The organism is Streptomyces sp. NPDC050560, assembly GCF_044457285.1.
Taxonomy (GTDB): Bacteria; Actinomycetota; Actinomycetes; order Streptomycetales; family Streptomycetaceae; genus Streptomyces.
This window is the reverse complement of record NZ_JBITGT010000004.1, coordinates 512,869-570,539: the sequence shown is the minus strand read 5'-3', so window position 1 is coordinate 570,539 and position 57,671 is coordinate 512,869. Positions and strand designations below refer to the sequence as shown.

The window sequence follows — 57,671 nt, the reverse complement described above, 5'->3', positions numbered from 1 at the left end:
ACCTGACCACCCAGGTGCGCAACATCGCGATGGTGACGACGGCCATCGCCAAGGGCGACCTCACCAAGAAGATCGACATCGCCGCGGGCGGCGAGATCCTGGAACTCAAGACGACCGTCAACACGATGGTCACGCAGCTCTCCAGCTTCGCCGAGCAGGTGACCAGGGTGGCGCGTGAGGTGGGCACGGAGGGCCAGCTCGGCGGCCAGGCGCGGGTGCGCGACGTGGACGGCGTCTGGCGCGACCTGACCGAGTCCGTCAACGAGATGGCCGGGAACCTGACCCGCCAGGTGCGCGCGATCGCGCGGGTCGCCACCGCGGTGACCCGCGGCGATCTCAACCTGAAGATCGACGTGGACGCGGCGGGCGAGATCCAGGTCCTTCAGGACCACATCAACACGATGATCGCGAATCTGCGCGACACCACCCTGGCCAACAAGGAGCAGGACTGGCTGAAGGGCAACCTCGCGCGCATCTCGGGCCTGATGCAGGGCCGTCGCGACCTTGACGACATCGCGTCGCTGATCATGAGCGAGCTGACGCCCGTGGTGTCGGCGCAGCACGGCGCGTTCTTCGTGGCGATGCCGGTGGAGGAGGGCAACAGGGCGGCCCAGGGCGACGACTACGAGCTGCGGATGCTGGGCTCGTACGGCTACTCGATGGGCTCCATGCCGACGTCGTTCAGGCCGGGCGAGACGCTGATCGGAACCGCCGCGGAGGAGCGGCGGACCATCGTGGTGGACCGGGTGCCCTCCGGCTACCTGAAGATCGCCTCAGGGCTCGGCGAGGCGCCGCCCGCGTACGTGATCGTGCTGCCGGTGCTGTTCGAGGGCACGGTGCTCGGGGTGATCGAGCTGGCGTCGTTCCAGCCGTTCACCCAGATCCAGAAGGACTTCCTGAGCCAGATCGCCGAGATGATCGCGACGAGCGTCAACACCATCAAGGTCAACACCAAGACCGAGGTGCTGTTGAAGCAGTCCCAGGAGCTGACGGAGCAGCTCAGGGAGCGCTCCGCCGAGCTGGAGAACCGGCAGAAGGCGCTCCAGGAGTCCAACGCGGAGCTGGAGGAGAAGGCGGAGCTGCTGGCCCGCCAGAACCGCGACATCGAGGTCAAGAACACCGAGATCGAGGAGGCGCGGCAGGTCCTGGAGGAGCGCGCCGAGCAACTGGCGGTCTCCATGCGGTACAAGAGCGAGTTCCTCGCCAACATGTCGCACGAGCTGCGCACTCCGCTGAACTCGCTGCTGATCCTCGCCAAGCTGCTCGCGGACAACGCGGAGGGCAACCTCTCGCCCAAGCAGGTCGAGTTCGCGGAGACGATCCACGGCGCGGGCTCCGACCTGCTCCAGTTGATCAACGACATCCTGGACCTGACGAAGGTCGAGGCGGGCAAGATGGACGTCTCGCCGACCAGGATCTCGCTGGTGCAGCTCGTCGACTACGTGGAGGCGACGTTCCGGCCGCTGACCGCGGAGAAGGGGCTCGACTTCTCGGTACGGGTCTCGCCCGAGCTGCCCGCGACGCTGCACACGGACGAGCAGCGGCTGCTCCAGGTGCTGCGCAACCTGCTGTCGAACGCGGTCAAGTTCACCGACTCCGGCACCGTGGAGCTGGTCATCAGGTCGGCGGGCGCGGACGTGCCCGCCGCCATCCGCGACCAGTTGCTCGAAGCCGGGATGATCAGTGAGCCGGACGCGGACCTGATCGCGTTCTCGGTGACGGACACCGGGATCGGGATCGCGGCCGGGAAGATGCGGGTGATCTTCGAGGCGTTCAAGCAGGCGGATGGCACCACGAGCAGGAAGTACGGCGGCACCGGTCTTGGGCTTTCGATCAGCCGGGAGATCGCGCGGCTGCTCGGCGGCGAGATCCACGCAGCGAGCGAGCCGGACCGCGGCTCCACGTTCACGCTCTACCTGCCGCTGCGGCCCAGCGGCCAGCCGAGCGAGAGTTACACGCAGCTCGCGCCGTCGATCGAGCCCGGTGACGGCCTGCTCGCCCTGGAGGGCGGCTCCGGTCCCGACACCCCGGCCGAGGTGAAGTCGTACCGCGACTCCCAGACGGGGCCCGCGGCGCTCTTCAGGCGGCGCCGCAGGACCGCGGCGGCCCCGCATGCCGAACTGCCGCCCGCGCCGCCTCAGGAGGCCGCCCAGGAGCCCCCTGAGCCCCCCTTGGAAGAGACGGCGGAGACGGCGGAGACCGTGGCGGCGGAGCCGGGGGAGGAGCCGGTGGCGCCCCGGGAGGAGCCGGAGCGCGCCCCCGCGCCGCGCAGGCCGATCAGGTTCCGCGGCGAGAAGGTGCTCATCGTCGACGACGACATCCGCAACGTCTTCGCGCTCACCAGCGTGCTGGAGCAGCACGGCCTGTCCGTGCTGTACGCGGAGAACGGCCGCGAGGGCATCGAGATGCTGGAGCAGCACGACGACGTGGCCGTGGTGCTGATGGACATCATGATGCCGGAGATGGACGGCTACGCCACGACGACGGCGATCCGCAGGATGCCGCAGTTCGAGGGGCTGCCCATCGTGGCGCTCACGGCGAAGGCGATGAAGGGCGACCGTGAGAAGGCCTTCGAGTCCGGAGCGTCCGATTACGTAACGAAGCCGGTCGATCCCGATCACCTTTTGACAGTCATGAGTGGGTGGATGAGCCAGGAGTGACAGGCGTACGTTCAAAGACGGCAGAGTTGTGGCAGGACCCGTCCGAAGCCGTGTAGAACGGCGGTGTTCGGGGAACTTTCCCGTCCCACCGCCCGTTCCCGTCGCGTGTTCCGTGACATGGCGGTGACAGGGTGTGGCGACAGGCGGGGTACGGCTACGATGACCGGCACAAGGACGGGCGGCGTAAGGGAGCCGTTCCTCGGGAGGGCGCCAGGCGCCTTCCCAAGTCCTCAGGACAGGGGTGGCCCCATGCCGGGGCGAGGAGGGCGGGCCATGGTGCAGAAGGCCAAGATCCTCCTGGTTGACGACCGGCCGGAGAATCTGCTCGCGCTGGAGGCCATCCTCTCCGCGCTCGATCAGACCCTGGTACGGGCGTCCTCCGGGGAGGAAGCACTCAAGGCGCTGCTCACGGACGACTTCGCGGTGATCCTTCTCGATGTGCAGATGCCCGGCATGGACGGCTTCGAGACCGCGGCCCACATCAAGCGCCGCGAGCGGACCAGGGACATCCCGATCATCTTCCTCACCGCCATCAACCACGGCCCGCACCACACCTTCCGCGGCTACGCGGCGGGCGCCGTGGACTACATCTCCAAGCCGTTCGACCCCTGGGTGCTGCGCGCCAAGGTCTCGGTCTTCGTCGAGCTGTACATGAAGAACTGTCAGCTCCGCGAGCAGGCGTCGCTGCTGCGCGTCCAGCTCGAAGGCGGCGCCAGGACGCCCGCGGGCGGCGACGGCAGGGAGCCCGCCGGGGTGCTCGCCGAGCTGTCCGCCCGCCTCGCCGCCGTCGAGGAGCAGGCCGAGGCCCTCTCGAAGCAGCTCGACGACGAGTCGGCCGACGCCACCGTGCTCGCCACCGCGGCCCACCTGGAGCGCAAACTCACCGGCCTGCGCCGCGCCCTCGACGCCCTCGAACCGGGCTCGGGACCCGGCGCGCCGACACCGCCCCCGGGCAACTGACCGACCGCCGCGCCGGCATACGCGCGCGTGAGAGCCACGCGCGCGTGACCGGACGGTGGCTCCCCGGGGCGGCCCCGGCGGCACGCGCGTGTTGCCCGACGCGGTGTGAGCCTCCGTCAGCCCTCCGCCCGACGCCGTACACCCGAGGCGACACGAACGGGTGAAGGCTGAGGCACACGTGTCCCTCGTCGCCCCCGGCGGTAACCTCACCCCCATGGCCTCACGTCAGTCCGCAGCCAAGAAGACGCCCGCCAAGAAGGCGGCTGCCCCGGCTAAGGGCACGGCGCGGAAGGCGGCGCCCGCGAAGAAGGCCGCCCCGAGGAAGCCCCCCGCGAAGAAGGCGCCGCCCAAAAGGGCCCCCAGCCCCACCGGCGGCGTCTACCGCCTCACCCGCGCCGTGTGGCTCGGCACCGCCCACGGCGTCGGCGGCCTCTTCCGCGGCATAGGCCGCGGCGCCAGGGGCCTCGACCCCGCGCACCGCAAGGACGGCGTCGCGCTGCTGCTTCTCGGGATCGCCCTCGTCGTCGCGGGCGGCACCTGGTCCGACCTCAAGGGCCCCGTGGGCGACCTCGTCGAGATGCTGGTGACCGGCACCTTCGGCCGCCTCGACCTGCTGGTGCCGATACTGCTCGCCGTCATCGCGGTACGCCTCATCCGGCACCCGGAGAAGCCCGAGGCCAACGGGCGCATCATCATCGGCCTGTCCGCCCTCGTCATCGGCGTGCTCGGGCAGGTCCACATCGCCTGCGGCTCCCCCTCGCGCACCCACATGCAGGCCGTCAGGGACGCCGGGGGCCTCATCGGCTGGGCCTTCGCGAGCCCGCTCACCTACGCCCTCGGCACGGCGCTCGCCGTGGCGCTGCTGGTGCTGCTCACCCTCTTCGGGCTGCTCGTCGTCACCGCCACCCCGGTCAACCACATCCCGCAGCGGCTGCGCCAGCTCGGCACCCGCCTCGGCCTCGTCCACCCCGCGCCCGCCTCCGCCGCGGACGCTTCCGCCGTCGGGACCGACGACGACGAGCGCTACGACGAGCAGTGGCGCGAGGCGCTGCCTGCGCGCCGCCCGAAGTCCCGTGGACGCCGTGGAGGTGACGACGACGGCGACGACGTGTACGACCACGACAAGGCCGAGCAGGAGGCCCTCAGCAAGCGCCGTAAGGGCCGCAAGACGGCCGCCGGCCCCGGCGGCAAGGGCCGCGAGCCCGACGCCGTGGACGTCGCCGCCGCGGCCGCCGCCGCGCTCGACGGCGCCGTCCTGCACGGCATGCCGCCCTCGCCCCTCGTCGCCGACCTCACCCAGGGCGTCGACCGCGGGCCCGCCGTGCCTCCCGCGCGTGAGCACGAGAAGACCGGCGACGAGGCCACGCCCGCGCCCGCGGGCGTGCCCGACCTCACCAAGACGCCGTCGGGCGAGCCGAGGGATTTGCCGCCCCGCGCGGAACAGCTCCAGCTCTCCGGCGACATCACCTACTCGCTGCCCTCGCTCGACCTCTTGGAGCGCGGCGGCCCCGGCAAGGCGCGCAGCGCCGCCAACGACGCCGTCGTCGAGGCCCTGACCACCGTCTTCACCCAGTTCAAGGTGGACGCCTCCGTCACCGGCTTCACCCGCGGCCCGACGGTCACCCGCTACGAGGTCGAACTCGGCCCCGCCGTCAAGGTCGAGCGCATCACCGCGCTCACCAAGAACATCGCCTACGCCGTCGCCAGCCCCGACGTCCGCATCATCAGCCCCATCCCCGGCAAGTCCGCGGTCGGCATCGAAATCCCCAACACCGACCGGGAGATGGTGAACCTCGGCGACGTCCTGCGGCTCGCCGACGCCGCGGAGGACGACCACCCGATGCTCGTGGCGCTCGGCAAGGACGTCGAGGGCGGCTATGTCATGGCGAACGTCGCGACCATGCCGCACGTGCTCGTCGCGGGCGCCACCGGCTCCGGCAAGTCGTCCTGCATCAACTGCCTCATCACGTCCGTCATGATGCGGGCCACCCCCGAGGACGTGCGGATGGTCCTCGTCGACCCCAAGCGCGTCGAACTCACCGCCTACGAGGGCATCCCGCACCTGATCACACCGATCATCACCAACCCCAAGCGGGCCGCGGAGGCCCTTCAGTGGGTGGTGCGCGAGATGGACCTGCGCTACGACGACCTCGCCGCGTTCGGCTACCGCCACATCAACGACTTCAACGCCGCCGTGCGCAGCGGCAAGCTCACCACCCCCGAGGGCAGCGAGCGCGAGTTGCAGCCGTACCCGTACCTGCTGGTGATCGTCGACGAGCTGGCCGACCTGATGATGGTCGCCCCGCGCGACGTCGAGGACTCCATCGTCCGCATCACCCAGCTCGCCCGCGCCGCCGGCATCCACCTCGTCCTCGCCACCCAGCGGCCCTCCGTGGACGTCGTCACCGGGCTCATCAAGGCGAACGTGCCCTCCCGGCTCGCGTTCGCCACCTCCTCCCTCGCCGACAGCCGCGTCATCCTCGACCAGCCCGGCGCGGAGAAGCTCATCGGCAAGGGCGATGGCCTCTTCCTGCCGATGGGCGCCAACAAACCCGTGCGGATGCAGGGCGCCTTCGTCACCGAGGAGGAGATCTCCGAGGTCGTACGGCACTGCAAGGAGCAGATGACGCCCGTCTTCCGCGAGGACGTCACCGTCGGCGGCAAGCAGAAGAAGGAGATCGACGAGGACATCGGCGACGACCTCGACCTGTTGTGCCAGGCCGCGGAGCTGGTCGTCTCCACCCAGTTCGGCTCGACGTCCATGCTCCAGCGCAAGCTGCGCGTCGGCTTCGCCAAGGCGGGCCGGCTGATGGACCTCATGGAGTCCCGCGGCGTCGTCGGACCGAGCGAGGGCTCCAAGGCGCGTGACGTTCTCGTGAAGGCCGACGAACTCGACGGAGTGCTCGCCACCATTCGCGGGGAGGCTCAGTCGTAGGCGGGTGCACGGGAACGTGCTTTCGTACGCAACCCTTCGCGCCCGGCGAACGTCACCTCAGAAGAGGAGCACCGACGCACACCGCCGACGCTCCCCGCCCGGCGAAAGACGCCATGCGGATGGCGTACAAACTCTCACCGCCCAGTTGCCCCGCCTTTTCCCACCGCACATAGACTGAGCACCCAGCAGGTGGCTACACGCTCGAAAGGCGCCCCCGTGTCCATCGGCAACTCCCCAGAAGACGACGCACCGTCGGGTGAGGACCAGCGCCCACCGACGGACGAATCCACCACTACCCCGCGCAAGCCCCGCGCCCGCGGGCGCAAACCCACGCGCGCACGCAAGCCGAGCGCTCCCAGGACACCCGGCGCCGACCCCGCGGCGGAGCCCGCCGCCCCGAAGGCCCAGGAGCCCGCCGCGGACGAGCCCCGGGACGCCCCGAGGACCGCGGCGGGCGAGGCGGACAACGCCTCCGCCATCCCGACGCCTGGCACCGCGCAGGCCCCCGAGAAGGCCCCCCAGGCCGACGAGGACGCCCCCGCGGCGCCCGGGCCACGGGACGCGGACGGCGACGAGGACGGCGCCACGGTCACCGCCGGGACGCCGGAGCGCGAGCCGGTCGGGCGCGTGCTGCAACGCGCGCGTATCGACGCCGGGCTCACCGTCGACGACGTCAGCGCCGCCACACGCGTACGCGTGCCCATCGTGCACGGCATCGAGCAGGGCGACTTCTCGCGCTGCGGCGGCGACGTCTACGCCCGCGGCCACATCAGGACCCTGGCGCGCGCCGTCGGCCTCGACCCCGAGCCCCTGGTCGACCAGTACGACGCCGAGCACGGCGGACGCCCCGCGCCGACCCCCGCCACCCCGCTGTTCGAGGCGGAGCGCATCAGGCCCGAGCGGCGCAGGCCCAACTGGACCGCCGCCATGGTCGCCGCGATCGTCGCCGTCATCGGCTTCGTCGGCTTCACCCTGCTCAGCGGGGGCAACGACGACGACTCCGACGCCCACGACACCCCGGTCGCCGAGGGCCCGCAGGCGAGCAGCCACGCTCCCAAGCCGAACCCCGGCAAGTCCGGCGGCTCGGGCGCCACCACGCCCGACCCGTCCGACAGCGCCGTCGCGGGGGTCCCGCGCGACAAGGTCACCGTCAAGCTCGACGCGCCCGACGGACGCAGTTGGATCTCCGTCAAGGACCACAACGGCCAGACCCTCTTCGACGGGCTCCTCCAGCGTGGCGACAGCAAGACGTTCCAGGACTCCCAGAAGATCGACCTCGTGCTCGGCGACGCGGGGGCCCTCGACCTCTTCGTCAACGGCAAGAGGATCGACGACGAGTTCCGCCCCGGCCAGGTCGAGCGCCTCAGCTACACCAAGGGCGACCCCGAGGCCGGCTGACGCGCCCCGCCCGCCCGGCGACGGGCGAGCAGGGCGACTCGTGCCCTCCGCGGACCGCCGCGGCGGGCACGCGCGGTATGACGAAGTAGTCTTGAGCGCATGCCTGAACGCCGCACTGTCGCCCTCGTCACGCTCGGCTGCGCCCGCAACGAAGTGGACTCGGAAGAGCTAGCGGGCCGGCTGGAGGCGGACGGCTGGCAGCTCGTCGACGACGCCCAGGACGCCGACGTGGCCGTCGTCAACACCTGCGGCTTCGTCGAGGCCGCCAAGAAGGACTCCGTCGACGCCCTCCTTGAGGCGAACGACCTCAAGGGCCACGGCACGACACGCGCCGTCGTCGCCGTCGGCTGCATGGCGGAGCGCTACGGCAGGGAACTCGCCCACGCGCTGCCCGAGGCCGACGGTGTGCTCGGCTTCGACGACTACGCGGACATCTCCGACCGGCTGCGCACCATCCTCGACGGCGGCTCCCACACCCCCCACGTCCCGCGCGATCGCCGCACCCTGCTGCCGATCAGTCCCGTCGAGCGGCAGAGCGCCGCCGACGCGGTCGCCCTCCCCGGACACGCGCGCGTACGGGCCGACGACGACACACGCGCGCGTACGGCATCCCAGGACCCCGCCGCGGGCCAGGACACGCCGGGCGGCGAGAGCGTGCCCGACGACCTCCCCGCGGGCCTCGCGCCCGCCTCGGGGCCCCGGGCGCCGCTGCGCCGCAGGCTCGGCACGTCGCCCGTCGCCTCCGTGAAGCTGGCCTCCGGCTGCGACCGGCGCTGCGCCTTCTGCGCGATCCCCTCCTTCCGCGGCTCCTTCGTCTCCCGGCGCCCCTCCGACGTCCTCGGCGAGACCCGCTGGCTCGCGGAACAGGGCGTGCGGGAGGTCATGCTGGTCTCCGAGAACAACACCTCGTACGGCAAGGACCTCGGCGACATCAGACTGCTGGAGACGCTGCTGCCCGAACTGGCGGCCGTGGACGGCATCGAGCGGGTCCGCGTGAGCTACCTCCAGCCCGCCGAGATGCGGCCAGGACTCATCGACGTACTGACCTCCACGCCCAAGATCGCCCCTTACTTCGACCTGTCGTTCCAGCACTCCGCGCCCGCCGTGCTGCGCGCCATGCGCCGCTTCGGCGACACCGACCGGTTCCTCGACCTGCTGGCGCAGATCCGCGGCAGGGTCCCGGGGGCCGGGGTCAGGTCCAACTTCATCGTGGGCTTCCCCGGCGAGAGCGAGAGCGACCTCGCGGAGCTGGAGCGCTTCCTCACGGGCGCGCGCCTGGACGCCGTCGGTGTCTTCGGGTACTCCGACGAGGAGGGCACGGAAGCCGCCGGCTACCCGGGCAAGCTCGACCCCGACGAGGTCGCCGCGCGGCTCGCGCACATCGGCCGGCTCGCCGAGGAACTGACCGCGCAGCGCGCCGAGGAGCGGCTGGGCGAGACGGTGGAGGTGCTCGTCGAGACGGTCGGCGCCGACCTCACCGAGGACGCCGAGGACGGCGTCATCGCCACGGGGCGCGCCGCCCACCAGGCGCCCGAGACCGACGGGCAGGTGCTGCTGACCGGCGGCACGGGGCTCGCCGTCGGGCGTATGGCCGTCGCCAAGGTGACCGGAACCCGCGGCGTCGACCTCGTGGCGGAGGTCATCGGCGGCGACGCGGGCACCGAGGAGGCGGCCAGATGACCCAGGGCCCGGCGCCCGCCGCCGAAGGCCCCCCGGGCGGGGCCCACGACGACGGCGACCGGGAAGGCGCCGCGCCGCCGCAGGCCGGACTCTGGAACGTCGCCAACCTCCTCACCATGGTCCGGCTCCTGCTGGTGCCGGGCTTCGTGCTGCTGATGCTGGCAGGCGGCGGCCACGACCCGGCCTGGCGCTCCTTCGCGTGGGCCGCGTTCGCCGTCGCCATGATCACCGACCTCTTCGACGGCCATGTCGCCCGCACCTACGGGCTCGTCACCGACTTCGGGAAGATCGCGGACCCGATAGCCGACAAGGCGATCATGGGCGCCGCGCTGATCTGCCTCTCCTCGCTCGACGACCTGCCGTGGTGGGTCACGGGTGTCATCCTCGGCAGGGAGCTTGGCATCACCCTGCTGCGGTTCTGGGTGATCCACTACGGCGTGATCCCGGCGAGCCGCGGCGGCAAGATGAAGACGCTCGCGCAGGGTGTCGGTGTGGGCATGTACGTCCTGGTGCTGACGGGGCCGTTGGCGACGCTGCGGTTCTGGGTGATGGCCGTCGCCGTGGTCCTCACCGTGGTCACCGGGCTCGACTACATCCGCCAGGCCGTCGTACTGCGTCGCGCGGGTCTGCGCCGCGCGCGGGAGGCCGGGCGGGCGGCCGAGCCCCCGCAGGCACCGCAGGGCGCCGCCGAGCCGTCCCGCGCGGACGGCGCCGCCGAGGCGCCACGCGCGCGTGCCCAGGCCCCGGCCGACGAGGCGCGCGCCCGCGCGTCCGCGCCCCGCGGCGCCACGGAGCCCGCTCCGTCCCCCGAGGCCGGTGAGCGGCCCGCGGCGCCCGCGGAGGGGCGCCCCGCGGGTCGTACGGCTGCGGGCGGCGCGGGAGAGGAGCGCGCACGGTGACCGCCTCCGCCGCGTCCGCGGCGCTGAGCGCCCTCGTGGCGCGCGGGGAGACGCTTGCCGTGGCCGAGTCCCTGACCGGCGGCCTCGTCGCCGCGGAGGTGACCGCCGTGCCGGGCGCCTCGCGCGCGTTCCTGGGCTCCGTGACGGCCTACGCCACACCCCTGAAGCAGCGGCTGCTCGGCGTCGACCCCGGGCTCCTCGGGGCGCGGGGCGCCGTGGACCCCGGCGTCGCGCTCGCGATGGCGGCGGGCGTGCGCCGGGCGCTCGGCGCGGACTGGGGCCTCGCCACCACCGGCGTCGCGGGCCCGGAGCCCCAGGACGGGCAGCCCGTCGGCACCGTGTACGTCGCCGTCGCGGGTCCCGGGGGCGTCGAGAAGGCGCACGCCCTACGGTTGAACGGCGGCCGAGCGGAAATCCGTATGGTTAGCGTACGGAAGGCCCTCGGGCTGCTGCTTCAGCAGCTCTCCGGAGAACAGCGGGACAATGCGCGTGCACAGGATACGGAACACCACGGGGGGAATTGATGTTTGCAGCCCTGAGTGAACACGACATCGCTCCCCGCACAGCCGCCGTGGGAGGCGGTACGGTGGGGCGTACAAGAAGCGGCTACACGGTCCGAGGAGGGAGCCACCGATGATTCTGCTCCGTCGCCTGCTGGGTGACGTGCTGCGTCGGCAGCGCCAACGCCAGGGCCGTACTCTGCGCGAAGTCTCCTCGTCCGCCCGAGTTTCGCTCGGCTATCTCTCCGAGGTGGAGCGGGGGCAGAAGGAGGCTTCCTCCGAGCTGCTCTCCGCTATCTGCGACGCGCTTGACGTACGGATGTCCGAGCTCATGCATGAGGTGAGCGACGAGCTTGCCCTTGCCGAGCTGGCCGCGTCGGCGACCGCCAGCGAGCCGGTGCCGGCTCCGGTGCGACCGATGCTCAATTCCGTCTCGGTGACAGGGGTGCCACCGGAACGGGTCACCATCAAGGCACCCACGGAAGCTGTGGACATGGCGGCGGCCTGACGCGACGAGCCACCGCTCGTTTGCACACGGCACGCTGCGTGAGACCCCGGCGGGTCCTGCCCGGAACGACAGTCCGGAGCGATCCCGCCGGGGTCTTTCCGCGCCCACGGTGACCGATTTATCCGCCTGTGTCATGGTTGGTGAATTGGGCGGTCGAGGGAAGCACGCCGAGGCGGACCGCTTCCCGGAACGCGATCGGAGGCCGTGCATGAACGCCGTGAAGACCCCGCTGCCCCACCGCACGTGCCGGGCCGAGAACGGCTGAGCGGCGCCACGGAGCCGCTGGAGGCGGCCATGGAGCCCTCAGGAGCGCCCCGGGGCCGCACGGGCGTACGAGGTGCCGGGGCCGCCCGTCAGACGCCCCGTGGCGGCGTCCGCGCCGTACGCCCGCTCCGCGCGGTGCTCGCCCTGGTCGGCGGCGCACTGTGGTGGTGGGCGGCCCTCAGGCTGGCCCTGGCGCCACGCCCCGGCGTGGTCGAGGCCGCGGCCGTCGCGGGCGGCTGGGGCCTGAGCGTGCTGCCCGTGCACTGCGTGCCGAAGGACCGCGCGGGCCGCGTGGTACGGGGCCGGCACCTGACGCGCGCGGGGGAGTGGCTGCGGCTCCGGCTCAGGTACGCGCGGCGCGGGCGCTGAGACCCGCGCGGGCGCTCAGGGGGCGCGACGTGGCCGCGCGGCGCCCGGCGCCCCGGCGGTGCCGCGCCGGGTGGCACGGCCGGTCGGATCGGGCCGGACGGCGGTACGGGGCCGCGGGGCGGGGCCCGGCTGGCAGACGGGGCACCAGTACGTGGGCCGCTCACGCGCGCCGTCGCCCTGGTCGCCGAGCTGGACCGGGGTGCCGCAGCGCAGGCACGGCTTCGGGGCCCGCCCGTAGACGTACAGCCGCTGGTCCCTGCGTCCCGTGGTGGTCCTGGCGATGCGGTCCCTGTTGGCTTCGAGGAGCTTCCTGGCGAGGCCGGGGAGGCGGTGCAGGGTCTCCTCCGGGAGCTGGCCCACCGGGGTCCAGGGGGTGGCGTGCAGCAGGAAGCACAGCTCAGACTTGTACACATTGCCGATCCCGGCGAGGTTGCGCTGGTCGAGCAGGGCCTCGCCGAGCGGCCTCGCCGGGTCGCCCCGCAGGTTCGCGAGGGCCGCGTCGGGGTCCCAGTCGGGTCCGAGCAGATCGGGGCCCAGATGGCCCACGGCGCGCTCCTCGTCGCCGGTGCGCAGCAGTTCGAGTACCGGCAGCCGGTAGCCGACGGCGGTCTCGCCCGGCACGGAGAGCACGGCGCGGATCTGGTGCCCCGGGCCGCCGCGCCAGCGCTCCTCGTCGGGGTACACCCACCACGCCCCGTCCATCCGCAGATGGGTGTGGAGGGTGATGTCGCCCTCGAAGCGGGTGAGCAGGTGTTTGCCGCGCGCCGCCACTTCGAGCACCGTGCGGCCGGTGAGGTCGGCCGTCGCGAAGCGGGGGACCCGCAGCTCGCACCGTATGAGCGTCCGGCCGCCCAGCGCACGGTGCAGCCGCCGCGCCGTCTGCCAGACCGTGTCACCTTCGGGCATGGCTCAAGGGTGGCACGCGGCCCGCGATCCGGCCCAGGGCGCACCACGGCGACGGGCCAGGGACCGGCGGAAAACGTACCGGGGCGGTGCGGCGTTCGGGTGCGCGGGTCAGGGCCGCAGCCGCAGCCCCTTGGGCGTCGCGTGGAAGCCGGCCGCCTCGAAGAGCGCGCCCCAGGGCGAGGTGAGCGCGGGGGTGCCGTTGACGCGTTCCACGGTGACCGCGCCGAGGCGGCCCGCCGCGGCCGCGCCCGCGAGCGCCGTGGCGGCGGCGCCGAGCCGGGTGTCGTCGTCCACGGGAGCGTCCTCGCCCGCCCCCGGCCACACCAGCAGCGTCCGGCCGCCGCGCTCCATGTAGAGCGTCAGCTCGCCGTCCACCAGCACCACAAGGGAGCCCGCCTTGCGGCCCGGCTTGTGGTTCGCGCCCTGGGGCGGCTCCGGCCAGGGCAGGGCGGCGCCGTACGCGTTCGCCGGGTCGGCGGCGGCCAGGACCACCGCACGGCCCGCCTCGGGGGCGCGTCCCGCGCGCGGAGGGGCGCCGTTCGCCCGGCCGGGCGAACGCAGCGCGTGCCACTCGCCGTCCGGCCCGACGAAGCCGTCGCCGTCCGCCGCGGGCCCGCCCGCCTGCTCGGCGGCCCGGGCCGCGCCGCGCTCCCTGGCGTTCGCGACGGCGCGCAGCCTGTCCACCGCGCCGTCCATCGCGAACTGGGCCGCCCCCAGGCCCTCCACGACATAGCCGCGCCGTGCCTGACCGTTCTCCTCGAACACCGACAGCACCCGGTAGGCGGCGTGGAAGCCGCCCTCCACGCCCTCTGCGGCGACGGCGCCCCGGGTGACCACGCCGTGCCGGTCCAGCAGGGTCCTCGCGAGCGCGTGCGCGCGCACTGTCGCGTCGGACTCTCTGCCGGGCAGCAACGACCAGCGGCCCGCGACCGTGGGCGGCCCCCCGCGCGAGGCGGGCCGCGCGGCACCCGCCAGCGCCCCGTAGCGCCCGCGCGGCACCGAGCGCCGGGCGCGGTGCGCGGTGGCGCCCGCCGTCCTGCCGGAGCCGAGCAGCGCGCGCATCGGACCCAGGGTGTCGCCCGTGAGCCGGCCCGACCACGTCAGGTCCCACAGCGCGGTGGCCAGTTCCGGGTCGGCGATCCCCGGGTGGGTGGAGGTGCGGACCTGCTCGGCGATCTGCCGGAAGAACAGCCCGTAGCCGCCCGCGAGCGCGTCGAGGACGGCCTGGTGCAGCGGGGTCAGCTCCAGCGGGTGCGGCTCGGGCAGCAGCAGGGGCGCGTTGTCCGCGGGATAGAGCGAGATCCAGCCGTCCTTGCCGGGCAGCGCGCCCGCGCCCGCCCACACCACCTCGCCCGCCGCGGTCAGTTCGTCGAGCATCGCCGGGGCGTAGTCGGCGACCCGGCCGGGCAGCACCAGGCGCTCCAGCGCGGACGCGGGCACCGTGGCGCCCTGGAGCTGTTCGACGGCGCGCATCACCCCGTCCACGCCGCGCAGCCCGTGCCCGCCGCCGAGGTGCTGCCACCCGGGCAGGAACTGGGCCAGCGCGGCGGGCGGCACCGGCTCCAGCTCGTGCCGCAGCGCCGCGAGGGAGCGGCGGCGCAGCCTGCGCAGCACCGCGGCGTCGCACCACTCCTGGCCGCCGCTCCCGGCTCCCGCGGCGGGCTCGGGCGCACCGGGCTCGGGCGGCGCCCCCGGGGGCCTGAACTCGCCCTGCACCAGCCGCCCCGAGGCCGCCAGCCGCCGCAGCGCGCCGTCGGTGACCGCGACGCCGAGGCCGAACCTGGCCGCCGCAGCGGCGGCGGTGAACGGCCCGTGGGTGCGGGCGTAGCGCGCGAGGAGGTCGCCCAGCGGGTCGGCCACCGGCTCCGTGAACGCCTCGGGCACACCCACCGGCAGCGCCGTGCCCAGCGCGTCCCGCAGTCGGCCCGCGTCCTCCACCGCGGCCCAGTGCTCGGCGCCCGCCACCCGCACCCGGATCGCGCGCCGCGTCCCGGCAAGGTCCGGCGCCCACTGCGGCTCCGCGCCGCGCTCCGCCAGCTCCTCGTCGGTGAGCGGGCCGAGCAGCCTGAGGAGGTCCGCGACGCCCTCCGCGTCCTTGACCCGCCGGTCCTCGGTGCGCCACTGCAACTCGCGCTCCAGCTCGGCCAGGACGTCCGCGTCCAGCAACTCCCGCAGCTCGGCCTGGCCGAGCAGCTCCGACAGCAGCCGCGAGTCCAGCGACAGCGCCGCCGCGCGCCGCTCGGCGAGCGGTGAGTCGCCCTCGTACAGGAACTGGGCGACGTAGCCGAACAGCAGCGAGCGCGCGAAGGGCGACGGCTCCGGCGTGGTGACCTCCACCAGCCGCACCCGGCGCGCCTCCACGTCCCCCATCAGCTCCGTCAGGCCCGGTACGTCGAACACGTCCTGAAGGCACTCGCGCACCGCTTCCAGGACGATCGGGAACGAGCCGAACTCGCTCGCCACCTCAAGCAACTGCGCCGCCCGCATGCGCTGTTGCCACAGCGGGGTACGGCGGCCCGGGCTGCGGCGCGGCAGCAGCAGGGCGCGCGCGGCGCACTCGCGAAACCGCGACGCGAACAGCGCCGAGCCGCCCACCTGGTCGGTGACGAGCTGATCGACCTCGCCCTTGTCGAAGACGATGTCGGCGGCGCCGACCGGGGCCTTCTCGGCGTCGTACTCGGTGCCGCGCTCCGCCGGGTCGGCGTCCAGCAGGTCGAGCCCCATCAGCTCGGCGTCGGGCAGCCGCAGCACCAGGCCGTCGTCCGCGTGCATCACCTGCGCGTCGAGACCGTAGCGCTCGCTGAGCCGGGCGCCGAGCGCGAGCGCCCAGGGCGCGTGCACCTGCGCGCCGAAGGGGGAGTGGACCACCACGCGCCAGTCGCCCAGCTCGTCGCGGAAGCGCTCCACGACGATGGTGCGGTCGTCCGGGATGTGCCCGCACGCCTGCCGCTGCTCGGTGAGGTACGCGAGGACGTTGTCCGCGGCCCACGCGTCGAGGCCCGCCGCCAGCAGCCGCAGCCGCGCGTCCTCCTCGGGCAGCGCCCCGACCTCGCGCAGGAACGCGCCGAGCGCGCGCCCCAGCTCCAGCGGGCGGCCGAGCTGGTCGCCCTTCCAGAACGGCAGCCTGCCGGGCACCCCGGGCGCGGGCGACACCAGCACCCGGTCGCGCGTGATGTCCTCGATCCGCCAGGAGCTGGTGCCCAGGGTGAACACGTCGCCCACCCGGGACTCGTACACCATCTCCTCGTCCAGCTCGCCGACCCGGCCGCCGCCCTTCTTCGGGTCGGCGCCCGCGAGGAACACCCCGAACAGACCGCGGTCCGGGATGGTGCCGCCCGATGTCACGGCGAGGCGCTGCGCGCCCGGCCTGCCGGTCACGGTGCCCGCGACCCGGTCCCACACCACGCGCGGGCGCAGCTCGGCGAACACGTCCGACGGATAGCGGCCCGCGAGCATGTCGAGCACCGCTGTGAAGGCCGACTCCGGCAGCGACGCGAAGGGCGCCGCCCTGCGGACCAGCGCCAGCAGGTCGTCCACCTGCCAGGTGTCCATGGCGGTCATCGCGACGAGCTGCTGCGCCAGCACGTCCAGCGGGTTGGCGGGCACCCGCAGGGCCTCGATCGCGCCCTGCCGCATGCGCTCCGTGACCACCGCGGACTGCACGAGGTCGCCCCGGTACTTCGGGAAGACCACGCCCGTGGACACCGCGCCGACCTGGTGGCCCGCGCGCCCCACGCGCTGGAGCCCCGACGCCACCGAGGGTGGCGACTCCACCTGCACCACCAGGTCGACCGCGCCCATGTCGATGCCCAGCTCAAGGCTCGACGTGGCCACCACCGCGGGCAGCCGACCGGCCTTCAGGTCCTCCTCGACCTGGGCGCGCTGCTCCTTGGACACCGAGCCGTGGTGGGCGCGCGCGATGACCTGCGGGGCGCCGCGCGCGGCGCCCGAGCCGCCCATCAGCTCCGCCGGGTCGTGCGTCTCGGGCATCGGCTCGCCGGTGGCGCGCTCGTACGCGATCTCGTTCAACCGGTTGCAGAGGCGCTCGGCGAGGCGGCGGGAGTTGGCGAAGACGATCGTGGAGCGGTGCGACTGCACCAGGTCGGCGATCCGCTCCTCGACATGCGGCCAGATCGAGGGCCGGTCGGCGCCCTCCGCGGGGTCGGCCGCGGGCGAGCCGCCCAGCTCGCCCATGTCCTCCACGGGCACGACCACCGACAGGTCGAACTCCTTGCCCGCGCGTGGCTGCACGATCTCCACCGCGCGGCGCGGCGACAGATAGCGGGCGATCTCCTCCACGGGGCGCACCGTCGCGGAGAGCCCGATGCGGCGCGCGGGCCTCGGCAGCAGCTCGTCGAGCCGCTCCAGGGTGAGCGCGAGGTGCGCCCCGCGCTTGGTGCCCGCGACCGCGTGCACCTCGTCCACGATGATCGTCTCGACGCCGGCAAGCGCCTCGCGCGCGGCCGACGTCAGCATCAGGAACAGCGACTCCGGCGTGGTGATCAGGATGTCGGGCGGGCGCGTGGCCAGGGCGCGGCGCTCCGCCGCGGGGGTGTCGCCCGAGCGGATGCCCACGCGGATCTCGGGCTCGGGCAGCCCGAGCCGCACCGCCTCCTGCCTGATGCCGGTCAACGGGCTGCGCAGATTGCGCTCGACGTCCACCGCGAGTGCCTTCAACGGCGACACGTACAGCACCCGGCAGCGCTTCTGGCGGTCGGCGGGGGCCGGGGACGAGGCGAGGCCGTCGAGCGCCGCGAGGAACGCGGCCAGAGTCTTGCCCGAGCCCGTCGGCGCCACCACCAGCACGTCGGAGCCCGCCCCGATCGCCTGCCACGCCCCCGCCTGGGCCGCGGTGGGCGCGGAGAAGGCGCCCGTGAACCAGCCACGGGTCGCGGGCGAGAACGAGTCGAGTGCCGACACCATGCCCCCATCCTGCACCCGGCCACTGACAGCCGCCCGGACCTGCGCGAACGCCACCCGCCGACGCCACCGCGGCCAGGGGCGCCGCGGCCCCCGGCCAGGTCGCCTCGTGCCGCCCGGTGACAATGGGCGCATGGCGGGAGCGGGCGAGCGGGCACGGCACTGGCGGTACGAGGACCTGCCGGGCGTCGACCTGCTGCGCGCCCGCTACGTGCGCAAGACCTTCCCCCGGCACACCCACGAGACCTTCGTGATCGCCGCCATCTCGCACGGGGTGGAGGTGTTCAAGTACCGCGGCGTCGACCAGTACGCGGGCCCCGGCGCCCTCGCGCTGGTCAACCCCGAGTCGGTCCACACCGGCCGCGCGGGCATCCCCGAGGGCTGGCGCTACGGCGCCGTGTACCCGCCGCCCGGGCTGATCGCGGCCATAGCGCGCGAGACGACGGGGCTGCGCGGCACCCCGGGCTTCAGCGCCCCGGTGCTCGACGACCCGCGCTCCGTCCGCCTCGTGCACCAGGTCCTGCGCGCCGCGGAACAGGGCAACGCGCTCGCCGCCGACACCCTCTTCCGCGTCGCGGTGACCCGCCTGCTGCGGCTGAACGGCGGGAGCCTGCCGCGCCGTACGGCGCGCGCGGCGGGGGCCGGGACGGCCGTACGCGCGCGTTCCGTCCTGGAGGAGCGCCTGGCCGACCCGCCGTCCCTGCGGCGGCTCGCGGACGACCTCGGCACCAGCCCCTTCGCGCTGCTGCGCGCCTTCCGCCGGCACTACGGCATGCCGCCGCACACCTGGCTCACCGACGCCCGGGTACGCCGCGCGAGGCGCCTCCTCGACGCGGGCACCACGCCCGCCGCCACCGCCGCCGAGGTCGGCTTCACCGACCAGGCCCACCTCGGCAGGCACTTCGCCCGCATCGTCGGCGTGCCCCCCGGCGCCTACCAGCGCGAGCGCAAGAACGTACAAGACCACCGGGCGGCGCCGCTCCTAGCGTGGCGCGCGTGGCAGACAGAGCACCAGACGACACCGCGGGACGGGACGGCGCGGCCGGCCCCGCCCCGATAGCACCGCCCCCGCACACCGCCCCGCCGCACGGCCGGAAGACGGGCCACGGTGCCCCCGGGAGGGACAAGAGCGACGCCGCCGTCGTCCGCGACGCGCTCGGCGTCGGGCTCCCCGTGGGCCTGTCGGGGCTCGCCTTCGGCGCGACGTCCACCGGCAGCGGGCTGAGCGTCGCCCAGACGTGCGTGCTCAGCGCGCTGGCCTTCACCGGCGCCTCGCAGTTCGCCTTCGCCGGGGCCGTCGCCGCGGGCAGCAGCCCGTTCGCCGCCGCGGCGTCCGCGCTCTTCCTCGGCGTCCGCAACTCCTTCTACGGCCTGCGGCTCTCGCCCCTGCTCGCCCTCCCGCGCGCGTGGCGCCCCATCGCCGCCCATATCGTCATCGACGAGACCACCGCCGTCACCCTCGGACAGCCCGACAGGCGTTCCGCGCGTATCGGATTCACGGTCACGGGGCTGACCCTGTTCGTGATGTGGGTCGCCACAAGCGCCGTCGGCGCGCTCGGCGCCCGTGCCATCGGCGACACCGACGCCTGGGGCCTCGACGCGGCGGGCCCCGCCGCGTTCCTCGCCCTGCTCGCACCCATGCTGCGCGGCCGCACAGAGCGCGCCGTGGCGCCGCTCGCCGCCGCTCTTGGCCTTCTGCTGCTGCCGGTGCTGCCCGCGGGCCTTCCGGTCCTGGTCGCCGCGCTGGCCGCGCCCGCCGCCCTCGCCGCGCGACGGCTGCGTACCGCACACGCCGCCCGCAGGGGCGCGCGGGCCCCGCACGCCGCGGACGGCGCGCCCGCCGCCGAGCGCACCGCCGGGGACACACCGGGGGAGGGCCGATGAGTACGTGGATCGCCCTCGCCCTGACCGTCGCCGGCTGCTACGCCCTCAAGCTCGCGGGACTCCTGGTGCCCGCGACGGCGCTGTCAAGGCCGCTGGTGCGGCGCCTCGCCGCGCTGCTGCCCGTGGCCCTGCTCGCCGCCCTCACCGCGCAGCAGACCTTCGCCGACGGCCGCGTCCTCACCCTCGACGCCAGGGCCGCGGGGCTCGGCGCCGCGGCCGTCGTCCTGCTGCTGCGGGCGCCGTTCCTCGTGGTGGTCGCCACCGCCGTCCTCGGCACGGCGGGCGTGCGCGCGCTGGGCGGCTGAACCTGCCTCCCGCGCGTGTGTCAGCCGATGTGGCGCCCGAACGCGCACAGGGTGCGCAGCGCCTCGATGGTGGCCACCGGGCGCCGCTCAAGGCACTCCTGGGCGGCGCCGGGGGCCCAGCGGCGGCCCGCGGCCCCCGCCGCACCGTCGGCCCCCGGCGCGACCTGCCAGCCGCCGTCGTGCTGCTGGCGCGCCGCCAACTGATCGAGCGAGCGGGCCATCTCCGCGTCGGTGAACCACGCGGCCGCCAGCGACTGCGGCGTACGCGCGTAGTGGTAGGGGAACCGCGCCCCGCCCTGCGTCCCGCCGCCGAGCGGGCGCCGTCCGTCGAGCACCACGAGGCGCCGCTCGCGCACCATGCGGCCGAGCCGGTCCGCCGCGTCCCACGCGCGCGTGCGGTCGGGCGCGTGGTCGAGGAAGCGGACGGCCGCCTCGATCTCCCGGGGCCGCGGCGCGTGCAGCGCCTCCACCGCCTGCCAGCAGAAGTCGGTGGCCCGGAACAGCCACGTGTGCCACACGTCGTTGCGGTGCAGCAGCCCCACCACCGGGCCCGCGACCAGCAGTTCGCCGCAGGACCCCGGGTGCCGGGGCGCGTTCGCCGCCAGCGCGGGCAGCGCGCCGTCCGGCGCCGACACGGAGGTCAGATACCCGCCGAGCCGCTCCACCCGCCGCCCCTCGCAGCGCCCGATCGAGTCCAGCACCTCCAGCGCGTACACGGTGTGCAGCGGACTGCTGCCCGGACCCCGCAGCCCCGGGTCGAGGCCGTGCCCGAAGCCTCCGTCCTCGTTGCCGTACGCGGCGAGCGCGGTCTCCACGGCGTCCGCGCGGGCGCCGCGCGCCGTGTCCTGCGGGTCGCACGGCGCGGGGAAGTGGTGGGCGAAGCGCCGCTGCTCCAGCACGCGCGCGGTGCGCCGTACGAACTCCCGCGCCCGCGCCACGGGCGAGAGCCCGCCCGACGGCGCCACGGGGCCCGGGCGCGGCCCCGGCGCGGAACGGTGCGGCGGGCGCGCGGGGCCCGGCAGCGGACGGTCGATCGGCGGGCGGGACGAGGCCCCGGAGTCGGTCATGCTCCGACGGTAGGCCCGGCGCACGTGCCCGGCGGCGCACCCCGGCCCGTGCGCACCCTCAGAGGCGGGATACTGGGGGCATGCGGTTGACGGTCTTCTGGCAGCGGATGGTGGACCACTTCGGTCCCGCCTACGCCGACTCCTTCGCACGCGACCACGTGATGACCCAGCTCGGCGGGCGGACCGTTCACGAGGCGCTGGACGCGGGGTGGGACGCCAAGGACGTCTGGCGTGTGGTCTGCGACACGATGGGAGTGCCCCCGGAGCGGCGCTGACCCCGCCACGGGCGCCCGCACATCGCACCGTCCCCGGTCCACCGCCTCCCGGTGAGGCTCCGTTCGCCCTGTTCGCCCCGCTCCGTCGGCGGGCCCCGTCCCGCGCGCGGGAGGGCTTCGCGCGCCCCTCCGCGCGCTGTCGGGGCAGGGGCCGCACGAGGGCGCTCCGTGCGTGGGCCACACTTGCCCCCGTGGCACCCACAGACGAGATCTCCCAGGACACCTCCTCCGCACCGCCCTCGGGTACGACACCCTCGGGACGGGCCCGGGCAGGGGGGAACGGCCGGATGCCGGCCTGGCTGCCACGTGCGCTGGTCCTCGCGCTGTCCCTGGTCGCCTGCTACCAGTTCGGGAACTGGGCCTTCCACCAGCTCATAGGGCTGTTGATCAATGTGTTGATCGCGTTCTTCCTGGCCCTCGCGATCGAGCCCGCGGTCGGCTGGATGGCGTCCTACGGGGTCCGCCGGGGCCTCGCCACCGGCCTCGTCTTCCTCGCCATCGTGATCGCCAGCGCGGGCTTCGTCACGCTGCTCGGCTCCATGCTGGCCGGGCAGATCGTCGACATGGTGGAGAACTTCCCCGACACCCTCGACTCGCTGATCAACTGGACCAACACCACCTTTCACACCGAACTCAGCAGGGTGAAGATCCAGGACAGCCTGGTCCACTCGGCCTGGATTCAGAACTACGTCAAGAACAGCGCGAGCGGCGTCCTCGACATCTCCGCCCAGGTGCTCGGCGGCCTCTTCCGGCTGCTGACGGTCCTGCTGTTCTCCTTCTACTTCGCGGCCGACGGACCCCGGCTGCGGCGCGCCCTGTGCTCCGTACTGCCGCCCGCCCGGCAGGCCGAGGTGCTGCGCGCCTGGGAGATCGCGGTCGACAAGACCGGCGGCTACATCTACTCGCGCGGCCTCATGGCGCTGATCTCGGGCGTGGCCCACTACATCCTGCTCCAGGCGCTCGACGTGCCCTACGCGCCGGTGCTCGCCGTGTGGGTCGGGCTCGTCTCGCAGTTCGTGCCGACCATCGGCACCTATCTCGCCGGGGCGCTGCCCATGCTGATCGGCTTCACCGTGAACCCCTGGTACACGCTGTGGATTCTGGTCTTCGTCGTGATCTACCAGCAGTTCGAGAACTACCTGCTGCAACCGAAGCTCACCGCCAAGACCGTCGACATCCACCCGGCCGTCGCCTTCGGCTCCGTCATCGCGGGCACCGCGCTGCTCGGCGTCGTCGGCGCGCTCATCGCGATCCCCGGCGTCGCCACCCTCCAGGCGTTCCTGGCCGCGTACGTGAAGCGCTACGACGTCGCGGACGACCCGCTCGCCCGCGACCGGCGCAGCATAAGCGCAAGTCCCCTGCTGGCCAGGGCCCGGAGCGCCCTGCACGGTCCCCGCGGCAGGACCCGCCGGCAGCGCGCGGCCGCCGAAGGCAGGCTGCCGCCCGGTGCCCACGAAGGCACCGGCGAGGACCGCGGCCAGGGCGGGAACGGCGCGGACGGCGGCGGCAGCGGGAACGGTGCCGGGGGAGAGGACGGCGGGCGCGACGGTGGGAGCGGTGGGAACGGCGTGGGTGGTGGAAGTGGTGGGAGCGACGGGAACGGTGGCACGCCGCCCCGCGGCGACTGACTCCCCGCCCGGTTCCTCACCGGCCCTCCGTGTCCCTTTCCTCCGCACCCCTCACCCGCGCCGCGCGCGACCTTCCCCGCCGCCCCCGCCCGCTCCGGGCCGGGGGCGGCGTTGTTGCCGCGGCGACTCATGGGGGGCGTGGTGCGCTTGACACCAAAATCGAACATCCATTCTTATGGAGTCGGCGCCGCGCCACAGGACACCACCGAGGGCCGCCAACCGGGCCCTGCCCGGGAGTTATCCACAGGCGAAGGGGGTGGAGTCGTCGGAGTTGTCCACAGGTCGGCGGGCGTCGGGGCGCATTGTCAGTGGCAGGGGATAGCGTCTTCGACGTGAAGCGATCGACTCAAGCAAACCGGGTGGAACCCATGGCAGGAACCGACCGCGAGAAGGCGCTCGACACCGCCCTCGCACAGATTGAACGCCAGTTCGGCAAGGGCGCCGTCATGCGCATGGGCGACCGGCCGAACGACCCCATCGAGGTCATCCCCACCGGGTCGACCGCGCTCGATGTCGCCCTCGGCGTCGGCGGCCTGCCGCGCGGCCGGGTGGTGGAGATCTACGGCCCCGAGTCGTCCGGCAAGACGACCCTCACCCTGCACGCCGTGGCCAACGCGCAGAAGGCGGGCGGCCAGGTGGCGTTCATCGACGCGGAGCACGCACTCGACCCCGAGTACGCGCGCAACCTCGGCGTCGACATCGACAACCTGATCCTCTCCCAGCCGGACAACGGCGAACAGGCCCTGGAAATCACCGACATGCTCGTCAGGTCGGGCGCGCTCGACCTCATCGTCATCGACTCCGTCGCCGCCCTCGTGCCGCGCGCGGAGATCGAGGGCGAGATGGGCGACTCCCATGTCGGCCTCCAGGCCCGGCTGATGAGCCAGGCCCTGCGGAAGATCACCAGCGCGCTCAACCAGTCCAAGACCACCGCGATCTTCATCAACCAGCTCCGCGAGAAGATCGGCGTGATGTTCGGCTCGCCCGAGACCACGACGGGTGGCCGCGCCCTGAAGTTCTACGCCTCCGTGCGCATCGACATCCGGCGTATCGAGACGCTGAAGGACGGCACTGACGCGGTCGGCAACCGCACCCGCTGCAAGGTCGTCAAGAACAAGGTCGCGCCCCCCTTCAAGCAGGCCGAGTTCGACATGATCTACGGCCAGGGCATCAGCCGCGAGGGCGGTCTGATCGACATGGGCGTCGAGCACGGCTTCGTCCGCAAGGCGGGGGCCTGGTACACCTACGAGGGCGACCAACTGGGCCAGGGCAAGGAGAACGCCCGCAACTTCCTCAAGGACAACCCCGACCTGGCCAACGAGATCGAGAAGAAGATCAAGGACAAGCTCGGTGTCGGAGTCCGTCCCGAGCCCCCGGCCGCCGAGCCGGGTCCGGACGCCCCCGTCGTCCCCGCGCCCGCCCCCGCGGCGGCCGACCCGGCACCGAAGACCGTGCCCCCGGCCAAGGGGAAGGCCAAGGCCGCGGCGGCGAAGAGCTGACATGCCATGAGGTACCGCACCGACCGGACGGCCCGTCAGGGCTCCGGTGCCGAGTCCCCGTCGAGGGCCGGGGACGAGGCATCATCGGGGGACCCGGCTGAGCGGGCGAGGGCGATCTGCCTCCGCCTGCTCACCGGGGCCCCGAGGACCCGGCGTCAGCTCGCCGACGCCCTGCGCAAGCGCGACATCCCCGACGAGACGGCCGAGGACGTACTGTCACGCCTGGAGGAGGCGGGACTGATCGACGACGGCGCCTTCGCCGACGCCTGGGTCGAGTCCCGCCACCACGGCCGCGGCCTCGCGGGCCGCGCGCTCGCCAGGGAGCTGCGCAGCCGGGGCGTCGCCGCACCCGTCGTCGAGGAGGCCGTCGGCCGCCTCGACCCGGAGCGGGAGGAGGAGACCGCGCGCGGCCTCGTCGCCCGCAGGCTCGCCGCCACCCGCGGTCTCGACCGCGACCGGCGGCTGCGCCGCCTCGCCGGAATGCTCGCCCGCAAGGGCTACCCCGAGGGCATGGCCCTCAGGGTGGTGCGCCGCGCCCTGGAGGAGGAAGGAGAGTGCACCGACGACCTGCCCGGCGAGGGCTGCTGACACCGCCGCCGGGCACTCTCGCCGGAGCCGAGCCGCCGGAGCCGCCGGACGCCTCCGCCGTACACCCGGGTCGGGCTCTCTCACCGAGGCCGTTGGCACCTCCGCCGAGCGGTCATGCCCCTCCCCGGTCGGCGTCCCGCCGTGCGCCACCCCGAGACGGCGCACCGTAACGGGACCTGGGCCTCAGCCGCTGCTCCCGGCCGGACGGTCCTCCGCGGGCGCGGATGTGACCGGCAGGCCGGCCGATCGCCACGCCTGGAACCCTCCGACGAGGTCCGTCGCGTGCCTCAGGCCGAGCCGTCGCAGCGAGTCCGCCGCGAGGCTGGAGGCGTAGCCCTCGTTGCAGAACACCACGATCCGCAGATCGTGCCCCGTCGCCTCCGGCAGCCGGAAGTCGCCGAGTGGGTCGAGCCGCCACTCCAGCTCGTTGCGCTCCACCACCACCGCACCCGGGATCAGCCCGTCCCGCTCCCGGAGGGCGGCGTAGCGGACGTCGACAAGCAGCGCGCCCCGCGCCGCCTCCGCGTGCGCCGTCGCCGCGTCGACCCGGTCGAGCCCCGCGCGCACCCGTTCCAGGTGCTCGTCTATCGAGACCGGACCGTCCTGCGAGGTCACTGCCAGTCCTCCGGGCGCTCCACCTGCTCAAGGCGGAGCACATGGCCGCTGCGGCTGTAGCGGCGGATCTGCGGCAGCGGCGGGTAGTAGGCGTGCACCGACACCGCGTGCGCGGTCGTCGACTCGTTCAGCACCTCGTGCACATGGTTCTGACCGAACGCGCGGCCCTGCCCGGCGGCCAGTGTCCGCTTCCGGTCCACGTCCTCGGTCAGCTCCAGCGTCTTCCAGCCGTCGGTGGGCAGCCGGGCGGCGAGCGAGTTCTCCTTCAGCTCGCCCGACGCGGTCAGGAACGCGCCGATCGAGTCGGCGTGGTCGTGCCAGCCGGTGCCCGTACCGGGCGGCCAGCCGATCAGCCACGCCTCGCTGCCGCCGGGGCCTTCGAGCCGTACCCAGGTGCGGCCCTCGGGGTCGAGCGGGAGTGAGGCGATGAGCTGCGCGTCCTCGGCCGTACGGCGCACGAACGCCAGCAGTTCCGCCACGGTCGGCGGCTGCTCCGCGGCGGCGGAAGCGGGGGAGGAGGTGGCTCCAGACGGAGCTGTTGCAGGGTGAGACACGGTGACCGTCCTGAGAAGTCGCCGGGGTCGCGAGACCGCGCGGCGGCCGGGTGAAGAAATGCCGCGTGAGCCGCACGGGAACACCGTGCGGTGGCAACGCGGTAAGGGAGCACACGAACGTGCTGCGAGCCGTGCGTGACGCGCGTGACGAAAAAGGTCGGAATGCGCGTGTTCAGCGGCGGGACGGACGACACACGCCACCCAGATAGCGGACCAGGTCCATATGGACCCGCCGCCACAGGCGAACGTCGGTGTCGGTCATGATCCGGAGTACACCACGGCCACGGATGGCGGTCAACTCCCCAGGTCAACCGAGGAGAAGCGGGCGGGCGCAGCGCCGGAGCGGGCGCCGTTCGCACGCCCCGCGAACGCCCCGAGGCCCCCGGGGGCGCCACCGAGGATTACCGCCCGTACCGGCACGCCCCGGCCCCCTGCCGCCTCAGGGGGAACGAGCAGCCGCAGACCGGGGCAGCCGAGCGCCGCCCTGCGCGTACCCGGCGGCGGCCAAGGCCCCGCCCTCCGGCAGACCGGGCAGCCGCAGCCCCTCGAAGACCGACTCGTCGCGAAGACCGACCCGCCACAGATACCGACAACCGACCCGCCACAGAGACCGACCCGCCCCACACCGCCGAGCCGCGCCCCCCGCGGGCCCAGTGCCCCCCACCCGCCCCCGCACCCAAGGCGGGGCGGGCCGGCTCAGGTTGCGCGGGCCTCGTGTCCCGAGTGCGCCGTGCCCCCGAGCGCCGTCGTCGCCGCCCCGTACAGCTCCCGGGGGCGTACGCCCCCGAACGCCGCCACCAGATGCCCGTCCGGCCTGACCAGCAGCACCGTGTGCGCCGCGGCGCCCGGATAGCTCTCGGCGACCAGCAGCTCCGCGGGGTGCGGCAGCGCCGACACCGCCGACGCCAGCCGCGGCATCATCCCCGCCGACACCCAGTGCCGCCGCTCCCACACGCCCGTGCCCGGCGCCACCAGCAGCACCACCAGATTCCGCCCCAGCCGTTCGCGCAGCCGTACCACCGTGCCGTCCTCGGCCGTGACCGGCACGTCCGCCACCGGTGACCCGGGCGGGGTGTCCGTCTCCACCATCGCCTCGGAGGGCGCGGGCGCCAGCGGCGAGCGGGCGTACGAGCCGGGCGCGCCCAGTGCGCCCACGCCCAGGTGCCCGTCCGCGAGCAGCGCGTCATGGCCGCGCGCCGCCCCCGGCACATAGCCGCGCAGCCCCCCGCCGCCGCGCACTATCGGCAGCGCCTGGTCCGCGGCGCGCAGCCGCGCGGCCACCACCGCGCGCCGCTCCGCCTGGTAGCTGTCGAGGAGCGCGTCGCCCCTGCCGTGGTGCCAGGCGTACGCCAGCTTCCACGCCAGGTTGTCCGCGTCCCGCAGCCCCTCGTCCACGCCCTGTGTGCCCAGCGCCCCCATCAGGTGCGCGGCGTCGCCCGCGAGCAGCACTCGCCCCACCCGCCAGCGCCGCGCCAGCCGGTGGTGCACCGTGTACACCCCCGTGTCCAGCAGCTCGTACGGCGGCGTGTGCCCCCCGCACCAGCCCGCCAGCGTGTCGCGGACCCGCGCGAGCAGCGCCTCCGGCGTCACCAGGTCCCCGCGCGGCGGCAGCAGCCAGTCGAGGCGCCACAGGCCCTCACCGAGCGGCCGTGCGGCCGCCTCGGGGCCGCCGAGACGCCATGGCGGCATCCGGTGCAGCACTGCCTCGCCCGGCCACGGCAGCTCCGTACGGAGCGCCGCCACGGCATAGCGCTCCACGCCCGTACGCCCCGGGAAGCGGATGTCGAGGAGCTTGCGGACCGTGGAGCGTGCCCCGTCGCAGCCCACCAGGTGGCTGCCGCGCCACCAGGTGCCCTCGCGGCCCTTGGTGTGCGCCGTCACCCCCGACGCCTCCTGCTCCAGTGCGTCGAGACGGCTGTCGGAGGTCAGCCGCACCAGCTCCGCGCGGGCCGCGGCGTCCCGCAGCGCGGACGTCAGCTCGTGCTGCGCGATGTGCAGCGGCGCGGGCTGCGCGGGGCCGAAGGCGACCTGCCGCATGAGCTGCTTGCGGCGCACCGAACGCCAGCCCGTCCAGCGGGCGCCACCGAGCGGCGCCGCCACGAGGCGCCCGACGAGGTCCGCGGTGTCCGCCCGCAGCACCGCGGTGCGCGCGGGGCGTGCCTCGTCCTGCCCCGTGCCCTCGTCGAGCACGACGGACGGCACCCCCTGCCGGGCGAGGCCCAGGGCGAGCGCGAGCCCCACGGGGCCCGCGCCGACGACGATCACCGGGTCCACGGCGTGGCGCCCCCTGCCCGTGCGGGCGATGTCGGCAGCGTACGGAGACTGGCAGGCGGAGCAGGGAGCGCGATCACAGAACGTATGCAACCCACTGGGGGTTCCCCCGTCAAGCGACGCGGACACCGGTGTGATCACCGGTGTCCGCGGTCACTCGTGAGGCGTCTTCGCGCGTGGTCGGGCCCGGGTCAGGGCTCCTCGCCCGGCTTCGTGACGCCCGCGGCGCCACCCGGCCTGCCCTCGCCCGCGGCGGCCATCTCGGAGACGGCGTCCGCGCCGAGGACCGCGCCCGTGCTGCGCTTGCTGCGCCGCAGCCGCCGCTCCAGCCAGGACGCGAAGGTCGTCAGCAGCAGATTGAGCAGGATGAAGACGATCGCGACGATCACGAAGCTCTGGATGACGTTGGCGTAGTTCGCGGCCAGCGTCTTGCGGGCGCTCATCAGCTCGGTGAAGTTCAGGACCGCGCCGCCGAGCGCCGTGTCCTTCACGATCACCACGAGTTGGCTGACGATCGCCGGGAGCATCGTGGTCACGGCCTGCGGCAGCAGGATCGACCCCATCGTCTGCCCCTTGCGCAGCCCGATCGCCTGCGCCGCCTCCGTCTGCCCCTTCGGCAGCGCCAGGATGCCGGCGCGCACCACCTCGGCGAGGACCGACGCGTTGTACAGCACCAGGCCCGTGACCACCGCGTACAGCGGCCGGGAGTCGCTGCTGATGTCCGTCGACTGCGAGTAGAACTGGTTCGCGAACACCATCAGGATCAGTACGGGGATCGAGCGGAAGAACTCCACGACGATCCCGGCGGGCACCCGCACCCAGCGGTGGTCGGAGAGCCGCCCGATGCCGAAGAGGGCGCCGAGCGGCAGCGCGATCACCATGGAGAGCGCCGCGGCCTTCAGCGTGTTGCCGAGACCGGGCAGCAGATACGTGTCCCACGCGCGCGAGTCGGTGAAGAACGGGCTCCACTTCGCCCACTGGAGCTGGTCCTTGTCGGACATCTGGCGCCACACGAACCACACCAGCGCGGCCAGCAGGACCAGGAAGACAACCGTGTAGAGGATGTTGCGCACCTTGGCGCGCGGTCCTGGAGTGTCGTACAGGACGGAGGTCATCGCTTCACCGCCAGCCGCTTGCTGAGCCAGCCCAGGATGAGGCCGGTGGGCAGGGTCAGGACCACGAACCCGAAGGCGAAGATGAGCGAGATCAACAGGAGCTGCGCCTCGTTCTCGATCATCTCCTTCATCAGCAGCGCCGCCTCCGCGACCCCGATCGCCGCCGCCACCGTGGTGTTCTTCGTCAGCGCGATCAGCACGTTCGCCAGCGGCGTGATCACCGCGCGGAACGCCTGGGGCAGCACGATCAGCCGCAGCACCTGGCCGAAGCCGAGCCCGAGCGCCCTGGCCGCCTCTGCCTGCCCGACCGGCACCGTGTTGATGCCGGCGCGCAGCGACTCGCAGACGAACGCCGACGTGTAGAGCGTCAGGCCCAGGATCGCCAGCCGGAAATAGAGGGTGTCGAAGTCGTCCGCCGCCCCGAGCGTCACCCCGAACACGTCGGCGAGACCGAGCGACGAGAAGACGATGATCACCGTCAGGGGGATGTTCCTGACGATGTTCACGTACGCGGTGCCGAACCAGCGCATGATCGGCACGGGGCTCACCCGCATGCCCGCCAGCAGGGTCCCCCAGATCAGGGAGCCCACGGCGGCGAAGAACGTCAACTGGACCGTGATCCAGAACGCCCCGAGCACGTCGTAGCCATCAAGAAAGTCAAACACGATCTCCCGCGCTTCCGGGTCTGTCGAGGGAAGCGGGGCGCCGCGCCGCGACGCGGCACCCCGTCTGGCTCTGCCTTACTTGACGACGTCGCCGATCTTCGGCGCGGGCTCGTTCTTGTAGTTGGCGGGGCCGAAGTTGGCCTTGACCGCCTTCTCCCACGAGCCGTCGTCGACCATCTTCTTGAGCGCGTCGTTGATCTTGTTGACCATGTCGGTGTCGCCCTTCTTGACACCGACGCCGTAGTTCTCGTTGCTGAGCTTCAGCCCGGCGAGCTTGAACTTGCCCTTGTACTGGTCCTGCGAGGCGTAGCCCGCGAGGATCGAGTCGTCGGTGGTCAGCGCGTCGATGGAGCCGCTGGCGATGCCGTCGAGGCACTCCGAGTACGTGCCGACCTGCTTGAGCTGGGCCTTGGGCGCGAAGTCGTCCTTCACGTTCTGCGCGGACGTCGAGCCGGTGACCGAACAGAGCTTCTTGCCGTTCAGGTCGGTGCCCTTGCTGATCGAGTCGTCCGAGCGGGTCAGCAGGTCCTGGTGGGCCAGCAGGTAGGGGCCGGCGAAGTCCACCTTCTCCTTGCGCTCGTCGGTGATCGAGTACGAGGCCACGATCATGTCGACGTCGCCGCGCTGGAGCGACGTCTCACGGTCGGCGCTCTGGGTCTCCTTCCACTCGATCTGGTTGTCCTTGTAGCCGAGCTGCTTCGCGACGTACTTCGCGACGTCGACGTCGAAGCCGGAGTACGAGCCGTTGGGCTCCTTCAGGCCGAGGCCCGGCTGGTCGAACTTGATCCCGATGGTGATCTTCTTGCCACCGCCGCCGGAACCGCCGTCGCTGTCGTCGTCGCTCGAACCGCAGGCGGTCACGGCGAGGGAGAGCGTGAGCACGACTGCTGCCGCGGAGGTGATCTTGCGAAGCTTCATGTGAACGTCCTTTGGTTCGGCGCGGTCGGCGCGGTTGTCGGCGCGGAGGGTCCGGGCCGGAAAGGAAGTGGATTTACCGGAGGCGGCCGACGGATGGCAAGGGGCGCGGCGGCCCCACGGGGCCCGGAAGGGGAGCGCACGCCCCCTGCGGCGCGCCGGGGCGCCCAAGTCGCCTCGGGTCCCCCCGGGGCGCGCCCCGGCGCCGAAAACGCCGGACGGGGGCAGTGCCGCCGGCACCGCTCCCGCTGCGCACGCGCCCCCCCTGGCCCTCAGTGGTGCAGGATCTTCGAGAGGAAGTCCTTGGCGCGGTCGCTGCGCGGATTGCTGAAGAACTGGTCGGGCGTGGCCTCCTCGACGATCCGGCCGTCCGCCATGAACACCACCCGGTTCGCGGCGGAGCGTGCGAAGCCCATCTCGTGGGTGACCACGATCATCGTCATGCCCTCGCGGGCCAACTGGCGCATCACCTCAAGGACCTCGTTGATCATCTCGGGGTCGAGCGCCGACGTCGGCTCGTCGAACAGCATCACCTTCGGGCCCATCGCCAGCGCCCTGGCGATGGCGACACGCTGCTGCTGGCCGCCCGAGAGCTGCGCGGGGTACTTGTCGGCCTGCGACGCGACCCCCACCCGGTCGAGCAGGGAGCGCGCGTTCTCCTCGGCCTTCGCCTTGTCCGTCCTGCGGACCTTGACCTGGCCGAGCATCACGTTCTCAAGGACGGTCTTGTGCGCGAAGAGGTTGAACGACTGGAAGACCATGCCGACGTCTGCGCGGAGCCTCGCCAGCTCCTTGCCCTCCGCGGGCAGCGGCTTGCCGTCGATCGTGATGGACCCCGAGTCGACGGTCTCCAGGCGGTTGATGGTGCGGCAGAGGGTCGACTTGCCGGACCCCGAGGGGCCGATGACGACCACCACTTCACCCCGCGTGATCGTCAGGTCGATGTCCTGGAGGACGTGCAGGGCACCGAAGTGCTTGTTGACGTCCTTCAGCACGACCAGGTCCCCGCCCGTGGGCGCGGTGTCCTTGACCACCGATACGTCGGTCATCGGGTTGGTGCTCCGTCCTCGTCGGTTGGGAGGACAGTAGTGACAGCCCGCGACCAGCGTCATTACATCTGAGGCGAATTTGAGCATAACGATCCGGTCGCATCCGATCACTCCGAGTGACGCCCGTGGCGCGGAGCGTACCGGGTGCGTAACGGAAGACCCCCCGCGCCCGGCGCCCCTTGACGCGGCCCCGGCGATCCGCATGGATGCCATACACACCACGCGCGCGTACCGGACGCCACGGGCGGCCGACAGCCGGGGCGCGCGGACGCTCGGAGAACCGGAGGAAGCCGGGATGAGGCTGCTGCTCGTCGAGGACGACGACCACGTCGCCGCCGCCCTCGCCGCGATCCTGGCCCGGCACGGTTTCAGCGTGCTCCACGCCCGCAGCGGCGACGAGGCGCTGCGCGCCCTGACACCCCCGCCCGAGCCGCCGATCGGCGTCGTCCTGCTCGACCTCGGCCTGCCCGACCAGGACGGCTTCGAGGTCTGCGGCAAGATCCGCAAACGCGTCGGCGTCCCCGTGATCATGGTGACGGCCCGCTCCGACGTCCGCTCCCGCATCCACGGGCTCAACCTCGGCGCCGACGACTACGTCGTGAAGCCGTACGACACCGGCGAGCTGATCGCCCGTATCCACGCCGTCATCCGCCGCCCCGCGCAGCCCGAGGACCCGGCGGCGTCGTCCGCGAGCGAGGTGCGGCTCGGGCCCGTCCACATCGACCTGCCGACCCGCAAGGTCACCGTGGACGGCGGCCCCGTCCAGCTCACCCGCCTTGAGTTCGACCTGCTCGCGCTGCTCGCCCAGCGGCCCGGCGTCGTCTTCCGCCGCGAGCAGATCATCAGCGAGGTCTGGCAGACGAGCTGGGAGGGCACGGGGCGCACGCTTGAGGTGCACGTCGCGTCGCTGCGCTCCAAGCTGCGGCTTCCCGCCCTCATCGAGACCGTGCGCGGCGTGGGCTACCGGCTCGTCGCGCCCGCCGCCTAGCGGGCCGGCTTGCGTACCCGACTCCTCCCGCTGCTGATCGTGCTCATGGCGGGCGTGCTGCTGGCCCTCGGGCTGCCCCTCGCCATCAGCGTGGCGGCGGCGAACCAGCAGCGGGTCGTCGTCGACCGCATCGACGACACCGCACGCTTCGCCTCGCTCGCCCAGTACGTCACGCCCCGCACCAGCGGCCTCGGCCGCGTCCCGGGGGAGCCGTGCGTGGAGCGTGGCGGGACCGACGAGCGGCAGCACACGCTCCAGGCGGAACTCGCCCGCTACAACAAGGTCTACGGGATACGCGCGGGCGTCTTCTACCGCGACGGCTGCCCCATGGCGCGCGCGCCGGGCAACCTCGCGGTGTCCGGGAGCGGCGATCTGCGCGACACCTTCGACGTCGCGCTCTACTCGCGCCCCGGGCACGACCCCCGGCAGGTGTGGCCCTGGCAGGACGGGCGGCTCGTCGTCGCCGCGCCGGTCACCCGCGACGGCGACGTCGTCGCCGTGGTCGTCACCGACTCGCCCACCGACCAGATGCGCCGCAGGACGCTGCGGACCTGGCTGGTGATCGCCGCGGGCGAGACCGCCACCATGGTCCTCGGCGTGCTCGCCGCGCTCCGCCTCACGAGCTGGGTGCTGCGTCCGGTACGGGTCCTGGACACCACCACGCACGACATCGCCACCGGCCGCCTCAAGTCGCGGGTGGCCGCCGCCGGGGGGCCGCCGGAACTGCGGCGCCTCGCGCGCTCCTTCAACGAGATGGCGGACAACGTCCAGGCCGTGCTGGAACAGCAGCGCGCCTTCGTCGCCGACGCCTCCCACCAACTGCGCAACCCGCTCGCCGCGCTGCTGCTGCGCATAGAGCTGCTCGCCCTCGAACTCCCGGACGGCGGCGCCAAGGGCTCCGACTCGCCCATCGCCTCCGTGCGCGCCGAGGGCAAGCGCCTGGCGCAGGTCCTCGACGACCTGCTCGACCTCGCCCTCGCCGAGCACGCCGACGCCGACCTGGGCCTCACCGACATCGGCGAACTGGCCCTGGAACGCGTCGCCGCCTGGCGCCCCGTCGCCGACGAGAAGGGGGTACGGCTCGTCAGCGACTGCCCCGCGGTCACCGCCTGGGCCGACCCCATCGCGCTGTCCAGCTCGCTCGACGCCGTGATCGACAACGCGCTCAAGTTCACCCCGAGCGGCGAATCCGTCGAGGTCACGGTCGCCTCCCACGGCAACTGCTCCACCGTCGTCGTCACCGACGAGGGGCCCGGGCTCACCGACGACGAGATGAGCCGCATCGGCGACCGCTTCTGGCGCAGCGGCCGCCACCAGAACATCGACGGCTCGGGGCTCGGCCTCTCCATCTCCCGCGCCCTGCTGACCGCGGGCGGCGGCCGCATCGACTACGCCCACCACGAGCCCCACGGGCTGCGGGTGACGGTCACCGTGCCGAGGAACCAGCCGTCCGCCTGACGCGCCGCGAGGCGCGCCGTACAGGCCGCGCGAAGCGCTCCCACGCGCGCGTCATGCGCCGACGGCGCGGGATGCACGCGCGCGTGACGCGCGAGGGCGCTCCCACGCGCGCGTGGGACGCAGGTCCCGCATCACGATGGTCAGCCCCGGCACGAGGGCGCTCCCACGCGCGCGTGGGACGCAGGCTTCGGCGACGTACGGCCGGTGCCGCTACGGCTTCACCGACCGGTAGTAGCTCGCCGCGCCCTCGTGCAACTCCAGGGGATCGGTGTACAGGGCGGTGCGCAGGTCCACGAGCTGGGCGGCGTGCACGACGCGGCCGATGCTGTCGCGGCTGTCGATCACGGTGCGCGTCAGGCCCTCCGTGACGCTCCTGCTCAGCCGGTCGGTCGTCACGAGCAGGTTGGCGACGGCGATCGTCGACACCGTCTTGCCGTCCTGCGCCTCGGGGTAGGTGTCGGCCGGCATCGCCGACGAGCGGTAGTACAGCGAGGGCCCGCCCTGCTCGTGCAGCTTCTCCACGAGGCCGCCCAGCGGCACGAACCGGATCGGGGTCCGCTCCGACAGCTCCTGCACGGACGTCGTCGGCAGCCCGCCCGACCAGAAGAACGCGTCGATGTCGCCGCGGGCCAGCGCCTCGGGGGCGGTGTCGATGCCCTGGGCGCTGACCTCGATGTCGCCGGGCTTCATCCCGGCCGCCTTCAGCACCCGGTTCGCGATCAGCCGTACCCCGGAGCCGACCTGGCCTATCGCCACCCGCTTCCCCTTGAGTTGCGTCACCGACGTCATCGTGGCGTCCCCGTGCACCACCAGTTGCACATAGTCGTCGTACAGCCGGGCGCAGCCGCGCAGCCGGGAGGCGCCCGCGCGGTGCTCGCTCTGGTACTGCGCCACCGCGTCCGCGGCCGCGATGGTGTAGTCGGCCTTGCCCGTCGCCACCAGGCGCACGTTCTCCTGCGAGCCCTCGCTCTCGTGCAGCCTTACCCCGAGCTTCGGCATGTCCCGGTGCAGCGCGTCCTTCAGCAGCGTCCCGTACCGCTGGTACACGCCCTGTTTGGAGCCGGTGCTGATCACCACGTGCCCGCCGGGGGAGTCCTCGGGCAGCGGCAGCAGCAGCCAGGCGAGCAGCGCCCCGGCCACCACGAGCACGGCCGCGGAGCCGAGCAGGGCACGGCGCCTGCCGATACGGGACACGAACGGGTACATGCGCGCGATCCTGCCAGCCGGACCGCGCCGCGAACAGGGCCCGGCCGCACGCGCGTGTACGCCCGCCTGCCCGCCGCCGTGGCCCCGCGGGCAGCGCCTACCCTTGTCCCATGAGCAGCAGTGACCGGAGCCCTTCCGTGGACAGCCCACGCAGCTACGAAATCCGTACGTACGGATGCCAGATGAACGTCCACGACTCCGAACGGCTCTCCGGGCTCCTGGAGGACGCGGGCTACGTCCGCGCCCCCGAGGGCTCCGACGGCGACGCGGACGTCGTCGTCTTCAACACCTGCGCGGTCCGCGAGAACGCCGACAACAGGCTCTACGGCAACCTCGGCCGGCTCGCCCCCGTCAAGGCAGGGCGCCCCGGGATGCAGATCGCCGTCGGCGGCTGCCTCGCGCAGAAGGACCGCGCCACCATCGTCGAGCGCGCCCCCTGGGTCGACGTCGTCTTCGGCACCCACAACATCGGCAAGCTCCCCGTGCTGCTGGAGCGCGCCCGCACCCAGGACGAGGCGCAGGTCGAGATCGCCGAGTCCCTGGAGACGTTCCCCTCCACGCTGCCGACCCGCCGCGAGAGCGCGTACGCGGCCTGGGTGTCCGTCTCCGTCGGCTGCAACAACACCTGCACCTTCTGCATCGTCCCCGCGCTGCGCGGCAAGGAGAAGGACCGCCGCCCCGGCGACGTCCTCGCCGAGGTCGAGGCGCTGGTCGCGGAGGGCGTCAGCGAGATCACCCTGCTCGGGCAGAACGTCAACGCGTACGGCTCCGACATCGGCGACCGCGAGGCGTTCGGGAAACTGCTGCGCGCCTGCGGCGGCGTCGAGGGCCTGGAGCGGGTCCGCTTCACCTCGCCGCACCCCCGCGACTTCACCGACGACGTCATCGCCGCCATGGCCGAGACCCCGAACGTGATGCCGCAACTGCACATGCCGCTCCAGTCCGGCTCCGACACCGTGCTGCGCGCCATGCGCCGCTCCTACCGCCAGGACCGCTACCTCGGCATCATCGGCAAGGTCCGCGAGGCCATCCCGCACGCCGCGATCACCACCGACATCATCGTCGGCTTCCCCGGCGAGACCGACGCCGACTTCGAGCAGACCCTGCACGTGGTGCGCGAGGCCCGCTTCGCCCAGGCGTTCACCTTCCAGTACTCCAAGCGCCCCGGCACCCCCGCGGCCGACATGCCGGGGCAGCTCCCCAAGGAGGTCGTCCAGGAGCGGTACGAGCGCCTTGTCGCTCTTCAGGAGGACATCTCCTGGGACGAGAACAAGAAGCAGGTGGGCCGCACCGTCGAGGTGATGGTCACCGAGGGCGGCGGCCGCAAGGACGGCGCCACCCGGCGCCTGTCGGGGCGCGCCCCCGACAACCGCCTCGTGCACTTCACCCGCCCCGACGAGGAGGTGCGCCCCGGCGACGCCGCCACGGTGCGCATCAGCTACGCGGCCCCGCACCACCTGCTCGCCGAGGGCCCCGTCGAGGCGGTACGGCGCACACGCGCGGGTGACGCCTGGCAGCGGCGCACCGCGCCCGCCACGGAGCCGCCCGCGGGGGTCCTGCTCGGGCTCCCCAAGGTCGGCGTCCCCGAGCCACTGCCCGCGGCGAGCGGCGCCTGCGGCTGCGACTGACCGCGCCGCCCGGCGCTACGCTGCGGATCATGCTTGTAGCCGCCGCCGTCTGCCCCTGTCCGCCGCTGCTCGTGCCCGAGGTGGCGGCCGGTGCCGCCGCCGAGATGGGACCGGTGCGGGCCGCCTGCGACGCCGCGGTCGGCGCCCTCGCGGGGGCCCGTCCCGACCGGCTCGTCGTCGTCGGCCCCGACGTCGGGAAGGGCGCGGAGCCGGTCACCTACCCCCAGGGCTCGCCCGGCTCGTTCCACGGCTTCGGCGTGCCGCTCGACGTACGGCTCGGCCCAGGACCCGCCGCGCCGCCCGACAGCCGTGAGCGCGTCCTGCCGCCCGCGCTCACGCTCGCCGCCTGGCTCCTCGGCCGGGCCGCCCTGGAGACCCCCGTGCACGCCCGCGCCGTGCCCGAGGCGCTGCCGCCCGGGCGGTGCGCGGCGGAGGGCGCCGCGCTCGCCGCGGGCCCCGCGAGGACGGCGCTGCTGGTGATGGGCGACGCCAGCGCCTGCCGCTCCGTGAAGGCGCCCGGGTATCTCGACGAGCGCGCCGAGCCGTTCGACGCCGCGGCCGCGCGCGCCCTGGGCGCCGCCGACACTGCCGCCCTGCTGGCGATCGACCCCGCGCTCGCGTGGGAGCTGAAGGCGGCGGGCCGCGCCCCCTGGCAGGTACTCGCGGGCGCCGCGGGCGATGCCCCGATGCACGGCGCCCTGCTGCACGACAGCGCGCCGTACGGCGTCGGATACCTCGTGGCGGCCTGGGCCTCGGACGCGTCGACGCTGCCCGCCCCGCGGGGCCGTTGACATACGCGCGCGTTCCGCCGTTCCCCGGAGTCCACTCCCGCGCGGGTGTGAGGATGGCGCGCATGAAGATCCGTACCGTCAGGCCGGTCCTCGCCCTGTGCGCCCTGTGCGCCGTGCTGGCCCCGCTCGCCGGCTGCGGCGACGGCGCCGCCGACGACCACGCGCGCGCGGACAAGGCGCACTCGCCGCAGGCCACGAAGCCCCCCGCCGCGCACCCCCCGGCGCCGGGCAAGGGCTCCGAGGACCCCGACGACATCAACGGCGACGGCCACCGCGACCTGCTGCTCCCGGTGTACGGCACCGACGCCCCCGCGGCGCAGCGGACCGCCGGGCGGTACATGGTCGTGTACGGCTCCCCCGAAGGACCCGACGCCGCCACCCGCACCGTCTACCGCCCCGAGGACCTCGGCCTGCCCGAGCCCGGCGCGAGCGACACCACGGTGCCCGAGCCCTTCGGCCCCGACGGCCCCCTCACGGCCGACCTCGACGGCGACGGCTTCCCCGACGTCGTCGCGACCGTCCTGGGCGACAGGAAGCTCGACCGGAACGTCTCCGCGCCGCGCGGCACCCTCTACGTCTCCTGGGGAGGCCCGAAGGGGCCCGCGGGCGGCGCCGACGCCACCCAGGTGCGGCTGCCCGCCGACGCCGCCACCCTCGGCGTCGGGTCCGTCGTGCGCGGCGACTTCGACGGCGACGGGCACCACGACCTGGCCGCCCTCGCCGTCAACCAGTCCTCCGTCGTGGTGCTGTACGGGCCCTTCACGCGCGCGGGCGCGCCCGCCCGTACCGACACGCACCTGCCGTGGGCCGACGGGACCCTGTACGCCGACGCCATCGACCCCTCGGGCAAGCGGCGCGCGACGTCCCTGGTGCTGCGCGACATGGGCGACGGCGAACAGGCCACCGGCACCCTCTACCGCGCCGCGCCCGGCACCGGGCCCGCGGCGCCCGGCGTCCCGCTGCGCGCGGGCAACGCGCTCGCCTTCGGCGACTTCGACGGCGACGGCCGCCGCGACGTCGCCGTGGGCGACGACGGCAGCCGCAACGACGAGCCCGGCTACGAGACCGAGGCCCCGGACGTCACCGGCTCCTACGCGGTGTACCCGGGCACCGGCGCCGCGCCCGTCGCCCACCGGCTGCCGAAGACGGCTGTGCCGCCGCCCGGCACGCCCCCCGGCCACGGGTACGGCGGTTTCGTCGCGGCGGACCCGGACGGCGACGGCCGCGACGCCCTGCTGACCGCCACCCGCGACGGCGCCACGCTGCTCGACGGCGACCTGACGACCCCCGTGACCCGCGAGGGACCCGCGGCGTACGGGGGCCGCGCCACCCCCGCGAAGTGGCGCCACGCCCGCCCCGTGGGCGCCGCAGACTTCGACGGCGACGGCCGCGACGAGCTGCTGCTCGACTGGGGTCCAGGCGTCCGCTTCGGGCTGTACGGCGAGGGCGCCACGCGCCGGTGGGTCACCGACGGCGCCACCTCCCGCGACATGGCCGCCCTCGACATCACCGCCCTCGCCTCCGACACCTCCTGAACCCCGCGCACCCGTCCCGCGACGTCCACACCCTGGCGGGCCCTCCGCGCGTGCCCGGCCTCGCGGGAGCCGTACACGCGAGTAGGACAGGAGCACCGGGACCCCGCGCGGAGCGCCAAGGCCGCCGTCCACGCGCGCGTACAGAAAAGCGCCGCCCCGGCGTCACACACCGGGGCGGCGCACAGGAGAGGGGCGCGCAGCCGCGCGGCGACGGCGCCCGGTGGACACGGCCCCCGTCCCCGCGCCCCGGTACGCGCCCCCGCGCTCCAGGGCGCCCGCGCGCGTTACTTGCGCGCGCCGTCCCCCGCCTCGCTGTCCGCCGCGTCGTCCGCGGACTGCTGCTTGGGGATCTCCACCGCCTCGACGGCGTCGGCCGCGGCCCGCGGGGTATCACCCGCGTCGTCCGCGCCCCCGTCCGCGCCCCCGTTCGCGGCCTTCGCCCCGGCCGCCGGCTCCTCGGACGCGGGCGGGGCCGCTGCCTCGGCGGCGGGCGCCGCCGCGCGCTCCTTGGACCTGCGGAAGATCCGCGTGAAAACTCCCATGTCATCTCCATGATCGGCGTGTGCGGGGGAAGATCCCGCCGCCCGGAACGCCCCCGTCCCTCCGCCCGGACCCGGCCCCGGAATCGGCACCCGGGACCTCGCAACAGGCAACGACCCCGCGCTCCCGCCGTCACGTAACTCGTTCGAGCGCGACCCCTGAGGTTTGGGAGACTGGGCGCGTGAAAGCAGCAGCCCCCGCCCCCCGTGTGATCGCCGTCGTGGGACCCACCGCCGCGGGCAAGTCCGACCTCGGCGTACAGCTCGCGAGAGAGCTGGGCGGCGAGGTCGTCAACGCCGACTCGATGCAGCTCTACCGGGGGATGGACATCGGCACCGCCAAGCTGGCCCCCGACGAGCGCGGCGGCGTCGCGCACCGGCTGCTCGACGTCTGGGACGTCACCGAGACCGCGAGCGTCGCCGAGTACCAGCGGCTGGCGCGCGCCGAGATCGACCGGCTCCTCGCCGACGGCCGCTGGCCCGTCCTCGTCGGCGGCTCCGGGCTCTACATCCGCGGCGCCATCGACCACCTCGACTTCCCCGGCACCGATCCCGGAATCCGCGCCGCCCTGGAGCGCGAACTGGCCGAGAACGGCTCCGGCGCGCTCCACGCGCGCCTCGCCGCCGCCGACCCCGGCGCGGCGCGCGCCATCCTCCCCGGCAACGGGCGCCGCATCGTGCGCGCCCTTGAGGTGATCGAGATCACCGGCAGGCCCTTCACGGCCAATCTGCCGCGCCACGAGTCCGTGTACGACACGGTCCAGATCGGCGTGGACGTCGCACGCCCCGAGCTTGACGCGCGTATCGCCGACCGCGTCGACCGGATGTGGGCCGCGGGCCTCGTCGACGAGGTACGGGACCTGGAGGCCCGCGGGCTGCGCGAGGGCCGCACGGCGTCGAGGGCGCTCGGCTACCAGCAGGTGCTGTCCGCGCTCGCCGGGCAGGGCACCCTGGACGACGCGCGCGCGGAGACGGTGCGCGCCACCAAGCGCTTCGCGCGGCGCCAGGACTCGTGGTTCAGGCGCGACCCGAGGGTGCACTGGCTGAGCGGCGCCGAGCCCGACCGGAGGGAACTCCTCCGAAGCGCCCTGACGTTGATCGAACGACCGGTCACAGCCTGATCACGTGATGGCATCGGGACGCTCCGGCCGTCATCCCGGCCCCGAGGAGCGTGCCATCATCGACCATCGATCGACCCGTCGAGTCCGAGTGGGAGGGCGCGTGGCGATGGAGGCCGGCCCTCGCAACACCGCACCCGGCAACACCCAGCACCCGGCCCGTCCCGGCCGCGGACCGCTGCCGTCGCCCGGCCACCCGGCGCCCCCCGCCACGGCCGCCCAGACCCCCGCCACGCCGCCCGGCGACGCCCCCGTACCGCCGCGGCCGCCGTCGCACCCCGACGGGCCACCGGACGACGGCCTGAGCCCCGACGGGCCCGCCGACGGCGACGAGGACCCGGAGCAGGACACCCTCGCCGCCCCCGAGGTCGAGGTCGAGCTGCGCCCCCAGCGTCGGCTGCGGATCTGGCAGCTCGCGCCCATCGTGGGGCTCGCCGTGGTCGGCTCCCTGATGTTCGCCTTCCCGCTCGCGTTCGAGTTCGGCGACAGCGGCGCCGTCGTCGCCATGCTCGGCCTGCTGATCTGCTCCTGCGCCGCCGGCTGGGGCCTCATGGCCGCGCGCCGGGTCGGCCACACCTGGCCCGGGCTGCCGCAGCGCGGCTCGGGGCAGCGCCCGGACTGGCGGGTCGTCGCGGCGTACGTGCTGGTCCTCGCCGCCGTGGTGGTCCTCGCCGTGCTGCGGGTCGCCAGGCTGCGCTGAGCACGCGACGCCGCGCGCGGCGCCGTACGATCGGGACCATGGCTACGCGCATCGGCTTCCTCAAGGGCCACGGGACCCAGAACGACTTCGTGATCATCCCCGACCCCGGGAACGCCCTGACCCTGCCCGCCTCCCGGATCGCCGCGCTCTGCGACCGGCGCGCCGGTGTCGGCGGCGACGGCGTCCTGCACGCCGTGCGCTCCGCCGAGCACCCCGAGGCCCGGCACCTGGCCGACGCGGCCGAGTGGTTCATGGACTACCGCAACGCCGACGGCTCCGTCGCCGAGATGTGCGGCAACGGCGTACGCGTCTTCGCCCGCTACCTCCAGCGCGCCGGGCTCACCGGCGAGGGCGACCTCGCGGTGGCCACCCGCGGCGGCGTCAAGCGCGTCCACATCGCCAAGGGCGACGACGGCGACATCACCGTCGGCATGGGCAGGGCCGCGCTGCCCGGCGGCGACGTCACCGTCGCGGTGGGGGAGCGCCGCTGGCCCGCCTGGAACGTGAACATGGGCAACCCGCACGCCGTCGCCCTCGTCTCCGACCTCGCCCACGCGGGCGCGCTGCTGACCGCGCCCTCGGTCGGCCCCGCCGCTGCCTACCCCGACGGCGTCAACGTGGAGTTCGCGGTGGACCTCGGCGAGCGCCATCTGACGATGCGGGTGCACGAGCGCGGTTCGGGCGAGACCAGGTCCTGCGGCACCGGCGTCTGCGCCGTCGCGGTCGCCGCCGCCAGGGCCGCGGGCGAGGACCCCGCGGTGACCGGAACGCAGCTCACCCACACGGTGGATGTGCCGGGCGGCAGGCTGACGGTGACCCAGCGTCCCGACGGCGAGGTCGAGTTGACCGGGCCCGCCGTCATCGTCGCCGAGGGCACCCTCGATCCGGAGTGGCTCGCACACGCTTCGTAGCCGTAAACCCGCAAACGGTCCCTCGATGGAGTGATACGTTTCACGCTCTGCCGGAGTAGGTCCGACCGGCGTGTTCCTCTCGGTAGCATCAAGCACCGGCCCGGACGGGGACATTGTCGCTTCCGAGGCGTTCTTCCGTGATGCCCCGCGCGCTGCCGGTCGATGCAGCCGGAGGTGCCCATGAGTGCGGAGGCCACGAACCCCCCGATGCCAGAAGCGTCCCGCAGACGGGGCCTGGCCAGGCTCGACCTGCGCCGCATCGGGCGCGCCGCGCTGCTGGGCCCCGCCGACCGCGGACGGCTCCCCGACGCCATCGCGCACGTCGCCGAGGCCCACCGCGCCCACTGGCCGGGCGCCGCGCTCGAACCCCTGCGCAGGGCCTACGTACTGGCCGAGACGTCGCACCGCGGTCAGATGCGCAAGAGCGGCGAGCCCTACATCACCCACCCGCTCGCGGTGACCCTGATCCTGGCCCAACTCGGCGCCGAGACCACCACCCTGACGGCGTCCCTGCTCCACGACACCGTCGAGGACACCGAGGTGACGCTCGACCAGGTGCGCGGCGAGTTCGGCGAGGAGGTCCGCTACCTCGTCGACGGCGTCACCAAGCTGGAGAAGGTCGAGTACGGGCCGGCGGCCGAGCCCGAGACCTTCCGCAAGATGCTCGTCGCCACCGGCAACGACGTCCGCGTGATGGCGATCAAACTCGCCGACCGGCTGCACAACATGCGCACCCTCGGCGTCATGCGCCCCGAGAAACAGGCCAGGATCGCCCGCGTCACCCGCGACGTCCTCATCCCCCTCGCCGAACGGCTCGGCGTCCAGGCGCTCAAGACCGAGCTGGAAGACCTCGTCTTCGCGATCCTGCACCCCGAGAAGTACCGGCTCGCCACCGGCCTCATCGCCGCCAACGCCGCCCGCGCGGACGACCCGCTCGCCGACATCGCCCAGGACGTGCGCGGGGTGCTGCGGGAGGCGGGGCTGAGCGCCGAGGTCCTCATCAGGCCCCGGCACGTCGTCTCCGTGCACCGGGCGCTGAGCAAGCGCGGCGAGCTGCGCGGCGCCGACTTCGGGCGACTCCTCGTCCTCGTCGGCGAGGACGCCGACTGCTACGGGGTGCTGGGGGAGCTGCACACCTGCTTCACGCCCGTCGTCGCCCAGTTCAAGGACTTCATCGCCGCCCCCAAGTTCAACCTGTACCAGTCGCTGCACACCGCCGTCACCCGGGCCGACGGCGAGGTCGCCGAAGTCCTCATCCGCACGCACCGCATGCACCGCGCGGCGGAGGCGGGCGTCGTCGCCCTCGGCAACCCGCACCCCCAGCAGCCGCAGGGCGCCGACGAGCCGGCCGACGGCGAGCGCGCCGACCCGACGAGGCCCGGCTGGCTCAGCAGGCTCCTCGACTGGCAGCGCGCGGCGCCCGACTCCGCGACGTTCTGGTCCACGCTCCGCGAGGACCTGGCGCAGGACCGGGAGATCACCGTCTTCGAGCCAGACGGCCGCACCCTCGGCCTCCCGGCCGGTGCGAGCTGCGTGGACGCCGCCTACGCCCGGCACGGCGAGGGCGCGCACGCGTGCATGGGCGCCCGCGTCAACGGCCGCCTCGCCGCCCTCGGCACCGTCCTGCGCGACGGCGACACGGTGCAGCTCCTCATGGGCCAGGACCCGGCGCCCGAGCCCTCCAGGGAATGGCTCGACCACGCGCACACCCCCGCGGCCCGCATCTCCATCGAGCGCCGCCTCGCCGCCCACCCGCAGGACGCCGCCCCGCAGGACGCCGCACCCCGCGCCCCCGTGCCAGGGCCCGCCGCGGCCCGCCCCGTCGCCCCGGGCGCCGTCGTCGACATGCCCGGCGCGACGGTACGGCTCGCGGGCTGCTGTACGCCCGTGCCGCCCGACGACGTGACCGCGTTCGCGGTGCGCGGCGGCATCGTCACCGTGCACCGGCGGCAGTGCAGCGCCGTCGCCGTGATGCAGGGCTCCGGCCGCCGCGAGGTCGGGGTGCGCTGGGGGGAGAGCGCCGAGTGCCGGGTCACGCTGTTCGCCGAATCGTTCGGCCGCCCGCAACTGCTCGCCGACCTCACCGAGGCCATCGCCGTCGAGGGCGTCGCCATCGTCTCCGCCAAGGTCGAACCCCCCACCCAGCAGCGGGTCCGCCACACGTACACCCTCCAACTCCCCGACGCCGCCCGGCTGCCCGCCCTGATGCGCGCGATGCGCAACGTCCCCGGCGTCTACGACGTCGGCAGGGCCCAGCGGCCCACCCCGGCCGCGTAGCGCACGGCCCCGCGCGACGGCCGCCACGCGCGCCCGCGCGCGTACCGCCGCCTCGCCCGCGACGTCGCGCGGACCGTTCGGGTGGGGCGGGCGCGCGCCGTCGCCCCGAGCGGGCGCCGTGCTGATAGCCGTGACCCATGCGCCGAACCACGCGCCGAAGCACCCGCGCCCCGGTGCCCCGCGCCCGCCCCACCACGCGACGCCACGTGGTATGGCGGGCACGCACCGTGTCGGCCGCACGCGCGCGCGTACGGCCCGCCGGGACCGGCGCGCCCCGCTCCCGCACGGTAAATCCGGTGCCGCGGGCCGCCGCGACGTGCCACCATCGTCGCGGCGGCCGACCTCCGCGGGAGACCGGAAGCGGGAATCCTCCGGGCCCCCGGATCGTTGACCACCACGAGGGCTCCGCCCCGCCCGCCGAGCGTGCGCGGGCCGCGCGCCCCGTCCGACACCTCGACGTAAGGACCCAATGACCTCCTCCCCCTCCACCAGCACCCCCTCCCACGACACCCAGAGTTTCGATCGCAAGCACGCCGCCGGTCTCCGCGCGGACGCCCTGATGGGAGAGGACGCCGCCCGCGGCCACGCCGACGACGGACTACGGGACGGCGACCAGTTCGACCGCTCCGACCGGGCAGCACTGCGCAGGGTGGCGGGACTCTCCACCGAGCTGGAGGACGTCACCGAGGTCGAGTACCGCCAGCTCCGCCTGGAGCGCGTGGTGCTCGTCGGCGTGTGGACCACCGGCACCGCGCGCGACGCCGACAACTCCCTCGCGGAGCTGGCCGCGCTCGCCGAGACCGCGGGCGCCGTCGTCCTCGACGGCGTCATCCAGCGCCGCGACAAGCCCGACGCCGCGACGTACATCGGCTCGGGCAAGGCCAGGGAGCTGCTCGACCTGGTCCTGGAGACCGGCGCCGACACCGTGATCTGCGACGGCGAGCTGACCCCCGGCCAGCTCATCCACCTGGAGGACGTCGTCAAGGTCAAGGTCATCGACAGGACGGCCCTGATCCTCGACATCTTCGCCCAGCACGCCAAGTCCAGCGAGGGCAAGGCGCAGGTCGCGCTCGCGCAGATGCAGTACATGCTGCCGAGGCTGCGCGGCTGGGGCCAGTCCCTGTCCCGGCAGATGGGCGGCGGCAAGGGCGGCGGCCTCGCCACCCGGGGCCCCGGCGAGACCAAGATCGAGACCGACCGCCGGCGCATCCGCGAGAAGATGGCCAAGATGCGCCGCGAGATCGCAGGGATGAAGACCGGGCGCGAGATCAAGCGCCACGAGCGCCGCAGGAACAAGGTGCCCTCGGTCGCCATCGCCGGCTACACCAACGCCGGAAAGTCCTCCCTGCTCAACCGCCTGACCGGCGCCGGAGTCCTGGTGGAGAACGCGCTCTTCGCCACCCTCGACCCCACCGTGCGCCGCGCCGAGACCCCCAGCGGCCGCCTCTACACCCTGGCGGACACCGTCGGCTTCGTCCGGCACCTGCCGCACGACCTGGTCGAGGCGTTCCGCTCCACGATGGAGGAGGTCGGCGACAGCGACCTGCTGCTGCACGTCGTCGACGGGGCGCACCCCGCGCCCGAGGAGCAGCTCGCCGCCGTCCGCGAGGTCATCAGGGACGTGGCGGGCACGGACCTGCCCGAGCTGGTCGTCATCAACAAGTCCGACGCCGCCGACCCGCTGGTGCTCCAGCGGCTGCTGCGGGTCGAGAAGAACGCCCTCGCGGTCTCCGCCCGCACCGGCGAGGGCATCGAGGAACTGCTCGGCCTCATCGACGCCAGCCTGCCGCGGCCCGACGTCGAGGTCGAGGCCCTGGTGCCGTACACCCAGGGCGCGCTGGTCGCGCGCGCCCACAGCGACGGCGAGGTCATCTCCGAGGAGCACACCCCGGAGGGGACCCTGCTCAAGGCGCGCGTCCACGAGGAACTGGCGGCGGCACTCGCCCCGTACACCCCCGTCGGCCTGCGCTGACCCCGCCGCCCCCGGGGCGGCACGGCGACACGCGCGAGGGCCCGCCCCTCCGGAGACCTCCGGAAGGACGGGCCCTCGGCCGTCGCGGCGCGCCCGCCGCACGTCGCGGCGGCGCCGGGTACGGGCCCGGCGCCGCGCCCAAGCGTCAGGAACCGTCGTACTTCTCGGCCATCATGTCGAACAACTGCTTGGCGCCGTCGCCGAGCTGCGGTCCCGCGAGCCAGCCGTTGGTCACCGGGCCGATCGACGTGTTGGACACCAGCTTGGTCTTGCCGTCCACCACGTGGAACCAGCCGCCGCCGGACGAGCCACCGGTCATCGTGCAGCCGATCCGGTACATGGTCGGCTTCGACGGGGCGATCGAGAGGCGGCCCGGCTGGTCGAGGCACTTGAACATCTTCTGCCCGTCGTACGGCGGCGCCGCCGGGTAGCCCCAGGCGCCCGTGGTGCCGGCCTCCTGCGCGGACGGCGCGGAGAAGTCCACGTCGAGGCCCGCGCCCACCGTCTCCTCAAGCGACTTGGTGCCGTGCTCCGGCTTCACGTGCAGGATCGCGTAGTCGTACGGGGCGCCCTCGCCGCCGGACTCGGAGCCGCCCGAGATCCACTCGTTCGACGTGGAGACCCAGTCCGCCCAGAACTGGCCGTAGGGGGCGACCTCCTGCGGCGAGGCGGCGCTGATCTGGTCGGCGGACTTGCCGTTGTCGTTGTACGACGGCACGAACGCGATGTTGCGGTACCAGCCGCCGCCCGCGCCCGCGTGCACACAGTGCCCCGCGGTCCACACCATGTTCGACTTGCCCGGGTGCATCGGGTCCTTCACGATCGTGCCCGAGCACACCATCGACCCCTCGGGGGAGTCGAAGAACACCTTGCCCACCGGGGCGGCGTTCTCGTGGTACGGCAGCTTCTCCTCCTGGGCCTGGACCGGCTGCGGCTCCGGGTCGCTGACGCCCTGGTCGTCGGAGGCGTCCTGGGTCTTCACGGTCTTGGCCGGGTCCTTCGCCGACTTCATCCGGTCCGGCTTCCACAGACCGTCGATGACCGGGTTGACGAAGTCCTTGGCGTCATGGAGCCACTTGTCCTTGTCCCAGTTCTTCCACCCGCCCTTCTTCCAGTCGTCGACGTCGATGCCGTGCTGCTTCAGCCGGTTCGCCAGGTCGCCCGCGAGATCGGACGCGTCGGAACCCGAGCCCTTGCCGGAGCCCTGCGACGCGCTGGAGCCCGACGCGTCGGAGCTGCCGCTGTCGTCGTCGCCGTTGCAGGCGGTCGCCGTCATCGCGAGCGCCGCCACCAGGCCGGCGGCGAGGAGAGCGGGACGCCTTCTCGCACTGCGACGGAGTGAGGGACGTATGGAACGCATGGTGCAGTTACCCCCGAAAGGTATGAACGTACTGTCGTCTGAGAAGGCGGAATCAGCCTGCGGATGTCGTGTACTGGTCAGATGTTCGGGTCGAGGACCGACCGGAACCCCACCGGGACCCCGCCACACGGGACTCCACGCCACACGGGAGCCCACCCACGCGGGGCGCCGGAAGCCACACGGCGCCCCGGAGGCCGGCGCCCCCGGGGGAGCGCCGGCGCACCGCGCCTACTGGGAGGCGAACTTGTCGCTCACCGCGTCGTAGATCCCCTTGGCCTCCTTGCCGAACCGGGGACCGGCGAGCCACCCCGACGTCACCGGGCCGATCGAGGTGTTGGACACCAGCGCGGGCTTGCCGTCGGAGCCCTCGGCCACCCAGCCGCCGCCGGAGGAGCCGGCCGTCATCGTGCAGCCGATCCGGTACATCGTCGGGTCCGACTCCGTCACGGCCAGCCGCCCCGGCTTGTCCGCGCACTGGTGCATCGACTGGCCGTCGAACGGCTTCGCCGCCGGGTAACCCGTCGCCGTCATCGACGCGATGTCCGGCACCGCGGGCTCGTTGAAGTCGACCGGCATCGCCCCGCCGACCGTCTCCTCAAGGGACTTGCCTGAACCGCCCTTCTCCGGCGTCACATGGATCACCGCGAAGTCGTACGGGGCGCCCTGCCCACCGGTCGGACCGCCGCCCGCGATCCACTGGTCCGAGGTCTGCGCCCAGTCCCCCCACCAGGTGCCGTACGGGGCGACCTGGTCCTCCGAGGCGTTCTGGAGGTCGGCCGCGGGCATCCCGCTGTCGTTGTACGACGGCACGAACATGATGTTGCGGTACCAGCCGCCCTTCTTGCCCGCGTGCACACAGTGCCCCGCGGTCCACACCATGTTCGACTTGCCGGGGTGCGCCGGGTCCTCGACCACGGTGGCCGAGCACACCATCGAGCCCTCGGGGCTGTCGAAGAACAGCTTCCCCGCCTCGGGCACGTTGTCGTGGTACGGCGTCTTGACCGTGGTGGCCGCCACGGGCGCCGGCGTCGGGTCCGTCACGCCCTGGTCGCCCGAGACGTCGTTGTCGTCGACGTCGCCGCCCTCCGGCGGGTCCGCGTCACGCATCCGGTCCGGGTCCCACAGGCCCTTGATGATCGGGTTGACGAAGTCCTTCGCCTTCCGCAGCCACGTGTCCTGGTCCCAGTTCTTCCAGCCGCCGTCCTCCCACTTGCCGAGGTCGATGCCGTGCTGCTTGAGCCGGTCCCTGATGTCGTCCGGGATGCCGAGCGAGTCGTCGCCCCCCGCGGTCGCGCTCGGGGACGAGTCGCCCGAGGCGTTGTCGTCGTCGCCGGGACCGCAGGCGGTGGCCGTGAGCGCGAGAACCGCGCCCAGCGCGACCGTGGCCGCCACGGGGGCCCGACGGCGTGCGCGCCTCCCCCCGCGGGCGACGGAGTGCGGACGTATGGATCGCATGGTGTTACTCCCCCTGGCCTGTCAGATGTGCGTGCCGTGCGCGGTGGGTCCGCGCCGCCGTCCTGCGACCGGACAGAAGAGCCGGGTGCCGAACGGCCCCTCACACTATGCCGGTGCCGTTGGGGACTGCCGACGAGAGGGCAACGGTTCCGTCACGGCAAGGATCTTCCCGCCGACCGTGATCCACAGGACCCGCCGTCGTTGGACATGAGGGGGGTCCGTCCCGAGGTCCGCCCCGCGCCCGCGCGCCCGGCCCGCCCGGTCGCGCGCGACGCGCCCCCGGCACCCCGGAAGGACCCGACGACCGATGCCCGCCCCCGCGGCACGCGGCCCGCCCCCTCCCCCCGACGTCGGCGAACCCCAGGCACCACCCTCGGCACCGGCGGCGGCCGGGGCCGAACAACCCCACGAGGAACGCAACGTGAACGCCACCCCCCAACCCCATCCGGGTCCCCAGCCCCGCACCTGTGAGCACGGCGCACCCGCACAGAACGGCACGACAGCGGCCTCCGCCGTCCCCCGCCAACTCCACGGCGAGCCCGAGGCCGAGCAACTCCACGGCTACACCACCGACCTGCTGGAGCACCACGACCCCGGCACCGTCGCCCAGGCCGCGACCGTCGAGAGCCTGCTGCGCTGCTGGGCCAGGGAGAACGACCTCACGGCACCCGAGCACGGCACCCTGCGCATCCCGCTGCCCAGCAGCGGCACCGCGCTGCTCGTCCCCGTGCACTACTGGTCCGCCACCGGCTGGCACCGCTTCGGACCCCCCGCCGTCGAGAACGGCCCCCCGGACGCCCCGCCCACCGACGCCGTCACCCTCGCCGCGCTCCTCGCCCGCGAGGCCGCCCACCGGGAGAACGCCCGCACCACCCCCGCAGCCCCCGCCCCGCACACCCCCGCCACCACGGACACCCCGGACGAGAACCCGCGCGGGCGCCTCGCCGCCACCGCCTTCCGCGGCGACGGCGGCGACCTGGTGGCACGCGTCGCCGACTCGGTGCGCCGCACCGCCGACTTCGTCGCCGCCCGCCGCGCCGACCCCACCCCGCCGTCCGACCTCTTCCTCACCGCGGAACAGGCGCTCCTCCTCGGCCACCCCCTGCACCCCACCCCCAAGAGCAGGGAAGGGCTCTCCGGGACCGAAGCCCTGCTCTACTCGCCCGAACTGCGCGGCAGCTTCCCCGTGCACTGGCTCGCCGTCCACCACACCGCCTTCGCCCAGGACTCCGCCTGGACCGAGAGCGGCCGCCCGGTCCCCGCCGACCAGCTCACCCGCCGCCTCGCGGGCCCCGGCATCCCGCTGCCCGACGGCTTCGCCGCGCTGCCCGTCCACCCCTGGCAGACCCGCGACCTCGCCCTCAGGCCGGGCGCCGCCGCACTCCTTGACGCCGGACTGCTGCGGCCCCTCGGCCCGCACGGCAGCCCCTGGCACCCCACCTCCTCCGTGCGCACCCTCTACCGCTCCGGCGCCCCCGCCATGCTCAAGCTCTCGCTCGGGCTGCGCATCACCAACTCCCGGCGCGAGAACCTGCGCAAGGAACTCCACCGCGGCGTCGAGATGCACCGCCTGCTGCGCACCGGCCTCACCGACCGCTGGCGCGCCGCCCACCCCGGCTTCGACATCGTGCGCGACCCCGCCTGGCTCGCCGTCGACACCGTCGCCGGGCTCGACGTGATGATCCGGCACAACCCCTTCGGACCCGCCGACGACGTCTGCTGCGTCGCGGGACTCGTCTCCCCGCTGCCCTGCGCCCCGCACCGCGAGGACGACGACCACGTCCCCATGCACTCCCGGCTCGCCGAGATCATCACCCGCCTCGCGGGACGCACGGGACGGCCCAGGGGCGCCGTCGCCACCGAGTGGTTCCTGCGCTACCTGGAACAGGTGGTGCGCCCCGTGCTCTGGCTCGACAGCGAGGCGGGCATCGCCCTGGAGGCCCACCAGCAGAACACCCTGCTCCTCCTCGACCCCGACGGCTGGCCGGCCGGCGGGCGCTACCGCGACAACCAGGGCTTCTACTACCGCGCCTCCCGCCGCGCCGAACTCGACAAGCGGCTCCCCGGCATCGGCGAGCACAGCGACACCTTCGTCTCCGACGACGTCACCGACGAGCGCTTCGCCTACTACCTCGCCATCAACCAGGTCTTCGGCCTGATCGGCGCGTTCGGCTCCCAGGGCCTCGCCGACGAGGAACTGCTCCTGGCCGCCTTCCGCGGCTTCCTCACCGACGCCGCCGCCGGCCGCCGCGCACTGCGCAGCCCGCTGCCCGCGCTGCTGCTCGAATCGCCCGTGCTGCGCTGCAAGGCCAACCTCCTCACCCGCCTCCACGACCTCGACGAACTCGCGGGCCCCGTCGACACCCAGTCCGTCTACGTCACCCTCACCAATCCCCTCCACACCTGACCACCCCGCACGCCCGCAGAAGCGCCTCCCGCGCGGAGGCCGAACCGAGGAGCGCCGCCGTGTCCCCCACCGAGGCGAGCACCGGCCCCCAGGGCCCCCGCAGGGCGCCCGACGCCGCGGCGGCCGCACCCGGGGAGACCCCCCGGGCGCGGCCCCCGGCCGCCCCGCCCCCGCCGGACGGCGACGCCCTCCGCCACCCCGAACTCCCGGCGCCCACCGCCACCCCGGTGGGCGCCTTCCGGCTCGCGCCCGTCGTCGCCGCGCGTGACCTGCCCCTTCTCACCCGCTGGATGAACGATCCGGCAGTCGCCGCCTTCTGGCACCTCGCGGGTCCCGAGTCCCGCACCGCCGCCCATCTGCGGCCCCAACTCGACGCGGGCACGCACAGCCTGCCCTGCCTCGGGCTGCTCGACGGCGTCCCCATGAGCTACTGGGAGATCTACCGCGCCGACCTCGACCCGCTCGCCGCGCACTACCCCGCGCAGCCGTACGACACCGGACTCCATCTGCTCATCGGACCCGGCACCCACCGGGGCAGGGGGGTGGGCACCGTACTGCTGCGGGCGGTCACCGACCTCGTCCTCGCCCACCGGCCGCGCTGCGCGCGCGTCGTCGCGGAGCCCGACCTGCGCAACACCCCGTCCGTCTCGGCCTTCCTCAGCGCGGGATTCCGCCTCAGCGCCGAGATCGACCTCCCCGACAAGCGGGCCGCGCTCATGATCTGCGAACGAGCCCTGCTCCCCGCCCTGCGCCACGGCCCGGGCGTCGCCCCCGAGCCCCCCACAGAGCCGGTCACCTCCGAGGAGTCCCCGTGCCGAACCCGTCCCGTTCCGCCTCTCCCTTCTCGTCCTTCTCGTCCTTCTCCCCCCAGCACCCCGCCGGGCTCTACGACCCCCCGGAGCTGACCAGCCGGCGGTGGCGGGACGCGGCGCGGGAGATGCTGGCGAAGATGCTCGCCGAGTTCGCGTACGAGGAGCTGCTGCGGGTGAGCGAGCACCCCGCGCCCCACGGGCCCGCCGCCGTGGGCACCCACTCCGTCGCCCTGGACGACGGTGCGCGCGTCGCCTTCCGCGCCCGCCGCGGCGCCTACGGCAGCCTGCGGGTGGAGCCGGATTCGATCACGCTGGCCGAGCCGGGCGGCGAGCCGAAGCCCTTCGGCGACCCGCTCGCGTTCCTGGTACGGGCCCGCCGCACCCTCGGTGTCGACGGCGCCACCCTCGGCCATGTCGTACGGGAGCTGAGCCACACCCTGGCCGCCGACGCCCGCCTCGCGCACACCGGGCTCACCGTCGGCGAGCTGGCCGACCTGGGCTACGCGGAACTCGAAGGGCACCAGACGGGCCACCCCTGGCTGGTGCTCAACAAGGGCCGTATCGGCTTCTCCGCAGGCGACGCCGCGGTCTGGGCGCCGGAGGCCAGGCGCCCCGCCGCCCTGCCGTGGATCGCCGTGCACACCTCCGTCGCCACCTACCGGGGCGTCGCGGGGCTGCACCGCGCCGAGCGCCTGTACGCGCGTGAACTCGGGCCGCTGGCCAGGGGCCGTTTCACCGACGTGCTGCGGGCCAGGGGCCTCGACCCCGACGACTACCTGTACCTGCCGGTGCACCCCTGGCAGTGGGAGAACGTCGTGCTGCCGCTGTTCGCGTCGTCAGCGGCCGAGGACCACATCGTGCCGCTGCCCACGGACGGCGACCTGCGGCTGCCGCAGCAGTCGATCCGCACCTTCCTGAACGTGACGCGCCCCGAGCGGCTGACGGTCAAGCTGTCGCTCTCCGTGCTGAACACCCTGGTGTGGCGGGGGCTGCCCACGGAGCGCACCCTCGCGGCGCCCGCGGTCACCGCCTGGATGCACGGCCTGCGGGACGCGGACCCGTTCCTCCGCGACGAGTGCCGGGTCATCCTTCTGGGTGAAGTCGCATCGGTGGCGGTGGCCCACCCCGTGTACGACGGGCTGCCCGAAGTGCCGTACCAGTACCGGGAGCTGCTGGGCGCGATCTGGCGTGAACCGATCGGTCCGCGGCTGGCGGGCGGGGAGCGGGCGCGTACTCTCGCGGCCCTGCTGCACACGGACGCCTCGGGGCGGTCGTTCGCGGCGGAGCTGGTGGAGCGCTCGGGTCTTGACGCCCGGGTGTGGCTACGGCGGCTGTTCGGGGCGCTGCTGCCGCCGCTGCTGCGGTTCCTATACCGGTACGGGACGGTGTTCTCGCCGCACGGCGAGAACGCGATCGTGGTCTTCGACGAGCGGGACGTGCCGGTGCGCCTGGCCGTGAAGGACTTCGTCGACGATGTGAACCTGAGTGCGGTGGCGCTGCCGGAGCACCGGGGGATACCCCGGGATGTGCGCGCGGTGCTGCTGACGGAGGCGCCCGGCTTCCTGCCGCAGTTCATTCACTCGGGGCTGTTCGTGGGGGTGTTCCGGTATCTGGCGCCGCTGTGCGAGGCGCAGCTCGGGGTGGCGGAGGACGATTTCTGGTCGATGGTGCGCGCGGAGATCGTGCGCCATCAGGAGCGTTTCCCTGAGCTGAAGGAGCGCTATGAGATGTTCGACCTGCTCACGCCGCGGATCGACCGGCTCTGTCTGAACCGGAACCGGCTGTTGCAGGACGGCTACCGGGACCGTGCGCGGCGTCCGCACGCGGCGGTGCACGGCAGTGTGGCGAATCCGCTGTACGCGCGCTGACGGCGGTGCGGGCGGGTGTGCGGGCCGGGGGCGGCCGGTGGGCGGGGCGGGGTGTCGGTGGTGCCGCGTAGGGTGGTCGGCCTATGACGAAGCCCTCTCTCTCCGATCTCCTGCACGCCGCGGTCACCGCCGTCGGCGGCATGGAAAGGCCGGGCCAGGTGGCCATGGCCGAAGCCGTCGCCGAGGCGTTCTCCGACGGTTCGCATCTGCTGGTCCAGGCCGGTACGGGCACCGGGAAGTCGCTCGGCTATCTGGTGCCCGCGCTGGCCCATGGCGAGCCGGTGGTGGTGGCCACGGCGACGCTCGCGCTTCAGCGGCAGTTGGTGGAGCGTGATCTGCCGCGGACGGTGGAGGCGCTGCATCCGCTGTTGCGGCGGCGGCCCGAGTTCGCGATGTTGAAGGGCCGGTCGAACTATCTGTGTCTGCACCGGCTGCACGAGGGCATGCCGCAGGACGAGGAGGACGGTCTCTTCGACCAGTTCGAGGCGGCGTTGCCGACGAGCAGGCTGGGGCAGGACCTGCTGCGGCTGCGTGACTGGTCGCAGGAGACGGAGACGGGGGACCGCGACGATCTGAGCCCTGGGGTGTCGGACCGGGCGTGGTCGCAGGTGGCGGTGGCGTCGCGGGAGTGTCTCGGGGCGACGCGGTGTGCGTATGGGCAGGAGTGTTTCGCGGAGCTTGCGCGGGAGCGGGCGAAGCTGTCGGAGGTGGTGGTCACCAATCACGCGCTGTTGGCGATCGACGCGTTGGAGAACGCCCCGGTGCTGCCGAAGCACGAGGTGCTGATCGTCGACGAGGCGCATGAGCTGGTGTCGCGGGTGACGGGGGTGGCGACGGGGGAGCTGACCCCCGGGCAGGTGAACCGTGCGGTGCGGCGTGCGGCGAAGTTGGTGGACGAGAAGACCGCGGATCAGTTGCAGACGGCGGCCGAGGGTTTCGAGCGGTTGATGGAGCTGGCGCTGCCGGGGCGTCTGGAGACGATTCCGGAGGATTTGCAGTATGCGCTGATGGCGTTGCGTGACGCGGCGCGTGCCGTGGTGTCGCGGCTGGGTGCGACGCGTGACCGGTCGGTGCAGGACGAGGACGCGGTGCGCAAGCAGGCGCTGGCGGCGGTGGAGAATGTGCACGGCGTCGCGGAGCGGGTGACGGACCTGTCCGAGTTCGACGTGGTGTGGTACGAGCGGCATGACCGTTTCGGGGCGTCGTTGCGGGTGGCGCCGATGTCGGTGTCGGGGTTGTTGCGGGAGCGGCTCTTCTCGGACCGTTCGGTGGTGTTGACGTCGGCGACGTTGAAGTTGGGCGGGGATTTCAACGGGGTGGGGGCGTCGTTGGGACTGGCCGCAGAGGGGGTCGCGGGGTCGCAGGCGGCGGAGTCCGAGGAGTCGCCGGTGTGGAAGGGCGTCGACGTGGGGTCGCCGTTCGCGTATCGCCGGCAGGGGATTCTGTATGTGGCGAAGCATCTGTCGCGTCCGGCGCGTGAGGGCGGCCGGGAGGACATGCTGGATGAGCTGGCCGAGTTGATTCAGTCGGCTGGGGGCCGGACGCTGGGGCTCTTTTCGTCGATGCGGGGGGCGCAGTCGGCGGCGGAGGAGTTGCGTGCCCGTATTCCGGAGTTTCCGATCCTGTTGCAGGGTGAGGAGACTCTGGGGGAGTTGATCAAGAATTTCGCGGCGGATGCGAAGACGTGTCTGTTCGGTACGTTGTCGCTGTGGCAGGGGGTGGATGTGCCGGGTCCCGGCTGCCAGTTGGTGGTGATGGACAAGATTCCGTTCCCGCGTCCCGATGATCCGCTGATGAGTGCCCGGCAGAAGGCGGTGGAGTCCGGGGGCGGCAATGGCTTCATGGCGGTGGCGGCGACGCACGCGGCTTTGCTGATGGCGCAGGGGGCGGGGCGTCTGGTGCGTGCGATGGGGGATCGCGGGGTGGTGGCGGTGCTCGATCCGCGGTTGGCGACGGCGCGTTATGGCAGTTTTCTGCGGGCGTCGATGCCTGATTTCTGGTACACGACGGATCGGAATCAGGTGCGGCGTTCGCTGGCGGCGATTGACGAGGCGGCGAAGAAGGAGGGCCTTTAGGTCCGCCGGGTCCGCGGGTGGAAGCCGGGCCCCGGAAGCCGTTGTTTCCGGGGCGTGCCGTCGGTGTGCGGGGTGGTGCTCAGACGCGGCGCAGGACGGCGACTACCTTGCCGAGGATGGTGGCCTCGTCGCCGGGGATGGG

At 73.6% G+C, this 57,671-nt stretch carries 45 protein-coding genes (2 of these 45 only partly in view); 30 read left to right on the top strand and 15 right to left on the bottom strand.

Translation table 11 applies throughout. The annotated features are described in order from the left end of the window. The 9 genes from ACIBIW_RS12220 to ACIBIW_RS12180 form a co-directional block, all read left to right on the top strand. A protein-coding gene (locus ACIBIW_RS12220) for a HAMP domain-containing protein (protein WP_399334827.1) crosses the window boundary here: on the top strand, positions 1-2,660 show its end. It extends 2,890 nt beyond the left edge of the window; the window shows 2,660 of its 5,550 coding nt (coding positions 2,891-5,550); its start codon lies off the left edge, out of view; the stop codon is at positions 2,658-2,660. Positions 2,661-2,933: 273 nt separating this feature from the next. Then, positions 2,934-3,620, top strand: coding sequence for a two-component system response regulator (locus tag ACIBIW_RS12215; RefSeq protein ID WP_399334825.1), 687 nt, complete (start codon positions 2,934-2,936; stop codon positions 3,618-3,620). A 214-nt stretch (positions 3,621-3,834) separates the two neighbouring features. Continuing rightward, entirely contained in the window at positions 3,835-6,555 is a 2,721-nt protein-coding gene (locus ACIBIW_RS12210) for a DNA translocase FtsK (protein ID WP_399334823.1), read from the top strand. Positions 6,556-7,182: 627 nt separating this feature from the next. After that, the gene (locus ACIBIW_RS12205; protein WP_399334884.1) at positions 7,183-7,953 is read left to right on the top strand and encodes a helix-turn-helix domain-containing protein; all 771 of its coding nucleotides are present in this window, start codon (positions 7,183-7,185) and stop codon (positions 7,951-7,953) included. A gap of 99 nt (positions 7,954-8,052) precedes the next feature. Further along, positions 8,053-9,633 (top strand): 30S ribosomal protein S12 methylthiotransferase RimO, encoded by a 1,581-nt coding sequence (gene rimO, locus ACIBIW_RS12200; RefSeq protein ID WP_399334821.1) that lies wholly within the window; start codon positions 8,053-8,055, stop codon positions 9,631-9,633. Further along, on the top strand, positions 9,630-10,532 hold the full coding sequence (pgsA, locus tag ACIBIW_RS12195; RefSeq protein ID WP_399334819.1) for a CDP-diacylglycerol--glycerol-3-phosphate 3-phosphatidyltransferase: 903 nt from the start codon (positions 9,630-9,632) through the stop codon (positions 10,530-10,532). Before rimO ends, pgsA begins: the two co-directional genes overlap by 4 nt. Then, the gene (locus ACIBIW_RS12190; RefSeq protein WP_399334816.1) at positions 10,529-11,056 is read left to right on the top strand and encodes a CinA family protein; all 528 of its coding nucleotides are present in this window, start codon (positions 10,529-10,531) and stop codon (positions 11,054-11,056) included. The genes pgsA and ACIBIW_RS12190 overlap by 4 nt, the downstream gene beginning before the upstream one ends. A gap of 109 nt (positions 11,057-11,165) precedes the next feature. Continuing rightward, positions 11,166-11,540 (top strand): helix-turn-helix domain-containing protein, encoded by a 375-nt coding sequence (locus ACIBIW_RS12185; protein ID WP_399334814.1) that lies wholly within the window; start codon positions 11,166-11,168, stop codon positions 11,538-11,540. Between the two features lie 243 nt (positions 11,541-11,783). After that, entirely contained in the window at positions 11,784-12,173 is a 390-nt protein-coding gene (locus ACIBIW_RS12180; protein ID WP_399334812.1) for a hypothetical protein, read from the top strand. A gap of 15 nt (positions 12,174-12,188) precedes the next feature. On the opposite strand, the gene ACIBIW_RS12175 is transcribed toward ACIBIW_RS12180, so the two are convergent. Both ACIBIW_RS12175 and ACIBIW_RS12170 read right to left on the bottom strand, forming a co-directional pair. Beyond that, complete coding sequence (locus tag ACIBIW_RS12175; protein ID WP_399334810.1) at positions 12,189-13,079, bottom strand: Fpg/Nei family DNA glycosylase; 891 nt, start codon at positions 13,077-13,079, stop codon at positions 12,189-12,191. 108 nt (positions 13,080-13,187) lie between these two features. Then, positions 13,188-18,002 (bottom strand): ATP-dependent helicase, encoded by a 4,815-nt coding sequence (locus ACIBIW_RS12170; RefSeq protein WP_399334808.1) that lies wholly within the window; start codon positions 18,000-18,002, stop codon positions 13,188-13,190. 130 nt (positions 18,003-18,132) lie between these two features. On the opposite strand from ACIBIW_RS12170, the gene ACIBIW_RS12165 reads away from it, so the two are divergent. From ACIBIW_RS12165 to ACIBIW_RS12155, 3 genes are read left to right on the top strand one after another with little or no spacing between them, the layout of a single operon-like run. After that, positions 18,133-19,059 carry an AraC family transcriptional regulator gene (locus tag ACIBIW_RS12165; RefSeq protein ID WP_399334806.1) on the top strand — a complete coding sequence of 309 codons (927 nt, stop codon included), beginning with the start codon at positions 18,133-18,135 and terminating at the stop codon, positions 19,057-19,059. Further along, positions 19,056-19,883, top strand: coding sequence for an AzlC family ABC transporter permease (locus ACIBIW_RS12160; protein WP_399334882.1), 828 nt, complete (start codon positions 19,056-19,058; stop codon positions 19,881-19,883). The genes ACIBIW_RS12165 and ACIBIW_RS12160 overlap by 4 nt, the downstream gene beginning before the upstream one ends. Continuing rightward, positions 19,880-20,188, top strand: a complete 309-nt coding sequence (locus ACIBIW_RS12155) for an AzlD domain-containing protein (RefSeq protein ID WP_399334804.1) — start codon at positions 19,880-19,882, stop codon at positions 20,186-20,188. Before ACIBIW_RS12160 ends, ACIBIW_RS12155 begins: the two co-directional genes overlap by 4 nt. A gap of 20 nt (positions 20,189-20,208) precedes the next feature. Here ACIBIW_RS12155 and ACIBIW_RS12150 read toward each other — a convergent pair whose 3' ends face one another. Continuing rightward, positions 20,209-21,255, bottom strand: coding sequence for a hypothetical protein (locus ACIBIW_RS12150; RefSeq protein WP_399334802.1), 1,047 nt, complete (start codon positions 21,253-21,255; stop codon positions 20,209-20,211). Between the two features lie 80 nt (positions 21,256-21,335). Here ACIBIW_RS12150 and ACIBIW_RS12145 point away from each other — a divergent pair, with 80 nt between their 5' ends. From ACIBIW_RS12145 to recX, 4 genes are all read left to right on the top strand, one after another. Beyond that, entirely contained in the window at positions 21,336-21,530 is a 195-nt protein-coding gene (locus ACIBIW_RS12145) for a DUF3046 domain-containing protein (RefSeq protein WP_399334800.1), read from the top strand. A 287-nt stretch (positions 21,531-21,817) separates the two neighbouring features. After that, on the top strand, positions 21,818-23,158 hold the full coding sequence (locus ACIBIW_RS12140) for an AI-2E family transporter (protein ID WP_399334880.1): 1,341 nt from the start codon (positions 21,818-21,820) through the stop codon (positions 23,156-23,158). A 368-nt stretch (positions 23,159-23,526) separates the two neighbouring features. Then, complete coding sequence (gene recA / locus ACIBIW_RS12135; protein ID WP_399334798.1) at positions 23,527-24,657, top strand: recombinase RecA; 1,131 nt, start codon at positions 23,527-23,529, stop codon at positions 24,655-24,657. 6 nt (positions 24,658-24,663) lie between these two features. Then, a complete protein-coding gene (recX, locus tag ACIBIW_RS12130) occupies positions 24,664-25,245 on the top strand; it encodes a recombination regulator RecX (RefSeq protein ID WP_399334796.1) in 582 nt (193 codons plus the stop codon). 183 nt (positions 25,246-25,428) lie between these two features. Here recX and ACIBIW_RS12125 read toward each other — a convergent pair whose 3' ends face one another. The 7 genes from ACIBIW_RS12125 to ACIBIW_RS12095 all read right to left on the bottom strand — a co-directional run bounded on the left by ACIBIW_RS12125 (position 25,429) and on the right by ACIBIW_RS12095 (position 32,429). Then, the gene (locus ACIBIW_RS12125) at positions 25,429-25,860 is read right to left on the bottom strand and encodes a rhodanese-like domain-containing protein (protein ID WP_399334794.1); all 432 of its coding nucleotides are present in this window, start codon (positions 25,858-25,860) and stop codon (positions 25,429-25,431) included. Then, entirely contained in the window at positions 25,857-26,414 is a 558-nt protein-coding gene (locus ACIBIW_RS12120; protein WP_399334792.1) for a cysteine dioxygenase, read from the bottom strand. The genes ACIBIW_RS12125 and ACIBIW_RS12120 overlap by 4 nt, the downstream gene beginning before the upstream one ends. A 696-nt stretch (positions 26,415-27,110) precedes the next feature. After that, complete coding sequence (locus ACIBIW_RS12115; protein ID WP_399334790.1) at positions 27,111-28,688, bottom strand: FAD-dependent monooxygenase; 1,578 nt, start codon at positions 28,686-28,688, stop codon at positions 27,111-27,113. A 188-nt stretch (positions 28,689-28,876) separates the two neighbouring features. Beyond that, the gene (locus ACIBIW_RS12110; protein WP_399334788.1) at positions 28,877-29,800 is read right to left on the bottom strand and encodes an amino acid ABC transporter permease; all 924 of its coding nucleotides are present in this window, start codon (positions 29,798-29,800) and stop codon (positions 28,877-28,879) included. After that, positions 29,797-30,465: an amino acid ABC transporter permease gene (locus tag ACIBIW_RS12105; RefSeq protein ID WP_399334786.1), complete on the bottom strand. Its 669-nt coding sequence runs from the start codon at positions 30,463-30,465 to the stop codon at positions 29,797-29,799. The genes ACIBIW_RS12110 and ACIBIW_RS12105 overlap by 4 nt, the downstream gene beginning before the upstream one ends. 75 nt (positions 30,466-30,540) lie before the next feature. Next, positions 30,541-31,383 carry a glutamate ABC transporter substrate-binding protein gene (locus ACIBIW_RS12100; RefSeq protein WP_399334784.1) on the bottom strand — a complete coding sequence of 281 codons (843 nt, stop codon included), beginning with the start codon at positions 31,381-31,383 and terminating at the stop codon, positions 30,541-30,543. A 269-nt stretch (positions 31,384-31,652) separates the two neighbouring features. Continuing rightward, entirely contained in the window at positions 31,653-32,429 is a 777-nt protein-coding gene (locus ACIBIW_RS12095; protein ID WP_399334782.1) for an amino acid ABC transporter ATP-binding protein, read from the bottom strand. Positions 32,430-32,724: 295 nt separating this feature from the next. Here ACIBIW_RS12095 and ACIBIW_RS12090 point away from each other — a divergent pair, with 295 nt between their 5' ends. Next, entirely contained in the window at positions 32,725-33,417 is a 693-nt protein-coding gene (locus tag ACIBIW_RS12090) for a response regulator transcription factor (protein WP_399334780.1), read from the top strand. Positions 33,418-33,426: 9 nt separating this feature from the next. Continuing rightward, on the top strand, positions 33,427-34,875 hold the full coding sequence (locus ACIBIW_RS12085) for an ATP-binding protein (RefSeq protein WP_399334779.1): 1,449 nt from the start codon (positions 33,427-33,429) through the stop codon (positions 34,873-34,875). A 210-nt stretch (positions 34,876-35,085) separates the two neighbouring features. Here the strand turns inward: ACIBIW_RS12085 and ACIBIW_RS12080 are convergent, their stop codons facing one another. Next, on the bottom strand, positions 35,086-36,081 hold the full coding sequence (locus tag ACIBIW_RS12080; protein WP_399334777.1) for a TAXI family TRAP transporter solute-binding subunit: 996 nt from the start codon (positions 36,079-36,081) through the stop codon (positions 35,086-35,088). A gap of 110 nt (positions 36,082-36,191) precedes the next feature. Here ACIBIW_RS12080 and miaB point away from each other — a divergent pair, with 110 nt between their 5' ends. The 3 genes from miaB to ACIBIW_RS12065 all read left to right on the top strand — a co-directional run bounded on the left by miaB (position 36,192) and on the right by ACIBIW_RS12065 (position 40,035). After that, positions 36,192-37,709 carry a tRNA (N6-isopentenyl adenosine(37)-C2)-methylthiotransferase MiaB gene (gene miaB / locus ACIBIW_RS12075; protein ID WP_399334775.1) on the top strand — a complete coding sequence of 506 codons (1,518 nt, stop codon included), beginning with the start codon at positions 36,192-36,194 and terminating at the stop codon, positions 37,707-37,709. 29 nt (positions 37,710-37,738) lie between these two features. Beyond that, entirely contained in the window at positions 37,739-38,500 is a 762-nt protein-coding gene (locus ACIBIW_RS12070) for a class III extradiol dioxygenase subunit B-like domain-containing protein (RefSeq protein WP_399334773.1), read from the top strand. A 62-nt stretch (positions 38,501-38,562) separates the two neighbouring features. Beyond that, a complete protein-coding gene (locus ACIBIW_RS12065) occupies positions 38,563-40,035 on the top strand; it encodes an FG-GAP repeat protein (RefSeq protein WP_399334772.1) in 1,473 nt (490 codons plus the stop codon). Between the two features lie 284 nt (positions 40,036-40,319). Here ACIBIW_RS12065 and ACIBIW_RS12060 read toward each other — a convergent pair whose 3' ends face one another. Then, positions 40,320-40,577, bottom strand: a complete 258-nt coding sequence (locus tag ACIBIW_RS12060) for a hypothetical protein (RefSeq protein WP_399334770.1) — start codon at positions 40,575-40,577, stop codon at positions 40,320-40,322. A 179-nt stretch (positions 40,578-40,756) separates the two neighbouring features. Here ACIBIW_RS12060 and miaA point away from each other — a divergent pair, with 179 nt between their 5' ends. From miaA to hflX, 5 genes are all read left to right on the top strand, one after another. Further along, on the top strand, positions 40,757-41,695 hold the full coding sequence (gene miaA, locus ACIBIW_RS12055) for a tRNA (adenosine(37)-N6)-dimethylallyltransferase MiaA (protein WP_399334768.1): 939 nt from the start codon (positions 40,757-40,759) through the stop codon (positions 41,693-41,695). Positions 41,696-41,795: 100 nt separating this feature from the next. Next, a complete protein-coding gene (locus ACIBIW_RS12050) occupies positions 41,796-42,392 on the top strand; it encodes a hypothetical protein (RefSeq protein ID WP_399334766.1) in 597 nt (198 codons plus the stop codon). A gap of 38 nt (positions 42,393-42,430) precedes the next feature. Next, positions 42,431-43,303: a diaminopimelate epimerase gene (gene dapF, locus ACIBIW_RS12045; protein WP_399334764.1), complete on the top strand. Its 873-nt coding sequence runs from the start codon at positions 42,431-42,433 to the stop codon at positions 43,301-43,303. 180 nt (positions 43,304-43,483) lie between these two features. After that, on the top strand, positions 43,484-45,580 hold the full coding sequence (locus ACIBIW_RS12040) for a RelA/SpoT family protein (RefSeq protein WP_399334762.1): 2,097 nt from the start codon (positions 43,484-43,486) through the stop codon (positions 45,578-45,580). 469 nt (positions 45,581-46,049) lie between these two features. Further along, positions 46,050-47,552, top strand: a complete 1,503-nt coding sequence (gene hflX, locus ACIBIW_RS12035; RefSeq protein WP_399334760.1) for a GTPase HflX — start codon at positions 46,050-46,052, stop codon at positions 47,550-47,552. 145 nt (positions 47,553-47,697) lie between these two features. On the opposite strand, the gene ACIBIW_RS12030 is transcribed toward hflX, so the two are convergent. Together ACIBIW_RS12030 and ACIBIW_RS12025 are read right to left on the bottom strand one after the other, a co-directional pair. Continuing rightward, positions 47,698-48,912 carry a trypsin-like serine peptidase gene (locus ACIBIW_RS12030; RefSeq protein ID WP_399334758.1) on the bottom strand — a complete coding sequence of 405 codons (1,215 nt, stop codon included), beginning with the start codon at positions 48,910-48,912 and terminating at the stop codon, positions 47,698-47,700. 228 nt (positions 48,913-49,140) lie between these two features. Beyond that, complete coding sequence (locus ACIBIW_RS12025) at positions 49,141-50,367, bottom strand: trypsin-like serine peptidase (RefSeq protein WP_399334756.1); 1,227 nt, start codon at positions 50,365-50,367, stop codon at positions 49,141-49,143. 421 nt (positions 50,368-50,788) lie between these two features. On the opposite strand from ACIBIW_RS12025, the gene ACIBIW_RS12020 reads away from it, so the two are divergent. The 4 genes from ACIBIW_RS12020 (at position 50,789) to ACIBIW_RS12005 (ending at position 57,529) form a co-directional block, all read left to right on the top strand. Continuing rightward, entirely contained in the window at positions 50,789-52,774 is a 1,986-nt protein-coding gene (locus ACIBIW_RS12020) for an IucA/IucC family protein (protein WP_399334754.1), read from the top strand. Positions 52,775-52,833: 59 nt separating this feature from the next. Continuing rightward, positions 52,834-53,679: a GNAT family N-acetyltransferase gene (locus ACIBIW_RS12015; RefSeq protein ID WP_399334752.1), complete on the top strand. Its 846-nt coding sequence runs from the start codon at positions 52,834-52,836 to the stop codon at positions 53,677-53,679. Then, entirely contained in the window at positions 53,586-55,454 is a 1,869-nt protein-coding gene (locus tag ACIBIW_RS12010) for an IucA/IucC family protein (protein ID WP_399334750.1), read from the top strand. Before ACIBIW_RS12015 ends, ACIBIW_RS12010 begins: the two co-directional genes overlap by 94 nt. 83 nt (positions 55,455-55,537) lie before the next feature. Next, the gene (locus tag ACIBIW_RS12005; RefSeq protein WP_399334748.1) at positions 55,538-57,529 is read left to right on the top strand and encodes an ATP-dependent DNA helicase; all 1,992 of its coding nucleotides are present in this window, start codon (positions 55,538-55,540) and stop codon (positions 57,527-57,529) included. Positions 57,530-57,608: 79 nt separating this feature from the next. Here the strand turns inward: ACIBIW_RS12005 and lexA are convergent, their stop codons facing one another. Continuing rightward, positions 57,609-57,671, bottom strand: partial view of a transcriptional repressor LexA gene (gene lexA, locus ACIBIW_RS12000; RefSeq protein WP_399334746.1) — the 3' end only. It continues 714 nt past the right edge of the window; the window shows 63 of its 777 coding nt (coding positions 715-777); the start codon falls outside the window, past its right edge — the gene reads right to left on this strand; it ends in the stop codon at positions 57,609-57,611.

What these genes read in the sequence shown, in the direction of transcription:
- ACIBIW_RS12215 (WP_399334825.1), top strand. Translation starts at nt 2,934, where the DNA reads ATGGTGCAGAAGGCCAAGATCCTCCTGGTTGACGACCGGCCGGAGAAT.
- ACIBIW_RS12210 (WP_399334823.1), top strand. Translation starts at nt 3,835, where the DNA reads ATGGCCTCACGTCAGTCCGCAGCCAAGAAGACGCCCGCCAAGAAGGCG.
- rimO (WP_399334821.1), top strand. Translation starts at nt 8,053, where the DNA reads ATGCCTGAACGCCGCACTGTCGCCCTCGTCACGCTCGGCTGCGCCCGC.
- pgsA (WP_399334819.1), top strand. Translation starts at nt 9,630, where the DNA reads ATGACCCAGGGCCCGGCGCCCGCCGCCGAAGGCCCCCCGGGCGGGGCC.
- ACIBIW_RS12185 (WP_399334814.1), top strand. Translation starts at nt 11,166, where the DNA reads ATGATTCTGCTCCGTCGCCTGCTGGGTGACGTGCTGCGTCGGCAGCGC.
- ACIBIW_RS12175 (WP_399334810.1), bottom strand. Translation starts at nt 13,079, where the DNA reads ATGCCCGAAGGTGACACGGTCTGGCAGACGGCGCGGCGGCTGCACCGT.
- ACIBIW_RS12170 (WP_399334808.1), bottom strand. Translation starts at nt 18,002, where the DNA reads ATGGTGTCGGCACTCGACTCGTTCTCGCCCGCGACCCGTGGCTGGTTC.
- ACIBIW_RS12165 (WP_399334806.1), top strand. Translation starts at nt 18,133, where the DNA reads ATGGCGGGAGCGGGCGAGCGGGCACGGCACTGGCGGTACGAGGACCTG.
- ACIBIW_RS12155 (WP_399334804.1), top strand. Translation starts at nt 19,880, where the DNA reads ATGAGTACGTGGATCGCCCTCGCCCTGACCGTCGCCGGCTGCTACGCC.
- ACIBIW_RS12150 (WP_399334802.1), bottom strand. Translation starts at nt 21,255, where the DNA reads ATGACCGACTCCGGGGCCTCGTCCCGCCCGCCGATCGACCGTCCGCTG.
- ACIBIW_RS12145 (WP_399334800.1), top strand. Translation starts at nt 21,336, where the DNA reads ATGCGGTTGACGGTCTTCTGGCAGCGGATGGTGGACCACTTCGGTCCC.
- ACIBIW_RS12140 (WP_399334880.1), top strand. Translation starts at nt 21,818, where the DNA reads ATGCCGGCCTGGCTGCCACGTGCGCTGGTCCTCGCGCTGTCCCTGGTC.
- recA (WP_399334798.1), top strand. Translation starts at nt 23,527, where the DNA reads ATGGCAGGAACCGACCGCGAGAAGGCGCTCGACACCGCCCTCGCACAG.
- recX (WP_399334796.1), top strand. Translation starts at nt 24,664, where the DNA reads ATGAGGTACCGCACCGACCGGACGGCCCGTCAGGGCTCCGGTGCCGAG.
- ACIBIW_RS12110 (WP_399334788.1), bottom strand. Translation starts at nt 29,800, where the DNA reads ATGACCTCCGTCCTGTACGACACTCCAGGACCGCGCGCCAAGGTGCGC.
- ACIBIW_RS12100 (WP_399334784.1), bottom strand. Translation starts at nt 31,383, where the DNA reads ATGAAGCTTCGCAAGATCACCTCCGCGGCAGCAGTCGTGCTCACGCTC.
- ACIBIW_RS12095 (WP_399334782.1), bottom strand. Translation starts at nt 32,429, where the DNA reads ATGACCGACGTATCGGTGGTCAAGGACACCGCGCCCACGGGCGGGGAC.
- ACIBIW_RS12090 (WP_399334780.1), top strand. Translation starts at nt 32,725, where the DNA reads ATGAGGCTGCTGCTCGTCGAGGACGACGACCACGTCGCCGCCGCCCTC.
- ACIBIW_RS12080 (WP_399334777.1), bottom strand. Translation starts at nt 36,081, where the DNA reads ATGTACCCGTTCGTGTCCCGTATCGGCAGGCGCCGTGCCCTGCTCGGC.
- miaB (WP_399334775.1), top strand. Translation starts at nt 36,192, where the DNA reads ATGAGCAGCAGTGACCGGAGCCCTTCCGTGGACAGCCCACGCAGCTAC.
- ACIBIW_RS12070 (WP_399334773.1), top strand. Translation starts at nt 37,739, where the DNA reads ATGCTTGTAGCCGCCGCCGTCTGCCCCTGTCCGCCGCTGCTCGTGCCC.
- ACIBIW_RS12065 (WP_399334772.1), top strand. Translation starts at nt 38,563, where the DNA reads ATGAAGATCCGTACCGTCAGGCCGGTCCTCGCCCTGTGCGCCCTGTGC.
- ACIBIW_RS12060 (WP_399334770.1), bottom strand. Translation starts at nt 40,577, where the DNA reads ATGGGAGTTTTCACGCGGATCTTCCGCAGGTCCAAGGAGCGCGCGGCG.
- dapF (WP_399334764.1), top strand. Translation starts at nt 42,431, where the DNA reads ATGGCTACGCGCATCGGCTTCCTCAAGGGCCACGGGACCCAGAACGAC.
- ACIBIW_RS12040 (WP_399334762.1), top strand. Translation starts at nt 43,484, where the DNA reads ATGAGTGCGGAGGCCACGAACCCCCCGATGCCAGAAGCGTCCCGCAGA.
- hflX (WP_399334760.1), top strand. Translation starts at nt 46,050, where the DNA reads ATGACCTCCTCCCCCTCCACCAGCACCCCCTCCCACGACACCCAGAGT.
- ACIBIW_RS12030 (WP_399334758.1), bottom strand. Translation starts at nt 48,912, where the DNA reads ATGCGTTCCATACGTCCCTCACTCCGTCGCAGTGCGAGAAGGCGTCCC.
- ACIBIW_RS12025 (WP_399334756.1), bottom strand. Translation starts at nt 50,367, where the DNA reads ATGCGATCCATACGTCCGCACTCCGTCGCCCGCGGGGGGAGGCGCGCA.
- ACIBIW_RS12005 (WP_399334748.1), top strand. Translation starts at nt 55,538, where the DNA reads ATGACGAAGCCCTCTCTCTCCGATCTCCTGCACGCCGCGGTCACCGCC.